This window comes from Paenibacillus sp. FSL E2-0190 (assembly GCF_037992965.1).
GTDB classification, from domain to species: Bacteria; Bacillota; Bacilli; order Paenibacillales; family Paenibacillaceae; genus Paenibacillus_AQ; species Paenibacillus_AQ odorifer.
The window spans coordinates 3,517,464-3,575,134 of sequence record NZ_CP150306.1 but is presented as its reverse complement, the minus strand read 5'-3'; the positions used below and the strand labels follow the sequence as shown (position 1 = coordinate 3,575,134).

Here is a 57,671-nt window from a genome sequence, read left to right as displayed (position 1 = left end):
AAACCAATACATTCAGAATTCTTATATCAGCCATTTTACTTGATACTCTTAATGTTGTACATGTCATTGGAAATAAGTCAGCCTTGGAACAGGTCTGCGGAGTTCGACCAGAAATCTAAGTAAAGTTTTGCCTAGTGTGTATACCAGTTCACGCATTTCTTCACTATAGTCACTGTTGATATTTCATCGACACATAGGGGAGCGTCTGTATGACAAATGCTGGGATTAATTTAACTATTAGTCAGAGCAAATACTCATTACAACCCTGCAGGTGTTATGTTTCTAATATATACATCCACATATGTTTTTTTGACTCGGACCAAACAGAACAGATCTACGTCCTCTGACGAATTAATAAGTTCGATCGATAAAATAGGATGACATAGATAAAGGACGGCACGCGAGAGGTCTCTTCTTAATTTATCTACCCTGACTCTTCATATGAGCAACCCAATCGATTCGAAATTATTTTCTTAATGTCCATTCCTTTCTTCTATTAAACTGCATACTTTATTCTATCAAAAAGAAAGGAGCTTAATGCAATGGGACTTAGTTTTCGTAATAGTACCAGTGTAACCATATATGTTGCCTTTGCATATTACTCCTCTGCAAGCTGTAATAAGGGCTCTATCCCCTTAATACCTTGGCCCAGCTGGTATGAAGCGGTAGGTTGGTACACAATTAATCCAGGTCAAACGGTAGAGGTATTGAATGGGGCAGTCAACAATCGTGAGATATATTACTATGCCGAATCTGCAGATAGGCGTCTTGTATGGTCAGGTGTTAACTATCTTACTCTACCGCAAAATGCTTTCAAACTTTGTGGTGGCGCAGGTTACTGTGCTGCTCCGCTTTGTAGAAGGCTTGGATTGAGAAAAATCAGTATTGGTAACTACAGAAATTACACGGTTAATATTGTATCCACTAGTATTCAAAGTCAATCTAAGTTTTTAAATGTCAACACGGCAGTTCCTGGTAAAAGGAAAAATGTTGGCCGGAGTACCTCTCCTATTAAAGGTCTTCGAGTTGTACAACCTGCTGCAGGCAGGAAATCTATCTCGAAACATTAGGCGAAAAAAAGTAGAAACAGTCTTGGACTTTCGTATTCAGTCCAAGACGTTTCTACTTCTCTCATATACAAAACTCCAAGATACAAACCCCCAGCCTCTTCCTTACCGGAAGAAGGTTGAGTTACTGATTATCACTAAAGATAAGGGTTCCTTGTTAACCCTGCTGCCGGTATTATGCGTTCTTCTGCTGCTGTCCCGCTGCTACCTTCTTTCTTTTGTAGTATAATCGTGAATTCACCTATGCCCGGAACGTAGATACGTGCTGCAGAATGCTCTTTGTCCATACTCGACAATAGGATCATAATTTCTTCTGCCGATGTTATTTTCATCGTATGATTCACCCCCTGCGGTAAGATGAAGAACAGAATTTAGAGTGTACTAAATTCTTTGTCCTTGCTTCCTACGGATTGATACCGACTGAGAACGGACGTGCACCTACAGGAATAACACTAATCACAGTCTGGGTAACCCCATCAATGACCGATACCGTGTTATCATCCTGATTGGTGATATAGATGCGATTGGTCAATGGATTAACTCCTGCACCATTAGGGTTATTCCCGACCGGAATGGTAGTAATCACCGTATTCGTTAAACCGCCAATCACCGACACATTGTCGTCATCCCGGTCTGGCACATAGATGGCATTGGTTGATATGTTCACTCCCAATTCAGCCGGAGTCGTTCCTACAGGCAAGTTAGTTATCACAGTATTGCTGGCTCCATCAATGACTGAAACGGTGTTACTGGTAAAGTTCGAGACATAAATCCGGTTCGTTAAGGGATCAACGCCCACCCGAAATGGATTAACCTGAACGGGAATCTGCGTAATAACCATATTCGTAGACCCGTCAATGACGGTAACAATATCCGAGTTGAATTCAGCTACATAAATAGTATTGGTTAAGGAATTCACGCCGATCCCCGTTGGAAAAGGAGAACCGCCGGCGGGAATAATGGTAGTCACCACTGTGTTGGTTAATCCGTCAATGACAGTAACACTATTATCATTAAAGTTAGCAACATAGATAGCATTGGTAGCAGTATTGACCGCGACAGCACCTGCTCCATCCCCGGCAGGAATGGTAGCCAGCACCGTATTGGTCGCTCCGTCGATAACGGATACGTTGTCGCTGTTCAAATTAGCAACATAAATACGATTAGTTAACGGGTTTATGGCTACTCCCGCAGGATTCACACCTACAGGGATGACTACTATCACCGCACCTGTTGCCCCGTTGATCACAGAAACATCATTGCTATTGAAATTGGAAACATAAATGCGGTTAACGGAGCCTGTGGCTCCCCCATTTTCAGTTCCCAGCAGCTCAGATGATACAAGCCGGTGGGCGGTAACCAGCTCCCCGTCTGTATTTTTGCCCCACATGGAAATTTCCGTCTGTAATTCTGCAAGACCTTCCGTTGTAAAGACAAACTCATAGGCATCCAGATTGGCAAAGTAATTTCTTGTAATCACCTCGTCTGGAGAAATAGTAACAAGCTCGCTTACATACAAGGTCCTTGTGAGGGTTAAATTGTACCCTTGGATCAGAATTGCGGACTGATTTAACGCATCCCGGTTATCAATCTTGACCGTCACCTGTTCAGTAGGTCTGAAACCGCTCACAGCGCTATTATCAATAGGTCCTGATGATAGAATGGCCATTCTAGTGAATCCTCCCTTAATTAAAGATTTAATATAAACTACCAGTCTCTCTTTAATGTATGTAAGAACTGTAGTCGGGATTGGACTATACAATAGCTAGAATTAAATTATAGCTTGACTGCCTATTTATCTAGGAAAGGTGTGTGCAAGTCCAGTTGCATGCCTAGAGCAGCATGAAAAACTGATCCTTTTCGTAAATTAAAATATCGTAACATTCATACTTATTCTGGCTCCCCCTGCGAGAGATAAACAGAAATTCATGCTTTATTTCACAATTGGAAATTTTAGCGGGAAATTTTGGATGGATATGTTCATGGGAAAATGGTAGATTATTCTATGGTTAATCCCTCAGCTTGTTCGTGTTCGATATATGTTATTGGGATTACGCGCAAGTCGGGAGATATGTTTAGGCTTATATAATCTATATTTGGGGCGGGTGTCTGCATGGACAAAAATTCTGGTTATAGAACAAACGTTATAGGCGCTGGTGAGGTTGGCGTCGCCATCTCGGTCGATATGGATACGAATACTATTCATGAAACAAACAGCTTATTTTGGGATACAAAAGGAAATGAAGTTTTAGGAGCTACTGCACTTCCTCTTTATGGAGCATTTGTATCGGAAGAACAATGCCAACTTTTTGGTGATGTCTCAGGGAAAAAGTTGCTGGAGATAGGCTGTGGAAGCGGTCAATCTTTGCAATATCTGGGGGAACGCAATGCATCTGAACTATGGGGTACGGATATAGCTGAGAACCAAATCGAAAAGACTAGGCAACTTTTGACGGAGCACGGTCTTTCAGCAAAATTGATCTGCTCACCTATGGAAGAAGAATGTGGCCTGCCAGAGGATTATTTTGACTTTGTATATTCGGTTTATGCCATAGGCTGGACAACTGACCTTGAGGGTACTTTTAGCCGGATTGCTTCTTACCTTAAAAAAGATGGATCATTTATTTTCAGCTGGTCTCACCCTATACACAAATGTGTTGTTGCAGAAAATGATATGCTTGTTTTTAAAAAATGTTATTTCGATGAATCTTGGTATTCAGTATCTCTTGATGAAAGTACGCTAACTTTATCGGATCGTAAATTATCAACTTATGTGAATGCGCTATCTAAAGCTGGATTTGTTATTGAGCAAATGATTGAGCAATCTGATGATGAACTTATGCAGTCGCGGGACGATAAAAGCGATTTTGCAAAAAAAGCAAAGATGCTTCCTGTAACTTTTGTAATTAAAGCAAGAAAACTCTAGCATCCGATACCTATTGAACAACCTTACAACGTAAAAATTATTTTTCTAAGCCGATCCAGAAAAGGATCGGCTTATTTGATAGCTTTTTAAGATCAATCTTGTCTGTTCTCAACAGATTTCATGCGGTTTTGATCATCTGGCACTCGGTCATTACTGAATTCCTGGCCTGCTTCTGCTTCACCATGACCGGAAGCACTTCGGGCAAAATTTGTGAACTGCCTCTTCTGCTCATCCAGCTTGTGTTTACTTTTAAGAAGCTCCTGCGGATCTTGATTTGTCATCATTATCACCTCGCAAAATAGATTCATGCTGTTTATTCGCACTACATAAGTTTTCCATAATAGGGCGGTGCTTATGCAAGATAAAAAAACTCCTGCTCACCATAAGCAGAAGTTTCTAAATGAAGTTCTAGTTAACGAAAAATATCAATTATTTTATGCAAAACAAGGTATTCCAAAACAACAATCCCACCGCAAATGAGTATAAAAAACTGAAGCCTTGCCGTATTCATTCTATCCTTCCAATACTCTCCCCGGAATAATGAAATGATGTTAGGTGTAAAAGTATGCCTAATCGATTCGCTATAATCATCTTTATTCACGAAGAACACGCGAAATAAAAATTTATATACTGGAATATTTAAGAACAGTAATAAAATGATCATCACAAGACTCAATGTCCTCGCCTCCCAAGATCCAATTATCCTAATTTCACCACATGGATAACTATAGAAATCGCAAACTGATGACAACTTTATAGCCGCTCATAAAAAAAGACCTTCCTTTTAGGAAGGCCCTTTTGAGTAATATTCACTTTCAGCTGCGTAAACGACTATTTATGCTCCAACCACTTACACTCTGTAATTTCCATTTCGGTGAAAACACCTTTAAATGAAGAATTCTCTGGGCTACAAGCATATAAGCCAAAATTTATTTCCTCATTCCCTTCAAACAAATGAAAAATACGCATCTGTTCAAATATAGTCCCGTCCAAAGAGCTTTCAATACAGAAATCACTTTCGCGTCGACTTAGTCTATAATACATAGTTTTAATGTTTGCATCGATATCAGTTGTTGCCCAATCTGAATATCCGTGATTTGTAACCACACTTCCAAGTCTTTGGAATTCCTCATTTTCATATTCTACCGATGCCTTGAACCAATTATCACTGTCCTGATAGATGACTATCCCACACTGCTCGTATCTATGTGTACTATCATAATCTGTTCTTACTATAAATGAAAAATACTTCTCAGCAGTTTTCATTAACAGTGCAGGTGAATTATCATTTCTAAAACCATAATAGGTTCGTTGCCAAAAATCTGTATTCGGCATCGTTACAAATTCAATCCTGTTTTCTGTAATAGAATAATCATTGATTGGATTTATCCAAAAAAGCTGTTCTTTATCAAAGTTCATTGCTCTACTCCTCACTTTTTATAAAGTTTTGTCAACCATTTTCATTGCTAAGATTCCAAATACAATTTAAATAGTTTTCAGCAGTTCATCCTAATAATACCATTTGAAAAATATAACGCACATCATTTTCTAATCTTTTATATTGAAATATCCAGAGAATTAAATAAAAAGGTTGTCCCGTTCACATAAGCTCTCAAAATCGCTTGAGCATATGGCTGCTCTTCAATCAACCCCTCGGTCTCAAGCGGATTCTCTGCATGAAAGCTATAGGCTTCGATTATTGCCATGACTAAGAAGCACTCTAGCTTCATTATATATTCATTTTCCAGCTTCCTGATTCTCTGATATCCTTCGACGAAATAAGCTCTCTGTGTTGGGTATAATCCCATAATAGCCTGAGCTATATCGTAAAGATGATAGCCGAAGCCACATCTGCCAAAATCGATAGGATACGGTTCATTATCCCGAAAAATGACATTTCCATTATGTAAGTCCGCGTGGATCATCCCATAATTTTGTTCATGTCTTGTGAACGTTTCGAGACATGTTGCCACTTTAGTGGCGGCTGCGGAATATAACTTAAAACCCTCATCCGATATGAAATGTTTGCGATGTAGACTTAGGTGATCCCAGTCCCGTTTAAAGCTCAGTACACCCCAAGAAGGACGAGTAAAACCGCTGGAAGGACTAAAATCAGAGCTGGCCTCATGAAGCTTTGCCATCAATGATCCTGTTTTACGGATGCCCTCCTCCGTTAGTTCGCTTTTGTCTACATGCTTTCCCTCGACCCATCGCATTAAGCTCGAATAAAACCGTTGTCCGTCACACACCGATGTTTCCGTAATAAAGGCCCCTTCACGATTGATTACAGCTTCGGGCAAGAGGAGGCCCTTGCTCTTCAAAGCGAACAACCACTCAATTTCTGAAATGGTTCCTTCGCGTTGTTTGTTATCCGGGTGAATGCGGAGCAAGAACTTTTCCCCCACATCGCTTACAATGCGGAAGGTGACATGTTCGGATACTTGAATGAAGTGAATGGAGTTCCAGTCTATTTCATATTCCTGTAAAGCATGAAACGCCGCTTGTTTTACTTGCCTCAGAGTTCGGTGTCGGTTCTCCTCAGTATTGATCCGAAAGCCATTATTCATTGCTTATCTCCTTTGTCTACCATACTTCCATCATTTTAACAGTCTAGACGGATAGCTGTAATGATAAAGAATGAATATGAAAAGAGTTTTCTCTTTTTGACTCACCTATAAAAATAGGGAATTCATTGCCACTTAGGCATGAAATTCCCTACTCTTCAAATCTAATAAGATTCTTCTACAAGCGAAATTGCAACAGGTTCTGCTGGCCCTCATTGTTCGCTCCCCATATCCATACGTTTCCATCGCTTTTCAGAGCCATGCTATGCAAGGCACCAGCGGATACACTGATAACTGGGACACCCTCGGATCAGCTTATCGCCTCACCCTTCGAGCAAAATCCACGAACTGGAATTTATCCAGCCGGTGTCTAGACTCGGTATATTGGTAAAGCACCGTGTTCTCCAAATACACATAATTTCGTACTACTACAATATGCGTAAAATTCTTCAAATCGAGCAGTCTATGATCCTCCTCAGTAGAAGGCTCAACGGATATCAGCTTCTTCGCATAACTGATCTTAAGCCCCAATTCCAGCTCCAGATATTCATAGATTGAGCCTTCCGCGATTTCCTCACTCAGAAAGGAAACAATATCCGCACGAAAATAATCCTTATCCAAAATGATCCGTTCACCTTCAATTTCTCTGGCGCGAACAACCTTCCAAATCAGAGTTTCAGGTGGAATCTGCAGATGTCTGGCGATTGCGGAGCCTGCCGGCTCTTGTATCGTCCGCTCTACCAGTGTCCGTGAGGCAGTACCCAGGGTATCGGCCATCTCTTTAAATGAAATCAACCCGGTAACAGGGAAATCCATTCTGGTCATGTCAAGCACAAAGGAGCCTCTGCCCTTAATTTTGTGAATATATCCTTCACGGAAAAGTAGATTCAGCGCTTTGCGCACGGTCTCTCGTGAAGTGGCGTAAGCTTCGGCGAGTTCACTTTCGGAAGGCAGCTTGGTTCCCGGCAGCAGTTGTCCAGAATGGATTTGGTTGCTGTATTCATTATAAATTTGCAAATATTTATTTTCTCTCAATTTTGATCACCGCCCTTTATTGTATCACGTCATGCCTTTGGAAGCATCGATTCAATTGGAGGGGAATTTATAGCGTTGAACATATAAATTCTTATATTTATAGAAAAACAGCCCCCAAGGGGCTGTCTTTCTAAAGTATAAAGTCTTTGCCAATATAGCCTTTATCAACCCTTGAGATGAATAGTCAAGATACTTGTTTGTTTGGCCGTAGCTGGTCCGGTCTTCTCCTCGATCTTCTCGACCATCTCCTGACCTGCAGGAATGATGATTGGAGTAATCACCGGGTAACCTGCTGCGCGGATAGCTTCCATATCAAATTCTAGTAGAAGCTCTCCTGCTTGCACCTTATCACCAATATTCTTCAGGCTGGTAAAACCGCTACCTTTAAGCGCCACCGTGTTAATTCCAACGTGGATTAATACCTGAACACCGCTGGCATGCTCCAGTATAAGCGCATGTTTGCTCTTAATCACATGGGCTACTGTAGCATCAAAGGGAGCATATACTTTCCCCTCAGAAGGTTCGATTGCAATTCCCTCACCCATTTGCTTTTCAGCAAAGGCAGGATCGGGCACCTGTTCCAGCGATACTGCAGTTCCACTAAGCGGTGAGACAAGCTCCAGAATATTAACTGATTCCTGTGACCCTTGAACGGAATGACGGCTGCTCAATTCCTCTGGTTCGCTCGTAGTACTAGAAGCCTCTGTAGCTGTGTTCTTTTCGGAACGACCCACTACAGAACGTCCGTACAATACTGTGGCGGCAAATGGCACAACGAGAACAATAACCATGCCAATAAAGAAAACGCCCCACTGATTCGGGAAAATCGAAAGGAAACCGGGAATTCCCCCTACGCCAATGGATGAAGCTCGAACCTGGTTAACGGTAAGGAGCATACCGGCAATTGCTGAGCCGATCATCCCGAAGATGAAAGGATAGCGATAGCGGATATTCACCCCAAAGATTGCCGGTTCAGTCACACCGAGGAACGCAGAGACGGAAGACGTAGCCGCCAAACCTTTTGCCTTTTGTTCTCTAACAACGAACATCATCGCCAGTGCCGCAGCGCCTTGCGCAATATTGGAGAGCGCCAGCATCGGCCAGAGGAAGGTGCCTCCCTCACTGCCGATGAGCTGAACATCGACTGCCAAGAAAGTATGATGCATCCCAGTGATGACCAGAAGTGCATAGAATCCACCATAGATCAAACCACCAAGGAGCGCAAAATGATCAAATACATAAATCAAACCCGAGGTGATAGCATTGGCAATGGCGAACGTAACGGGTCCGATAATGGTGAAGGCCAGAAAACCTGTAACCAGCAGGGTCACTGGAGCAACGACCAGTAGTTTAATGGAATCAAGCACCCGGCGGTTGAGGAACTTCTCCAGTCTAGCCAGAATATAGGCCGAAACCAGTACAGGCAATACTTGCCCCTGATAACCAATCTTCTCCAAATGCCAGCCGAACAAATTCCAGGTCGGAACGGTTCCCTCAGTTGAAGCACTTGCATAACTGTAGGCACTTAATAGATCCGGATGTACGAGAATGAGACCCAGCACGATTCCGAGCAGAGGACTGCCCCCGAAACGTGTAACAGCTGCCCAACCGATAAGGGCTGGTAAAAAGGTGAAGGCTGTGCTGGCAATCGTGTTAATAATCGCAGCAATGTCTTTCCATGCAGGATAGACATCTACCAATGACTTACTATCAAAAAAGATACCAGGTCCGGTCAAAATATTATTAATCCCAAGCAGCAAACCTGCGGTTACGATGGCCGGAAGAATCGGAATAAAAATATCAGCCAGTGTTTTGATCGCCCGCTGCAATGGATTCTGTTTCCGTGCTGCCGCTGATTTCACGTCATCCTTGGAAGAGCGGGCACCACCAGTGATTTGAATCATTTCATCGTATACTTTATCTACAGTTCCTGGTCCGATAACGATCTGGAACTGCCCTTGCGTAGAGAATTGTCCTTTTACGAGTTCGTTACGGTCCAGGGCTTCCGAATCCACCTTGCTCTCGTCATACAGCGAGAATCTCAGCCGGGTTACACAATGCGTCGCAACCTCAATATTCTCCTTGCCCCCAACCGCCCGTACAATATCTTCAACATTTTTGCGGTCTATAGCCATATCTTCACTCCTTACAAAATTGATGTGTGCTCCTTCTCAAGTACACCTCGTTAGCGGACTAACCACATGTAGGAAGCATAAGGACTAAGCTGAAGCTCTTGTGTTAATGATGGTGCATCTGCTGTATTCCCAATCAGAAGCTCGTCCTTACCACTTGGCGACAATTCAGTCCAGTGATTGTCTTTAAAGCGGAAAGAGATTTCTTTATTGCTGAAGTTCGAGACCACAACAAGTGTCTCCCCATCTCCTGTTCTGGCGTAAGCGAAGACTTCAGGATGACCTTCATCGAGTCTCTTGAAAATACCTTCTATGAATACTCCATACTCCTTGCGAAGTGCAATTAGTTTGCGGTAATGGTGGAAGATGGAATCAGGGTTTTCCAGTTCCTTCTGCACATTGATGTCTGGATACCGCTCATCTACCTTCAACCATGGAGTACCAGTGGTAAATCCGGCATTCCGGCTGTCATCCCACTGCATCGGCGTACGTGAATTGTCCCGCGAACGTTCTTGGAGAATGCTGAGAGCAACCTCCGGGCTTTTCCCCTGTTCACACAGAATGCGGTACATATTTAGTGACTCAATGTCGCGGAACTCATCGATGCTTTTCCATACCGGATTCGGCATACCGATTTCTTCCCCTTGATATACATAAGGTGTTCCCTGAAGGCCATGCAGAGTTGTCGCGAGCAGCTTGGCGCTTTCCACACGGTAGACCTTATCATCAGTGAATCTGGAAAGGGCACGCGGTTGATCATGATTGTTAAAAAATAGTGCGTTCCAGCCTCCGCCTTTCTGCATTCCGGTCTGCCACTGCGCGAACAACCGTTTCATTGCCTCGAAATCATAAGGCATCAGTTCCCACTTCTGTCCATTCGGATAGTCGACTTTTAAATGATGAAAATTGAAGGTCATAGAAAATTCCCGCTCTTCGGGACTTGAGTACCGGATACAATGCTCCAGTGTAGTTGAGGACATCTCTCCTACAGTCACCATCTCAAACGGACCAAACACCTCTTCATACATTGTTTTGATGTATGCATGGACCTGTGGACCGTCAGTATAGAATTTACGTCCATCCCCCGGTGGAACACTCCCGTCATCGTTAGGGAAGCGCTGATCTTTGGAGATTAAATTAATTACATCCATGCGGAAGCCGTCGACACCCTTTTTAGCCCAGAATAACATCATATCATTCACTGCTCTACGTACCTTCTCATTCTCCCAGTTCAGATCCGCTTGGGTTTTATCGAAGAGAGTAAGATAATATTGTCCCGACGCTTCGTCGAACTGCCAGGCAGGCCCACCGAACTTCGACTGCCAGTTGTTGGGTAAGCCGCCGTCCGGAGCCGGGTCCTTCCAGATATAGTAATCACGGAAAGGGTTGTTCCTGCTTGAAATGGACTGTTTGAACCACTCATGTTCAGTCGAGGTATGGTTAACCACGATATCGATCATTAGCTTCATTTCGCGTCTATGCAGTTCCTGTATTAGCTCGTCAAAATCCTCCATCGTACCGAAATCCGGGTTAATATTTTCATAATCTGCTACATCGTAACCGTTATCATGTTGCGGCGAAACATAAACCGGCTGTAACCAGACAATATCGATTCCAAGCTTCTGCAAATAATCTAATTTCTCAATAAGTCCTTTAATATCTCCTGTTCCGTTGCCTGTAGTGTCCTTAAAGCTCTTCGGGTACACCTGATACACCGTGGAGCGGCGCCACCATTCCGAATACTGGGACTGACTCAAGTTGAACACCTCCAAAAAGAATTCCTTTATTTCAACCATTAAACCTGTATATACAAGTTCAAACACTTCACACAGTTTAAACCTGTATATACAGGTTGTCAATACTATTACTATCGAAGGAGTGGCATGAGTAGAAACTAGATTATTTATAACGTTGTATTAGAATGCGATTCATCGAAAAAAGGGTTAACGACAGGTGGCTCTAAATTTAACCCCTTTAATAATTGATTATTACCCTAGTATTTGATCCGTAATAACAAAAAAAGCCGCTTTCTCGGCAGCTTTTTAGATACAAAGATATGTAGATAAAAAACAAACAGGATACCTTTTACTAATACAAGTTAGGTATCCTGTTTCTATTCAAAGTGTCTATTCAAATTATAGTTTATTTAAGCTCCTGTAGGAGGCTCTTACCAAATTGGGGCATGGTCACAACAAAGTTATCAGCAACTGTTGCTCCAATATCCGAAAAAGTCCTCGATATAGGCAGCTCCCCTTGTCGATTGAAACTCTTACTGTAGAGGAGTAAAGGAACATATTCACGGGTGTGATCCGTGCCCGCATGAATGGGATCATTCCCATGGTCTGCCGTAATTATAAGAAGATCATCTTCACATAGCTCCGCTAGAACTTCATGTAATCGATCATCAAATTCTTCTAGCGCTTTCCCATACCCGATCGGATCTCTACGATGGCCATAAAGTGCATCAAAATCGACAAGATTCAAGAAACTAAGTCCTGTAAAATCAGTATGAAGGGTCTCCATGAGTTTATCCATGCCATCCATGTTAGACACTGTTCTGAAAGACTTGGTGACACCTTCCCCATCGTATATATCTGAGATCTTGCCAATCGCTAGTACATCGAACCCGGCATCCTTGAGCTCATTCATCACGGTTCTTCCATACGGCTTCAAGGCATAATCATGACGGTTCGATGTTCTTTTGAAATTTCCGGGCTGCCCGAGGAATGGTCTAGCAATCACTCTTCCTAGCATGTACTCCTCACGTAAAGTAATCTCTCTGGCAATCTCACAGATTTGATACAGTTCTTCCAAAGGAATAACCTCTTCATGAGCCGCAATCTGAATCACGGAATCTGCAGAAGTATAGACAATGAGTGCACCTGTGTTCATATGCTCTTGTCCAAGCTCATCGAGAATAGCTGTACCACTAGCGGTTTTATTCCCAATCACCTTTCGTCCTGTTCTTTCTTCTAATTCATTAATTAATTCATAAGGAAACCCTTCAGGAAACACTTTGAAAGGAACATCAATTCGTAGACCCATGATCTCCCAGTGACCTGTCATCGTATCCTTTCCATTAGAAGCTTCCTGCATTTTGGTCCAATAAGCTAAAGGGTGCTCTACGTTGGGAACTCCGGGTATTGGGTCAATATGACTTAACCCTAGCTTGGATAACGCAGGAACATGTAGCCCATTCATTGTTTCTGCAATATGCCGTAATGTATGTGATCCTGCATCCCCAAACTTGTCAGCATCTGGAGCTTCACCAATGCCTACAGAATCCATAACGATGACGAAAATCCGCTTAAACCGGGGTGTTTGTTTCATGTTAATACTCCTTGCTACAACTAGAATATGATACCGATAATCAAAGCTGATAAAACGCTTACAAGTGTGGCGCCAAATAACAGCTTTAATCCAAATCGTGCGACGATATTCCCTTGCTTTTCATTCAATCCCTTCACTGCACCCACAATGGTACCAATCGACCCAAAGTTAGCAAATGAGATTAGAAAAACGGAGACAATGGCTGTAGTACGGCCACTTAAACCTTCTTGAATCTTAACAAAGTCAAGCATAGCAACGAATTCATTCGCAACAAGCTTTGTCGCCATAATACTACCGGCCTCAACAGCTTCATGCCATGGCACACCGATAAGAAAGGCGATGGGTGCAAAGACGTAGCCTAAAACTCCTTGGAACGAGATTCCGAATATGCCACTGAAGACTCCGTTAATTAAAGCAATGATTCCCACAAAACCAACTAACATTACCCCAACTACTATGGCTACTTTAAAGCCATCCATAATATATTCGCCCAGCATTTCAAAAAACGTTTGTTTTTCTTCTACCTGAACTTCAACAATATCTTCTTCAGGTGTAACTTCATACGGATTAATGATGGATGAAATGATAAATCCGCCAAATAGGTTTAATATCAATGCAGCTACTACATACCGAGGTTCTAGCATCGTCATATAGGAACCAACGATTGACATGGATACCGTAGACATTGCAGACGCACATAATGTATACAAGCGATGTTTTGGCAATAGTCCAAGCTGGTTTTTCACCGAAATAAATACTTCATTTTGTCCGACAATTGCGGCTGCAACTGCATTATAAGATTCCAATTTACCCATGCCATTTATTTTACTTAGCACCAAACCAATATACTTTATAATGAATGGCAGTATTTTGTAATGTTGCAAAATCCCTATCAATGCTGACATAAAAACAATGGGCATCAAAACATAAAGGAAAAATGTATGCGCCCCTTCATTTGCAATGCCGCCAAACACAAAGTCAGTACCTTCATTGGCGTATCCAAGTAATTTTGCAAAACTATCAGCAAACCCTTTAATCAAAAATTCTCCAATGCTCGTTTTTAGGATAATTAATCCCAAACCTATCTGAATAGCAATCATTACAATGATTGGACGATATTTAATCTTTTTCTTATTGTTACTTCCTAGCCATGCCAGTAATAGAACAATAACCAGACCAGCAATAGAAATTAGATAATGCATTTTTAGCCCTCCAAATTATCGGTTAATTTTCTTGGAATCCTCATATCGAAATGCATCTTTCCACATTAACCCTTGTTCCAAAATAATCGCTAACAGGCTCCCGCATATTAATCCATTATTTAAAATGGCTATCACGATCGGAGATAAATGGGCCGTAGCTGATGCAGGAATAAACATTAAACCTACACCCACTAAAAGGGAAAGCCCACTGACAATAAATGTTCGCTCTTCATGAATAACCTTTTTCAATTCCTTTAGCGCTAGTCCGACCATCTTCACAAAAATGACGAAGGTAACAGAATAGCCTATGGGAGCTGGAATCGCAGATATGAAATTCATCATAGGCGGAAACAAGGATATTGAGATCACTAAGCTGCAGCCAATTAAAAATGATTTGCGCTCCCTCATCCCTGTTTGCTCAACATATCCCGCCGCTCCCGAAATAGGGACTGAGCCGACCGCTCCTAAACCACCACTAATAAGATGCGTAATTCCAGAAGTAAACCCGGCGCGCAAATAACGACGATGATCCCCTTGCTTTGGTTTCATAACGGTCTCCATCAAACGGATGGATGCCACTGCATTGGTTATTAATAATAGGGTTAGTAAAAATGCAGTAGTAATTGTCCCGGCATCGAATCGGGGTGTTCCAAATGGGAATATTTCCGGCAGCTTAAATAGAGTATCCGCACGAGAAACCGCCGGCATACTACCGCAGATTATAAATAATAGGCAGCCTATCACTATACTGAGAATTATTGAAAACTGGCTTAGTAATACAAAGCGGCTGTTGCCTAACCAAAAGGTAATGCAGACCACGATCACACTAAGGATGAATACTTTAACATCTAACATGGTGTGGGCTATGGTAATCCCCATCATCCCTTTCATAAAAGATCCACTTAATTGAAAGATCAATAAAAGTAAATAAATAAAGGTGATGGTTGGAGTAAAAAGACGAGCGATTTTATCCATTAGCTTAAATGCTGAAATTAGGATAAACAACACTCCGCTAACGATCATCGCTCCACTTAAAGCCTGTAAAGCGCCGTTGTTAGAGGAATAGAGCCCCCCCACTAAACTCGCGTAAATGGTAAAAATGCTCCACCATAACCCTGCTGGACCTTCATGAATAGGGAATTTATGACCCATCAGGCCTTGTAAAAATCCAGCTATTGCTAAAGTAATCATGGTGCTCTGAATGAGTCCAGAAGTCTCTATGGGTGTTAAGTTATATAAATCTGCGATAGCAATGGGTGCAGCAATTGCACCAGCGATCATAAAAATCATCCACTGCAATCCTGACAGTATTACCTTCATTTCTTTCTCACTCTCTTTTCTAACAACACTGCACTCTTATCAATAAATCAGCCTTCAACGACTGTGTTAAGAGCTACTTCGACCATTTCATAAAAGGATTGTTCACTTTCTTTATGAGTTAGGTGCTCCTGTCTTAACAATTGACTGCCGACGGTCAAAATCGATAACGCTTTTACACCATATTTAGCGGCTAAAGTGTATAGGGCGGTACTTTCCATTTCTACAGCTAATACACCGAAATCCATGAACTTATGAAGCCGATCTAAATTTTCACGATAGAATTCATCAGAATTATAGATGTTACCAACAAACACCTTTGCATTTTTAGCTTGTGCTTGTTGATATGCTTTCATTAGCAATGAGAAATCTGCCGTTGGTGCAAAATTACAGCCATGAAAGATCTTTTCCGTCATATTACTGTCTGAAGATACTGCTTGGGCTAATATAATATCGCGGATATTGATATCTTCCTGCATCGCGCCACATGTACCAATGCGAATCAATTTCTTAACTTCATAATCGACGATCAATTCTGTTGCATAGATACTCATCGATGGATTTCCCATCCCTGTCCCCTGAACCGACACAGGCACACCCTTGTATAATCCAGTGTATCCATACATCCCTCTTACTTCGTTATAACAATAAGCCTCCTCTAAAAAGTGTTCTGCCACAAACTTTGCACGTAAAGGATCTCCTGGGAGCAAAACGAGCTCTGCTATTTCTCCCTTATTTGCACCTAAATGCCTACTCATAGTTCTTCCTCCAACTTTTAATAGTAAACTGAGGTTTACCGAAATCGCTTTCCACTTGCCTTCAAGTAAAATCAGTTTCGAAACTAGATTGAGCATAAGGTTTTTTAACATTACAAACTAGACCAAAAACTTACGGAGCTTACGGAAAATAATTGGTCAAATTATAAAAGCAGTTCTTTACGAATGTTGTCTAAATCTCTTTTAGAGGGGATCGTGGAAATAATAACAACAGGCACTGTCGTTAATGCAACCGGGATATTACTAATGACAAGATCGATATTATTTTGCTGCATGATCTCGTCGGTCAAGCCTTTCATTATGGAAGTATTAAGGATCAACTGATCCCCAATCTCCTTCTTTATCAAATCTGCTATGTAATGACGAATTGAAAATTCTTCCCCGATCACTAAAAAGGCCCTCTTACTTTTATAACGTAAACTCGAGCGGACAATTAAGGTTAGCTTTGTTAAATGAAAATGATTAAACAAAACGGAAGGGTAAGTTTTATTCCACGTTTGCATACAGGTTTGCAATTCTTGATAAATCTGTTGGCATTCCTTTTGAACATATGTTGTTAAATGACTTGTTGAAATCATCATCCATTCAGGAATGGCATTTTCGATTAATAGCTTGTCAAAGAACCCGTAAATCTCCAAAATAAACCGTTCTTGCATATCTAAGTTCGGGTATACCTTTGCTAATAACATTAGAAGCAGATTCCCCATTTGATATTCTTCTTTATCCTTGTGTAATTCGACTTCTTTCATCGGAGTGATCTCTGACCCTTCATAATAATGATATTGGCTGAGACTAACCATGGATTGCATAAAGAATATTTCACTGTTTGGAAATTCAAGGGACAGCATATCCTCAAGACGTTTTGCAATAGTTTTCACTGGAAAATAAAACATCCCCTTTTCCCAAGGGTAAGCATTTTCGTCGATTTTTACACATTTTCCTTTAGCCACTCTTTTTATAACAATGGCCAACAAAAACGATAATCTCCTTTTGGAATTGATAAAATATACAATGTTATTCTCATTTTCTATATTTGTGATTAACTGATTAATATAAGCAAAATCAACATTCGCAAAGGGCCAGCCTGCAAACTCATACGCATCACAATATAACTTCCAATAAAAATATCGAATATTCATTTCATTCCCTTTAATCATGGGGGTAGAAAAACTAATGCGTAGCTTATAAGCTTTTAGATCATCATTATTTAATTGCACAATCAATTTCTTCAAAGACGAGGTACTCATAAACATGGCTTCGGAGAGCTCTTCCACTGACAGTCGACCCACATTCGTAAACAAAAAATCCATCAGCCGATAAAAGATGGTTTGTCTGAACATAGAAGAAATCACTTCACTAATCGTACTTCGCCCATCACGTTGAAGAACTATTCCCTTTCCTCTAGAAACCTCAATGGTTACAGTAGATGGTAATTGCTTGCTGATTTCCTCCACCATCTTCCGGATGGTCTTATCAGAGATCCCTAAACTTTTTTCTATTTCCGCTAAGGTAAACCATCTATGTTCTGTATCAAGCAGCGTTAATAGTTGACTAGCTAAATTAAATCCCTTATCCATTTTTCTACACCCACTTCAATTTCGTTTTAATTTTTATAGTATAAACAAATTCGCAACCATAACCCTATTATTTTTCAATAAAAAAACCCGGGTTTTATTTACCCGAGTTTCAAATCACATTATATTTGTGTTTTTTCTTCAATAGGGCTAATTGCTTTCAACTGCATCGTTATGATGGCTGCAATAACGGCTTTGATGATGTCTCCCGGAAGAAAGGCCAACGCTCCGACAAGACCAGCCCAGATCGAAGTATTGGTTATCAATGCCATGACAGGGGCACCAATCAGACTCACTAGTAATACACCGAAGATTATGTTGATAGCTACCAGCTTCCAAGTTCGAACCTTCGGCCAGATTTTTTCGGAATACCAGCCAATAAGGCCGGCCGCGATTGGAAAACTAAATATGTATCCTGCAGAAGGTCCAACTAACACCGCGATTCCGCCGCGACCGCCAGTCAGTACAGGCAGCCCAATGGCTACTAGTATGATGAAAATAATGAGACTGAGGGCGCCCATCCGTTTCCCCAGAAAACATCCAGCCAACATGACGCCAAGCGTCTGGGCAGTGATCGGAACGGGGATGAAGCCGAGGGGGATGGGCGGTATCATCCCCAATACCGCGATAAGTGCTGCGAATAATGCAGCATAAATAAGTTCTTTTGTCTTCAAAAAAATGACCTCCATTGGATATCAATGATTGTATTCTGGTTAGTAAATACGTCCAGTAAGCTGAATTATAATGGAGTTATTCTTTATTGTAAACCATAAATTTATATATGGTTTACAATAGAATAAAATACCATGCTTGAGTTTTTCCTATTGTTATATAGAATTAGAGTATTCAGTCGCAATCGTTGGATGTTAATCTATTCAATGGGTTTTGGTCGGAGAGTTATACTTTTGGAGGTTTAAGTTCATGACAGTAAAAGAACATATTCTTGCCTTGCTCGACAGTAATAAGGGTGAATATTTTTCCGGCGAGGAAATAGCCGTTCAGTTATCCGTGACGCGCAGCGCGGTCTGGAAAGCCATAAAATCTTTACAGACAGACGGTTATTCCATACAAGCTGTAACCAATAAAGGATATTCCATGTCACCACAAACGGATATCTTATCAGCCAGTGCAATTTCAAAGTACCTGGATACTCAGGGGCAAAAGTTACGTGTTGAAGTCTTTAAGACCATATCTTCCACGAATGAAGCCGTAAAAAACCTTGCCTCAAATGGAGAAGCTGAAGGTAAAGTGATTCTTTCGGAAGAACAAACAGCTGGTCGCGGGCGAATGGGCCGGAAATTTTTTTCTCCACCTGGAACGGGTATCTATATGAGCATCCTGCTGCGTCCCAAGCTGTCCGCAACAGACTCAGCTTTATTGACCACTTGCGCCGCAGTAGCTGTAGCCCTTTCTATCGAGAGCGTATCCGGTAAAGAAACGCAGATTAAATGGGTAAATGACGTTTTTATGGAAGGTAAAAAAGTATGCGGGATCCTTACCGAAGCATCCGTGTCATTGGAAAACGGCTGGCTTGATTATGCTGTCCTCGGCATCGGTATCAATGTAGTCCTCCCTTCCGAAGGCTTTCCCAATGATCTTACCGAGATTGCAACAACTGTAATTTCAGAAAACAATCCTTATGGTGATCTGCGCAACCGTCTCGTTGCAGAAGTACTAAACCATTTCATGAGATATTATGAACATTTAACGGACAGATTGTTTCTTTCCGAATACAAAAAAAGGTTAATTTCACTTGGCGAACCTGTGACCGTGATAAAGGATAATGAACAACGTAAAGCAACAGCCATTGATATCGATGACGATTGCCATCTGAAAGTCAGATATGAGAATGGTGACGAAGAGTATCTTTCAAGTGGAGAAGTTAGCATTAAAATTTAACTGGAGCTTCGCCTCCAAAGCAGCTAGTGCTGCCTCATGGCAGGCTGCTTCATCATACGAGCCAAAAAAACCTTGCTGATCCAAGGTTTTTTTAGATGAACTAAAAATTTCAACTTAAAGCTTAGAATTTTACTGTACTAAAGTATCTAAATCAGGCTGCAATTTGTTCCGCAGAACATACAGCATGATGGCACCCACAAGGAACGCAACAGCATCTGAAATGACGAGCGACCAGACTACTCCGTGGAAACCGTTCATTCGATTAGCGATATACAATACTGGAATCAGAGTAACACCTTGAATAATTGACATAATAAAGGCGGCGGTTCCTTGTGCTGTCGCTTGGAAGATCCCCGTAAACAACGCGGTCGTTCCTGAAATGAACAGGGATAAGAACGTTACATGAAGAATATAGCTGCCCAGTTCAATTAATTGCGGGTCATTCGTAAATAAACCGATTAAGTGGTCGGAAATCAGATATACAATAATGCCGAACACGGCTGCTAATGCCACAGTCACTTTGATTGTGAATGTAATGGTATGCTTCATGCGTAATTTATTGGCTGTAAAAGAGAAGGCAATCAGCGGCACGACTCCCTCACATAAGCCCATCAGAATAACCTCTGGAAATTGTAATAATCGTGATGAAATTCCGAAGGCCGCAATGGCCTGCTCCCCATATTCGACCAGAAAACGGTTAAAGATAAGTGACATTGCACCCATGAAGAGACTCATAACAAAAACGGGTACTCCAATTTTAAATACATTGCTGAGAATGTCTTTGGAAGCTTTGAACCATTTTACAGAGATGGTTAAGAATTGGCTCTTATATCCCATGTGGAAGGCGTAGAATGCACTTGCAACCAAGTTAGAAATGACTGTAGCAGATGCAACCCCGATCACGTCCCAATGGAAGACGAAAATGACTAGCGCATCGAGAATAATATTCACAACAACACTGAGAAGCATGCCGATCATCGAAGTGATCGCTGCCCCCTCCGAGCGCACGATATTCTCCAGCGTGAAGAATAGAACGACGAAAGGTGAACCAATAAGCATAATCGTGACATAGTCCTTCGTGAACCCGAAGGAGTCAGGCGTCGCTCCCAAGCCATGAACGATTGAATCGATCAACGGGATGCCGGCAGCCATCAAAATAAGACCGAGAGCTAAACTGCTGTAAAAGGCGAATGAAGACACATGCTTTACATCATCATATTTTTTCTCTCCCAGCAAACGGGAGATGAATGCACTGCTACCGATACCAATCAAGTTACCTAGCGCCATAATGGCGGCGAATAACGGTAAAGTTAGTGCGAGTGCGGTTAACATCGCAGTATTGCCCAGTGTACCAAGGAAATAGGCATTCAAAATGGAGTATATGACACTCATCGACATGCCTAGCATCATCGGTACTGCGAAGTGAGCTACGGCTTTTGCGACAGGTGCTTTTTCAAAGTAATGGAGGTTTTCTGCATCCATAAGGTTCACCACTATCTTTCTTTATTTTGTTTTTTGAAATTACTTAGAATTCTAACTATCGGTCCAATATGATCCGTGACGCAGCAACAAGCAAACCTGTACCCTAACGACGAGTTTTCAGATTTGGCGTACGAAATTTGACTATTCTTCAGTTTCACATTACGCTGCCTTTGCCGTTCATCTTTCTCTGGTGGAAAGGCAGCGCCTCAGCTACTGTTTGCTAAAAGACTTTAATTACTTATCGTCTGGGTCATGTGACTTGTCAGGTGACGAATTACTGTCATCGCTGGAAGGCCAGCCGAATCCGCGCATGTCACCACGCCCTTCTCCGCCAAATCCAGGGAACCTTCCGCTAAAGCGTTCGTCCCTAGAATTTCCCCACATTCTGTGCATTTGTCCGCGCATAGCCATCATTTTTTCAAATTCCTCTGTTCCCATACGCGCCTTGGCAGCTTCCATCCACATAGCCATCAAATCACGTTCTCCGTCCGATCCAAGTTCTTCCTCCAAAGCTGTAATGACGCGAGTTAGGTAATCCCCGAAAGCTATCTGCTCTTCTGGCGATAAGCGAGAAAATATGTTGCCGCTGTCTATCTCTTGTTTCTCTTCCTCTTGTCCTTTTTGCGTTAGGTAAATCAACATGATACGTTTGTCTGTTTCTGAGGGTTTACGGGTGATGTATTCTGCTTTCTCCAGTTTACCAAGCAATTCATTGAGGGATGATACACGGATGTCCAACATATAGGATAAGTCTTTGGTGCTGATACCGTCTTTCATCCGAAGAAACGCTAATATCCTCCCTTGCCCACGTGATGCGTCGGCCATAGGACCAACCGCGGCATGAGACTTCAAGTGTTGCCTTTGCAACAGCCATTGCAGTTTCGCGAGTTTTTCGTACAATTCAGTATTCATGTCCATAATGAATCCTCCATTAAGTTTTTACGGTACCTGTTTAACTTTATAACGGTACCTGTTGATTTGTATTATAACGGTACCTGTTAGATATGTCAAAATGTTTTTTTACAGGTACCGTTAATATATTGTTTGACTGTTTATGGACGTGGCTTATAAGCTTGCAAACAAATACAAAACCCGCGCATTGCGCGGGTTATTTTAAAATTATATTGTGATTAGTTTTCATTTTTTATATCTGCAAGCAATCCTTCAAACCACTTCAGAGCGGTTTGCTCGCCTATTCGATGTGCCTTGATATTCTACTTATCACCGGCAAGTGTAAGCCACTTGCGGTTATGATGTTCCTGTACTTCAACGGGGGTATCGAAGAAATCACTCAAAACATCTGACTGCAAGCAGTTTACTGTCTCGTCACCTTTGTAGATTTCACCGTTCTTTACCAGCAGCGTGTGCGTGAAGCATGGTGTTATCTCCTCGATATGATGGGTTACATACAGCAAGGTTGGTCCACCAGGTTGCTTTGTTATCTTCTCGATCATCTGCAGCAGCTGTTCACGTGCAAAAATATCTAGTCCCGTGCACGGCTCATCAAGGATTAGTAGATCTGGATTGGCCATTAGTGCGCGTGCAATGAGGACTTTCTGACGCTGTCCTTGCGACAAGGTATCATATGTACGACCAGCCAAAGAAGAGCAGTCTAGAAACTCCATTAACTCCTCGGCTTGCTTTTGATCCTCTTCATTCGTCTTATCATACAGACCAATCGTCGCGAATTTTCCGCTTAGGACGATGTTCAGGGCAGTCTGATGGCCGTACAGCTTCTGCTGCAAGGAGGTGCTTACCCAACCGATTCGTTTGCGTAGCTCTCTCAAATCCACATCGCCAAAGCGATGGTCCAGCACTTCGACTTGTCCTGTTGTCGGCCAGATATAGCCGTTCACGACGTTTAGCATCGTCGTTTTTCCTGATCCATTCAGACCGACGATACACCAGTGTTGTCCCTGCTTCACTTCCCAATTCATATCGCGTAAGATCATTGTCGTATCACGTTGCCATGATACATTTTTGAGTGATATAATCATGCCCAATTTTCCCTCCTTAAACATGCTTCAATGAGTTCAATATTATCATGGTAAAGTCCTTCCCGTAAAAAAACATAAACGCAAGATTTTCTCGCCAGCGGTTCTACGGACAATTAATCTTTGATTCTCTGTTTGTTTCGGTATACTGTCGGAGGGATCCCGTTAAGCTGTTTAAAAATCTTACTGAAATGATATTCTTCGTAGTACCCGCATAATTTGGCGATTTCCTTAACTGGATAATCGGTAAAAACCAGATAACGACAAGCTTGCTGGTTCTGTAAGTGCATATGGTATTCCTTTGGCCCCATCCCCGTAAATTTCAGGAACATCTTCCGCAAGTAAGATGGCGAAATGCCGTATTTCTCCGCCAATTTCTCAATCCGGTGATGATCCTTATAGTCGTTCTCGAGAGTTTTCTTGATCTGTTCGAAGGCGGCGAAAGCTCCAGACTCCATCAGATTCCAGTCCGGTTGTACGGTCTGGTGCAGCATATGCAGTAGGATCTGCATTTTAGCCCGGGATACAGCTATGCCATCGGTTAGTCCGGGCAGCCAGTCCTGGTGAATCCCCCAGACCAGCTGGCTAATTTCCTCAGCTTGCTGTTGGTTATATTGGCTTAAGAAGGGAAGTCTCAGTTTTACGATTGGCTTGACTTCCTTCCATACCGCATCATAACCAAGCTCTGCACAATCGAAGAGCAACATCGTTATGCGAAGTGGAGCATCCATCTGCGAGCGCATGGACAGTTTAAGGCCTGGTTTTAAATAGATTAGCATTCCAGCCTCTACTTTGTGCTCAACATTGGTCAGGAAAACCCCTTTACCTTCATGAATCCAGTACAAGCTGTGCACATTTACCATGTTACGGATGTCCTCCCAGCCGGGATAAGTAGCTTTGTCGAGTACAAAATGGATATGCACTGTGAGGTCATTCAGCTTGTAATCATTTTCTTCCAATTAATAATCCCCTCCTGCTGCTAAAAGAGCGATTTAAACAAGACGGTAACGTTTTTTTCTATTCAATGCTTAAACTCCAAATGTTACTATCCATATTATCAAGATGTCTGAAATTCACAATACATTACAGGAAATAAAGGAGGAACACACTTGTTAAGGACTTTTAGCGAGTATCAAATTCGGAGAACTGCGCTGTTGGATGGGCCTTGGGATTTCATGAAGGATCCGTTAAATACGGGTGTTCAAGAAAAATGGTTTGAGCGATTTCCACATTCTTGGCAGTCTCTTTATGTGCCCTCGTGCTGGAATAATGAACTGGGAATGTACGATTATGAAGGTGTCGGTTGGTATCGTAAAAAAATACAGACTGTGAATTCGCAGCATGTCAGACTCATCTTTCATGCCGTGCTGGGCCACGCCGACGTCTATTTGGACGGGCAGCACCTTGGGTATCACTATGGAGGATTTACACCTTTTGAATTTATTGTTCCTTCCTTAGGGGCAGGAGAACATGAGATTATCGTCCGGACGGACAGCACCTTGGACCGACTTACGATTCCTACGGAGCAGGTGGATTGGTTTCATTATGGGGGAATCATACGGTCGGTGGAGCTGCAATATTTGCCTGAACTTTACATCGAACAACTGAAGATTGATTATGAACTGCATGGACCAGATGCCGATGTCACTGTTCAGGTGAGGCTCCATTCCTTCTTTAAGGAGCAGCACACTACAAAGATCACATTCTCCGAAAGCGGACATGAATTGCACTCGGAAGAAGTACAGATTGAAACTGGCCAGACCCTCAGTCATACGTTCAAGTTGCTTATGCCTGAAGTACGTTTGTGGAACGTAGGTCTTCCAGAACTGTATACCTTTCAACTGCGGACAGAGGAAGACGACAAGATTGAACGGATCGGTTTTCGCTATATTGAAACAAAGGATCATCGGATTCTAATTAACGGTTCACCCGTTTATCTTAAGGGTGTGAATAGACATGAAGAGCATCCTGAGTGGGGTTTCGCCTTCCCTCCGAAGCTGATGCACAAGGAGCTCAGTATCATTTTGGAGTTAGGTTGCAATTCCGTCCGGGGTTCTCATTATCCCCAAAGCCCATATTGGCTTGATCTACTCGATGAGCAAGGGATTGTATACTGGAGCGAAATTCCGATATGGGGAGCCTTTCTGCCGAACGAAACAGTAAGTGAGCCGCTCTTCCAGGAGCGTGCACTGACTATGATTGAAGAAATGATCAGCTTGCATATGCATCACCCAAGTGTGATCTTTTGGTCCGTTCATAATGAGATTGATACCCGGACGCAAGAAGCATATGCTTTCACACAAGCTCTAGTCGGATTGGTGAAGAAACTCGACAGTACTAGGCTTGTCACCTACGCTACGATGCATCCACTCGAAGATATTCTACTTCCTTTATTCGATGTTATCGGTATTAATAAATATTTTGGTTGGTACGAAGGCGATACAGCCAGCTTTAAAGACATGCTGGAACAGTTCCATGTGCGTGCGGAGCAGATGGGAGCCGGTGACAAGGTAGTGCTCATGACCGAATTCGGTGGTGCTGGACTATTTGGGGATGTGGGCTGGGAGCAGAGATTGTTCAGCGAGGATTATCAGGCAGATATTGTAACTGAAGCACTGGCGATCTTCAAAAATGATTCGAAAATTGGCGGGACTTACATCTGGCAGTTTGCAGACATCCGCAGCGATCTGAAGAGCAGCAGCAAGAACTTTCGCGACCGTGCCCGCGGCTTCAACAACAAGGGTCTGGTTAATGAATACCGCAAACCTAAACAATCCTTCCGTGAAGTGCGCCGTATCTATCAATCTTGGACAGATTAATATCCACATTGACTAAGAAGCCCATCGTCAACATGGGTTTTTTTAGTGTCTGCATTCTTAGTTCCTTACAGCTGGTGTCGGACGCGATATTTATATAGTTAAGCTGGGCGTATTAAGTCGGTTCTATTCTTCGCGTACTCGGGTAGCAGTAAGTTGATTGTCTATTTTCGGCATTCGATACAAGTGCTTGTCCTCTTACACTGCAGATAGATAAAGGAGTTTTAATCTAGAGTGATCAGTATGGTATGAATAATACTTGTTAATTTCCCATGGTCCGTTGCCGTTTTTACCATTGTACGTAGTCCTAACCAGGCATTCATTAAATAATGGGAAATAGCCTCGGGCTCCAGTGAAATTCTAAGTTCACCTCTTTGCTGGCCAGTCTGAACGAGGTCATATAACAACTTCTCCGTTTTTGAATAGCTATTCTCAACAAAGGATGCAACCTCCGGATCCAGTACTCCCAACTCCACACCCGAATTAACTATGAAACATCCTTGAGGTTCTCCTTCGCTCCTCATCGAAGATTCTAGAAATTGTCGAATGATCTCCTTTACGGGTTCTTGTTTCTCAACCAAGAATCTCATTTTTTTGTTTTGAGTAGATTCGTACCTTTGGAGTGCCGTCAAATATAAGGCGTGCTTATCACCAAATGTATCATAGATACTTCTTCTGTGAATTCCCATACAGTCTACCAAATCTTGCATTGAAGTTTTCTCGTAACCTTGCATCCAAAATAGTTTTATCGCTTTATCTAGTACTTCATTAATTTCAAATTCTTTGCTTCTTGCCATTGTAATCACCTCAAGCAATCATTATACATTTAAGTAAACGATCCGCAAACTAATATATAAAACGTAAATAAAATCAAGCAAGATGCTTGATTTTATTCATAACATGATAACTTAACTGATGCTTACCGAAGAATTCTTACTTTGTCTGCTTATAAACAATCCAGAGTCCAATCTTTTTCCAGCGTATGCAAAAAAGTTGTACCCCACGTTTAAGAATAGGGAAGCCAGTTCTTTTTGCTCCAGTTTCTTCAACGATCGTTTTAGTGACTAATATCTAATTCGATTTAAAACTCAGATATAATTGGATAGATTGGATCTCTCAGATTGAAGTCATAGTTCTGGTCAACAATTCCTATCATATCATTGCTATCATAAAGCTCTACCATGAAACTCGCCATTTGTTTGGCAGTGTGGTATTTAGGCATGTTTGCTTTGTAATCAAATTCTTCAGCATCTATAGATTTCTTCACAAATTCCGTTTCAGTTATTGCTGGTGCTAAAACCTTTGCTTTTAATTTCGCGCCTTTAAGCTCTAGTTCCTTTGCAAGCCCTTCGGTGAAGGCACTAACATAATATTTAGATGCAGAATAAGCAACGCTCCCAACAGCAATGGCATATCCGAGTGCGGATGATACGTTAATTAACTGAGTTCCTTCTACATCAGCATAATCTCGCACAAATAGTGTAGAAAGGATCGTCAAGGATTCGATGTTAACACGTAACATAATTTCAACTTTATCTAAATTCTGTTCTACCACAAAAGAAGCTTCACCAAGTCCTGCATTATTAATCCAGGTTTCTATTTGGTATTCCTTCAAAGTGTTATACAGTGTGTAAGCCTGCTCTGTAACAGACAGATCACTTGAACGAACAATAACATCTACATTAGGATCAATATTCTGAATTGTTGATTTAAGTTCTTCTAATTTATCTAATCTTCTAGCTACCAAAATTAAATTTTTACCGCGTGCAGCAAACGCTAATGCTGTTTCATACCCAATTCCTGAGCTTGCTCCTGTAATCACTGTATATTTCATATTATTCTCTCCCTTTTAAGTTTTTTGATCATTTAACAACATTTCAATAGAGTTTTGTTCACGATTAAACTTGTATCTCATTCATCCCTCCCTTAATAAATTTCTTCAAAATATTCAAGAACGATCATTCTAGTTAAGGTAAAAAAACTACACTATTAACTCTAATTTGCATCAGTATATCAATTCTAGAATGATCAGTAAAGAATTTTTTGACAACAATTGAGCCCCCTCCTTAAAATCTGATAATAACTTTCCCTTTAGGATGACCTTCAGCAACAAAATTCAGTGCTTCGTTAATATCTTCTATATGGAATTCTGTAGGGTCCACTGCTGGTACAATCCCATTATCTTCAATAATCTTCGTAATTTTCTTTAATTGTTCGCCATCACTGCGAACAAAAATGAAATGATATTGAATCTTCTTTTTCTTCGCTTTATGATCATACTTAGCCCCGGCGATGGTGAAGAGCTTTTGTTTCCAGCCAGAGAAGCCCAGATCTTCTGCAAAACGTTTGTTAGGACCGGTCCGCAGAGAAAGAAGGCGGCCTCCTGCTTTAATAATTGAAAGCTCATGATCAAATTCGCTGGGTCCTAAGGTATCCATCACATAATCAACATCACTAAGCTGTTCCCAATAGTTCGTAGTCGTATAATCAATATATTGGTCTGCACCAGCGGCCATTGTCCGTTCACGTGCTCCTGGATTTCCACTGATGATGACCTTGAGCCCCATGCTTTTGGCGATAGGAATGGCCATTTGGCCAAATGAACCAGACCCTCCAGGGATAAACACGATTTCGCCTGCTTTAGCATCTAATTCTTCATTTAATCCTTGATAAGCTGTTAATCCTGTTAATGGCGCAGCAGCACCAGTCACAAAATTCAGGTTGGCAGGTAGGTACCCGATGGCATCTGCATTAATTGCCGCGTATTCCGCAAAGGCACCGATTTTTTGTAGTGGCAGACGTGAATAAATTGCATCGCCAACTTTGAAACCTTGCACCTTCTTACCCACTTTTTCAATAACACCCGTCAGCTCGTTACCAAGTACTAATGGGAATTCATAATCCTGAATCAGCTTTACACTTCCGGTACTAATGAGCAATTCCAAATGATTAACTGCTGCTGCTTTCACCTGGACCAAGACTTCGTTATCACTTATTTCTGGGATTGGAATATCGTTCACTTTTACTATGAACTTTTTTGAATATTTGGTGATCTGTGCTGCTTTCATGATAAATGACCTCCTATGCGTTAAAAAAGTAACATTTATTTATTTTTGTAACTCACACAACAAGCATAAAACTATAAGTTACAAAAGTCAACAATTGTTACTGGATATTTCATATGTTAAAATACTCGCAAGTGTATAAACGACAAAAAGGAATTTATTGAAGAAAGAAGGGTTGACAGTCGGTGGCTAAAATCACTCAAGAGCTTGTTATTGAAACAGCTGAGGCATTAATTAAACGCACGGAAAAATCCGAAGTGACACTCTCACAAATTGCGGATGAATTAAGTATCACCCATGCAGCGCTCTATAAGCACTTTAAAAATAAGCAAGAGCTCTGGGCAGCCGTATCTAAGAGCTGGTTCAACCGGATGATTTCAGAACAAATTAAATTAGATATGACTAATTTAACTAAACCGCAAGAATTGCTTCACGATTGGCTATGGGCATTTGTTAACGCAAAAAAACGCGCTTATAACGAGAATCCCAAGATGTTTGCCTTGAATACTCAATACGTGGATAGCAATCCACTGGTATTACGCAATGTTCTCTGGGATTCCTACCAAATCATTGACGGCCTCATGGACTATCACGATCCCCACTTGGAACGGGCTGAGGCGATTCTCTCTGCGTTTGCAGTATTTAGCCTCCCATCCTTCAAAGAATCCTGGAATTTACCTGACTACCAAGACAGGTTTGAACGCATCTGGAGTTTAATTAATAAGGGTCTTTGAATTCAAATCCCTTAGTTTTAAAAAAATTATTCTTCAATCATAAACATGGTCCAGAAGCTTCTGTCTTCTGAAGTACTGTAGTTGTTCTCCCACTTTTGTCCGGTTCCGCCAATTTTCGTAAACTCGGAGTAAAATTATCATTGCGAAGTCCTGCTTCGGTGGAATACGCGGAACTCCTCACTGAGCATGCCAACATGTGCGGGTTACGGACGACTCTGGAACCTGTGGCTGGTGCTAGATATGCGCCGCACGGCGTAATCCTTTATTGGTTCTTCTAAGATTACAACTTATAAAAAGAGGTCTGTTGTAATAAGACAGATCTCTTTTTTATTCCTTATTTTCATTCAGCGGATTATCGAATTAATAAATATCGTTAAAGTGCAAGCGGATTACAATATCCTGATCGTAATTGCCGAATCTCGAACCATAGAGTGTCCATTCCCCCTACAGTTCCCTTTAGCTCTAAAAAGTTTAGCTTTTTTTCTCGGCTTCTATTCCGCAAGCTTGTAAGTCCAAGCAACTCTAAGAGACCAACCACCTCCTATTCTCGATACTCATCCCCGACTGCCTGCGCTCGGTTCTACCGCTGTTGAATTATGATTACCCGTTGCATTAATATTCCTTGCATACAGGTTATCTTTTGTTTGATTAGCTGAGTACTTACCAAAGGTGTTGGAAGTCTCAATGACTCCCCATCAATCCCTGCCTCGGTTGGAGATACACTCCACCATCTCCAGTGATAAGCAACTTCATTGAATGCAAAAGGCATTTATACTTCCAATCATCACGTTGAAAAACATTTGATTCCTCCACAACTCGTGTTCAATTTTATCGTTCCTTATTTTCACATTTATCCTTAAACTTGCACGAATGACGACGCCTCAAATTGACATACCAATTTTATGTGAAAAGCTGCAATTTCCGTGTTTTTGTGGGCATGCTAATGTTTGTTCAAATTCAACAATAAAGGAGACTGTTTATGACAGGGATTCTAGGCGGTAACCCCAAAGAAGAACCGATGCATTATGGAGAGATTTTTACGGTTTGGCAAGCCTCTATGGTAGCAAAGGGAGCACTCTCTTGTTACAGAGCTTATATGTATCACGCTGGTGACAATGACCTGAAAAAAATATTAGGAGCTTTAATTGATCAAGCGGAGCTTGAAATCAGTGAGTGTGATACACTGCTCTCAGAGCAAGGTATTGCATCTGCACCAGTAATGCCAAATCGGCCCGATGCCAAGCTTGAAGATATTCCTGTAGGGGCACGTTTCACAGATCCTGAAATTGCTGCCAAACTTGCAGCTGATAATGCTGTTGGACTTGTGGCATGTAGTCAGGCAATGGGACAATCGATCAGAGAAGATATAGGGGCTTTGTTTGCTAAATATCACCTTACCAAAGCAGCCATCGGCCTTAAAATTCTACATTTGACTAAGAAAAAAGGCTGGTTGATTCCTCCACCTCTTCTTGTCAAACGACCTGAATCCGTTAAGGCGTAATCCTACTCACTCTTCAGCTTCTTATAAAAGAAGGCCTGCAATCATCCGCGGGCCTTCTTTTGCTTGTCCTACTACTACCTTTATTAGAATATGTTATCTATATTAAGGAGGAGGACAACATTAACGTATTTATAGGTTATATGATTCTAGGATTATCCCTCTCGGCACCTCTCGGACCCATTAATGCAGCACAGCTGGACAAGGGACTCCGCGGAGGATTTATGCCTGCCTGGATAGTTGGTTTAGGGGCGGTTAGTGCCGATATCATCTATATGCTGCTTGTTTATTTTGGCCTCATTCATCTGCTGGATGCTCCGTTTGTTAAAGTGTTTTTATGGTTGTTCGGATTCTTTGTCCTCGTCTATTCAGGTGTAGACAGCATTAAAAATACAAGAGAAATTTCAGGGATCGAGATGAGGGGAAACGATGTCTCACTGTCCAAATCTTATCTTTCGGGATTTCTGATGTCCTTGTTTAATCCCCTCTCCATCCTTTTTTGGCTGGGTATATACGGCTCAATATTAGCTAAGGTGGTTAGCGAGTATCCAATTCAGCAGTTATTGATCTACAGTGGAGCGATCGTCCTCGGGATTTCACTCTGGGATGTAGCCATGGCTGCCGCCTCCAGCCTCTTTCGGGGCGCTGTTCTTTTAAGAATAGCTAGGATACCCAAACGTGCTTCTACAATCATTCATCTCACTCCTAAATACTCCAAACCGTATCCAGCAGCTCGTCCACTGCTTGAATTCTGTTCACAGAGGGTGTTTGTATTAAATTCCCTCTGACCATAACCATAGCTACATTCGACAAAGCTTTTATGTTCTCCAATGGGTTTTGCTCCATCATGATTAAATCCGCATATTTGCCAACATCTATAGAACCTGTCAGGTGATCGATTCCCAAAATCTCTGCATTTGATTTGGTTACTAGTTCAATAACCTGACTTGCGTTCAGCTTTGTTTGTCGCATGAAATGATCAAGCTCACGCCAAAGATCATAGTGGGTTACATAGGACATAGCGGCATCCGTGCCCACACCAATTTTGATATCATGTTCTATAGCCTGCTGTAGCCCTTTTAACATTGAGTCATACACAAGCCGGGCATTTTCCTTAACGGTTGTATTCAACTTTGTCAGGCTCGGATCTAATTTCGCACTGGGATAAGCTGCTTGTAAAGTAGGGATCACAGCGGTGTAGCCCTTTAAGGCTCTGGGATTATTTTTGTACAGCCTGATCATTTCCTCATCCATCTCCGCGCCGTGTTCAATAGTATCTACCCCACCCTTTAACGCAACTCTTACACCTTCGGTACTTTCTGCATGTGCCGCCACACGCATCCCAATTTTATGAGCTTCCTCGCAAATCGCAGCCACCTCTTCTTCCGTCATTTGCAAGCGGCCTGCTTCTCCGACCCTTTTGGCATCGGTAACCCCGCCAGTTACACATATTTTGATTAGGTCCACTCCGTTTTTTACATTGATTCTTACATTTCTTCTCCCTTCCCATGGTGAATCACCGACCAAAGCCAAATATGGTGCACCGTGGCCATCCGTTACGCTCAGGAAATACCCGGATACCAAAAGATTAGGTCCAATAAATTGATTTGCCTTAATCTCATCCCTCAAAAGAACATCAGTATAAAAAAATTCACCTACGCTACGCATCGTTGTTACTCCGGAATGTAATGCGGTTAGGGCATTTTTTTTCATCCGTTTCTTCAATACGTTTCTGCCCAGTCTCGTATCCAAAATATGATGAAACGCAAAATTCAGCAGCCCTTCACTGGCAGATAGCGTAAATGGCTTCCCATCGGCAAAAAGATGAACATGCGCGTTGATGAGACCGGGCATCACATATTTCCCCGAACAATCGATCGTTTGGTAATGGGTCGGAACAGTTACAGCGCTTGCTTTCCCGATCTCTTGAATCAATCCGTTTTCCTGAATCAAAATAGTCATATGGGTATCCGTGCCTTTTATTGCATCTCCATAAATAACATTGCAGTCCTTAAATGCATAACCTATCTTCATCGTAGCTTCCCCCGTTTCATGATTACACCGTCCAATAATGAATTAAATATTCATTATTGGATTAAAAAAATAGGGACCCTCGTAGATGCTAAATGTGCATATCCACTTGGTTGTCCCTCATTGCAGTGTTGTGCGCCAGTTCCACCCCAAACCTTAATTCGGCGCATTGACGTTATTCGTTTAAGCTTTTTAGTCCATGCAGCCAGTATAAGCTTAATGCCTCAAAAATCCGTTTCCGGCTATCGGTGCTCATCTCGTGCTTTAATAAATCCAGGATCATATTGATGACATTGTTCGCGATGATCTTCAGCAGAATCATATTTTCTTCGGTTCCGATTTCGTATCTTTTATAATGATCCTTAACATAGGGTCTTTTAGTTTCGATCATCAGATCGATCAGCTCGTTTTTGGCATTGCTATATACGGTCCCTTTATTCTTTTCAAAAATAATGACAATCTGCCTGCTGTATTGGGTTAATATAGTTATTTGCTCTTGAACGATAGCTGATTTTTTCTCATTATTAACATCATCAAAAAAAGTCTGGTTATCGATGCGAATATTTTCCACTAACACATTCTTCAAATAGTCCACTAAAGACGGCGGAACAACCGAATAGAACAACTCTTTTTTATTTTTAAAATAAGTATAAATATTTCCAACAGAAATTTGAATTTCATCGGCAATATCATTCATTTTGGCATCAGAGAAGCCTTTTTGGAAAAATACCTTTAAAGCGGCGGATTCAATTTCCTGTTTTACTTCATCTTTTTTTGACTGCATATTGCCCCTCACCTTTAATAATGAACTGATAATTCACTATTAAAAATAATTCAAAAGATTGAATTTGTCAAACCACATTCGTGATTCAGCCATTACAATATCTCGATATAGCCTTCTGTTCCATGCACACGAATTCGTTGCCCGTCTTTTATCAATTTGGTAGCATTCTCCACGCCGACAACTGCTGGCAAGCCATATTCACGCGCAATAACTGCCCCATGGGTCATGAGTCCACCAACTTCAGTAACTAGGCCTTTTACAGATACAAACAATGGAGTCCAGCTAGGGTCAGTAAATAAGGTAACTAATATATCTCCGTTTTCCAGATCAGCATCCTCCATGTTTAAGATGACACGCGCACGTCCCTCTATAACACCGGCAGAAACCGCTAAACCTACAATAGCTTCAGTTGGGAGGTTTTCTCGTTTATACTTACCCGCAATGATTTCACCTTCAGACGTAATAACACGTGGTGGAGTTAGTTTTTCAAATAATTTGTACTCTTCTTTGCGTTTGCTGATGATCTGGTAATCCAATTTATTTGTGCTTACAACTTCGCATAGTTCTCCAAAAGTGAGATAGTATATATCTTCTTTTTCAGGAATAACTCCCGCTTGTATTAGTTGTTCAGCTTCTTTCAGTAAAGCTTGTTTATAAACGAAGTAGCGATTAACCATACCGTATTTGGGGTATTCCCTATACCCGCTGAAATTCCGGATGAGATCAATCATTCGTTTTGTTTCATTCGCTTTTTGTTCACCATCGGGTAATTGCTTCAATCGATCTAATAGCTCTTGTTCTTTTTTCAAAGCTTCCTGTCGACCTTGCTCAAATTTCCGATGGCCAGCATTAGGTTTAAAGTTTTTGATATTACTGAGAATCATGGGGACAAGTGTAGTTGGTTTTTCGCTCCAACGAGTTCTTGTAAGATCGATTTCTCCGGTACATCGCATTCCGTATTTACTGAGATAGTCATAGAAAGCGTCTTGGGTTTCCTGCCCACCCTCAAAACTAACCAGTTCATTTAAGAAATTATCATCTTTAACCTGCTGTAAATAATCAATGACTTCCGGATATGGCCGAATCACATCAGCGAGATTGAGTAGCGCCAGACCCATTTCTGAAGTAATATTGCCCTGTACAGATTGAGAAAGCGTATCCGCTGCGTTTTTTTCACCTAACCACTCATTTATTTTTTCATTGATCCATGCTGAGGCATCCATAGCCGCCATAATCACACGCATATTTTGTGGGTTGAATAGAATCTTCTTTAATTGCTGCATATCTTCCAGAATAAAATCAAACAACTCCGCCCCTGATTTGGTTTGAATGATTTGTTGCAACTCTTCTATCGAGGCTTGGTTGCTCTTAATGAGGTCAGAAACGATTGTCGGATCATTTTCGAGTTCTACTTGAGAATCACTAGGTGGCAGGCTTGTATTGCTCTTACTCGGAGTAGAAGCCTTTTCATTATCTGCCGAAAATTTTATAAAATCTTCTCGCTCTACGATGGTTATGAGTGCGTCTTTTATGAGGGGATCAGATTTACCTAAGGCTTCTATGATCATTTCTCTGCTGCCAGGTGAAGCAAGACTTGATGTGACATCAACAAACAATCTTCCGCCAGCTGTACGCATAGGTGCAGGAGTCGTTAACAGGTAAAAAGCCAATCCCAGCGGTTTCATGGGATCTGTCATCATTTGTTGATGACCAACAGATACATAAACGTGGTTTTCTTGATCATTCGCTTCAGGGATGGGGAATAAAGTCGTGATCGGCCGACTCTGGACGATATAAAATGTATCCTCGGCCAAACACCATTCGATATCTTGTGGGCAACCAAAATAAGCTTCAATCTGTCTGCCTATCCTTGCTAATTGTAAAATTTGTTGTTCAGTAAGTGTTTGAGTCTCTTGCTGATCGAGTTCGATCTGCCGGGTCTCTGTTCCGCCTTCTTTTAGTCCGTAAATAGCCAATTTTTTGGTTGCTATTCTCTTATCGACAATTTTCTCTTGCTGTACTTTATAACCATCGGCAGATACCAAGCCAGAGACCAGAGCTTCGCCAAGTCCAAAACTGGCATCGATGGATAGCAGTTTTCGGTTAGAAGTAATCGGATCAGCGGTAAATAAAATCCCTGAAGCCTGTGGAAAAACCATCCTTTGAACGATAACGGATGAATAAACTTGACTGTGGTCAAATCCATTTTGCATACGGTAGATTACGGCACGATCCGTAAATAGAGAAGCCCAACATTTGCTGATATGCTGAAGGATTGCTTCTATGCCGATGATATTTAAATAGGTATCTTGTTGACCTGCAAAAGAGGCATGTGGTAAATCTTCAGCGGTGGCACTAGAACGCACTGCATAAGCATGTTCATCACCCAGCTGGGTGAGATAGTGAGAAACTGCCTTCACAACATCGAAAGGAATTTCTGCTTCCACAATGATTTGCCGAATCTTCTTACTGATTTCACCGATTTGATCCCGATCTTCTACTTTTAGCATAGTTAGTTGATCCAACAAAGCATGATACGTTTGGTTCTGTTCGAGGGCTTGGTGATATCCTACTGTTGTAATACAGAATCCTTCTGGTACTTGTATTCCTTCTATTTGTGATAGTTTCCCTAAATTTAACCCTTTTCCGCCAACGAGCAAAAGCTGTGTATTGTCCACTTCCTGAAAACCGAGAACTAAAGAACGCATTTATTATCGCTCCTAACTATTAAATTGAGAAAAAAATTGACAAGAATTTAACGGTATGATAATATAAATATATAAGATGCAATTATTATGCCTAACTATAGAATTTCAGTCGTGAGTTGATTATATCATCGTGTCTTTTCATATGCAATATATAAGAATCTGATGAGATAAATCAGGTTCTTTTTTTGATTTCAGCTATCATTAGTGTTAAAGCAAATAAACCGTAGCCCCTCAAGTGGCCTACGGTTTATTTGCTTTAATATTAGAATGACGTAATAGGGTATATTATAATCCCTTCACTTCAAACTCATAGATCCGCGCTGCCGTATCGGCTCCCTGCGTAGGTTTGAGAATCAATAATTTTACATAGCGGGCTTTTACTAACGCAATTGAATCAGTCGACTCGGCAGCCGAGTTTCCTTGGACGTTGACGACATCCGTCCAGTTCGTTCCGTCGCTGCTGACCTGAATCGTATAATCACTGGTATTAAAACCGGACCACTCTCCTCCGCTCTCAGCATGCTTGATGACAAAAGCGCTGAGTTGATGTTCGGCGCCGAGGTCGACTTGAAGCCAATGGGGCAGATTGCCAATTGCGCACCATTTACTGTTATCCGTCACTTTACCATCTACGGCGTTAGGTGCCCCTTCCTTTTCCCCGCAGGCATGATCGGCTGTTGCAGTTTTACCAAGTGCCAGATTTTTCACTGCTCCAGCTTCCTTACTCACTGTGATGAGCTCTTTTTTCGTAATTGTGTCTTGGCCCGAGCTGTTAGTTGCAGTCAGTGTCACACTATAAACGCCTTCCTGAGCGAACGTCACAACTGGGTTCTTTGATGTGCTGACCGCGGGGCTTCCGCTTTCGAAGGTCCATGACCATCCTTCTGTCACTTCAGTCGACAGGTCGGTGAAGTTTACGCTCTCGCCTGGAGCGACTAGGGTTTGATCAGTTTTGAACTCCGCAGTCGGCTTTGGATAATCCGGCCAGCTAATCTTCACGCTAGAGGATTGACCTTGCTCGTATCTTCCATTGACGGCAACAACCTTCAATACTGTGATAGTTTCTTTGTCTATTCTTCGCATCTCAGGAACGTAAAACACATGATTTGGTGTTGCACCTATGAACATCTCACTGCCATCTGGAAGCACTCGATAGATTTCGTATTGCTTGACCTGTTGGTCAAGCTGTTTCCACTGTAATCTGGCATCTCCATAAATACCATTGCGAAAATCAGTTTGAGTGACCTTAAGATCGCGAACCGCGGGTAGTGGTTTGATCGGGTCATTAGCATTTTGAATGGAGAGCTGGCCAATTTGAATGTTGTAATTATTAACCTCATTCTTAGAATCAAAATACAGTGACAACGCTACGATCCGTTTCCCTTTGTATGGGGTCAAATTCAATGTTTCAGTTGTCCAGTCTGGCGATGTCTTATCCTTCACATTAAGGAAGATATTTTGATCGGGCTGATCTGCGAATGCAAGACCAACCTTCAGGCTTGGCTTATTTTGTGTTTTGTACGTAATAGACAGCTTTGTGCTTGCTTCGATCTTAAGGTCGGTCTTGTAGAGCTTCAAATGTGTCGCATTGTTAGGGTTCAGCACGCCTGATACCTTCAACGAACTGCCGCCGTAATAGGCATCGGACCAATCGAGCACTGGTGAAAGCGGGGTACCTTTGCTGTCTGCAATCCAGCGCCAGGAGGGAAGAATATCCTGCAGACTCCGGTTGTTCCAGCCTTTATCCCGCACCTGCTTCCCTCTTACAAAATATTTCTGTCCGCTTCCCGTGTTGAAGTTGGTGGTGAAAGGCAGCTCATTGATTGGTGATGATTCGATCACATCGTTAGCGATACCTTTCCAGGCTTGATCACTCGAGGTGTTACTCGGATTCCCGTTTGGACCCACCCAGAATTTATTCTCGCGTACGAAGAAATCTTCCATACTCTCTGCGCTGTTAAAAGCCCAATCGGGGCGGTAAATACCAAGGGAAGTAACGGCAGGATCTTTATCCGGAAACAACAGATTCCAGTTCACCTTTGTATCGTAACCCTTGGCTTCGACATCGATGCCTGCATACAAGTCATATGGACTTCTGCCCAAGCTTCTAGCCTTCTCTGCCGAGCTTTTAAGATCCTTCCACCAAAAGTTCAGGAACATATTGTCTGTAATTTGCTTTTTATTGTCTTGCAGGAACATCGCATTCTTGTCGTTAAGTGCATTTTGCCAACTGATACTGCCCTCATTGGTCATGGAATCATACCATACGATGTGCATAGAATTTGACTTGTGTGATTCCAGATAACTTAGGAAAGCTTTCATTTGCTGTGCGTCGGCCGGCGTTCCGCCCTCAGTCTCCTGGTTAATAAACCAGCCGTCAAATCCGTAATGGCTCGCAACCTGGATCAACTTGTCAGCAGCAGGAAAGGAGCCGTCACTATTCTGCTGAAGCATCTGCTTGACCCATTCATACTTCCCGCCATATACGGTTGGTGGAAAGAACACCGTTCCGATGATCGGCACGCCATTTTTATGAGCCGCGTCGATCGTATCAGCGCTTGGAGGTACGATGATCCCTTCGCCCGCGGAACCACCCCAATAGACCAGCTTGTCAACATATTGCCAATAGGTAAATGTGTTAGCTTCGAATTTGCTTGAACCCTGCGATGGAACTCCGCTTGTTCCCGGGTTCAGTGCTGATAAAGCCATGACTCTTGGCGCTTTGGTTGCATGAGCGTTGACTCCATCTGCTACAAAACGGTCCTGCAGCGGGACTGTGCTCCGGTTAAATGCGGCATCCGGGTCGGATGCCGGACTCCACTGAAGCAATTGCTCCGGAAACCAATAGGATGAATAAGGCTGTTTCGCGAACGCAGTTGTGGATAAGGCTGCGCACATCACAAGTAAGAATATAAAACCTGCCCCAATCTTTTTCATGCCATACTCCTCCAATCGATTGATTAAATGATTGCGCTTACATTTTATCAAGTTGGACAAAGCTATAGATAGTGGATTAATGGCAAGTTCAGGTGCATTTATTACAGGTTGTCAGCCTAGGCTATAATCCCAGTGGGGAATTTGCTCCTAGAAATTTGATATTTATATACAAAAAGCCGCAATTATGCGGCTATTAAATGTTTATGATAAGGTATAGCGTCAGTTATTACGCTTTTAGGTTTAAAAGAAAATGCCGTGTGTCCTGATAAGCCTCTGTCCAGCCCATCTTAGCATAGAATCGAAGTCCATCGAGTCCCTTAAAATAATAGGCACCGATTAGCCGCTCCTCAAAATTCGGGGTCACTATTCTAGCTTTCTTTTGATAATTTTGATATGTGTTAATGACATCACACCAAGGCATATGCTTGTCGAGAACCGCAAGGTCTATGAGAGAATCGCCATACATGCAATTTCCATCAATAATGCCGGTTATCCGTGTTCCGTTGGACAACATATTCCACTGTTGAAAATCTCCGTGTATAAAGCTTCTATTAGATTCATTATAGGGTACATAGGTCATCAAACGACTATAGATTTCTTCGTATACGTCTCTTTCCAAGCAAGACGTGCGGAAGAGTTCATGCCAATTCTCCCAGAATGTCCCCGTCTGATCTTCCGCATTTACGGCAATGACGAAGTCTTTCCAAGATGAATAGGAACCATTGCCGTCAGGTCCGATCCAACCATAACCGTTAGTTCCCCCAATATCCGCTTCGGCCATTCTTGTTAAAATGCCGATAATTTCTGGCATCAGACGGGTTTGTTCCTCTGCTGTACAATCGGATAGATTGCGACCTTCCATTCGCTCCATGATCAAATAGGTTAACTGATTAGTCCTCCCTAACCCCAAACATTTTGGGAAAGGGATACCTTGGTCGAGTAGCAAATTAGATACAAATTGTTCGGTCTCATATGCTCGTTCCAAATCGCTGAATTTCACAACATAGTCTTTTCCTTCTAAAATAAAAGAAAACACGTTGCTTATATTGCCGCCAGACAACGGTGTAATCTCAGCCGCTCCCTGTCCAAGATGATTCCACAGTACTTTTTCAATTTCACTCATGGTCAATTCCGGTTTTTCGTAAGCCATATTTACTCCAACTCCTGCTTATTTGAGTCTACATATGAATTTATCCGCAGCATATCAAAAACACCCTCATCCTAAATATCTCGTTTCTCATACTCAAAGGGTTCATCACATGAGTAAATTTCATGGAAAAATCCTACATATGGGATATCGTCTTCTAGACATTTTATACGATATGACAGCTCTTCATCGCATTCCGGGTCTTCACCATTGTTCCGCATTACCTCGAATGCATCAACGATGTTTTCCATGAGGGTTACTTGGATAAACAATGGCAATGTGTCTAACATCGAATCTTCGATCCTGGTCTCGGATCTGTAGCCATCAAGGACTGTTTTAAAATAATCATCCATAAACTGTTTGCGTTTATCAGTGTCTTGTTCAAATTGTATCCAGCCCACTCCAAGTGTCCAGAGATTTGCCAGGTCATACATATACCAACAAAAGCAGGAGTTATCGAAATCAAAAACAGTTATTTGCCCTGTATCAAAATCGATCATATAATTCCCATCGCAGTAATCAAAATGAACCATCCCAAAAGACTCGTGATTCCTGTCCATCCCTTCTAAGGTTGTTAAGAGATCTACCAGTTTCTCCTTCAAAAGAGATAACGAGTTAGGTATTAGCTTATCTATATAATCGGCATTGTATTTATCAAAAAAATCATACCGAGAATGGACAGGTGTATAACCCTTCGACAATTGATGCATTTTCCCAAGAACTTTGCCACAGTTATAATAGTATTCCGTAATAGGAACGCCTTCCCGATACTGATAATTATTTTCCGCGAGCATCCCCCCCTTGGCCTTTTCAAACAAGCAGACAAAAAAGGTATGATTATTAAGAGTTATCGTTTCCAGCAGATTCCCCTTCTGGGAGTTGACCACATTCGAAACACTGCCGCCATGCTCGTACAAATACCTGATATATTCCACTTCACCCAAAATATCTTCTCGGCTTCTGTCACTTAAAAAGGCAATTCTGATTATTTTTGCTTCATAATCAGCTTTATCACAGTTATATGCGACATTCCGTCCTCCTTCATGTGCATTGATAAGCCTGATTTCATAACCTTCCAATCCGTACAATTCCATCACTAATGGAAGTAAGTGTGTATCAGCGATTTTAATAACCTCGTTATAATTCAGAATATCTCTCCTCTCAACTTCTTCAATATATGGATAGTTTACCAGTTCCAGCAGATAAACAGGATGGAGAAAACAACTATAACTGAACTATCCTGCTTCATTAGGTCATCGTTCCTAGGTACACACGAATTAAAATATCTTGGTCATGGTTACCGAATCCAGCCCCATAAAGTGTCAAACCACCAACATTAACAGCCTTCTCGTCAACTGCGAACCGAAGCGTCCAGAATTGTTCCCGTAGCAAAATATCTGCGACAGTAATGTCCGACATCCTTTCTTCATCAATAAATGTGCCCGAAGTGTCAATGCGGATCGTCTTCAATAACCCGTATTGATTTACATTCCGATGCCACCAATCCGGAGTATATATGCCTCGTGCCGCTCTTCCAAAGTCTGCCGGACTGGTCCAAGTTCCAAGCTTCACACCGTTAAAAAAGAACTCAATATCCGAAGGCCAATGATCTTTCAAGCCTGGCGCTTCAGAAGCAATTTCCATTGAAATCTCGATGGCCTCGGGCATTTGACCGGGAAGTAAGTAGTTAGGCGTTTTGTACTCTACGTAACCTCTCCCAAACCACAAAATGCCGGCGTTGACCCGCTCGGGATCGAGAAAATAGCGGGGATCGTCCCAAACCCCAATCTCTTTCTCTTGTGTCCCAAGACCACATGTAGGATGGACATCAAACGAGGTATAATGACCGACTGAAATGGTCTGCTCTCTGATCCTCGGGGTTTGAGTGGCAGTGGGGAGTTCGATTTCAACTCTTTTTTGTTTAAGGAAACACATTTTGTGCGTTCCTCCGTTTAGGCGTATCCTGTGACTTCCTGTAAGTCCAGCTTGTTCGAGCTTTCGGATATGCATAGTAACTATGGAAGGACTAAGCTCTAACTTAGCCGCGATCTCCTTCACATTCATTTCATTATCTGCAATGAGGCTCATAATCCTCCATCTGACTTCGCTTGCCAGCGCTTCATATAACGCCATGAATTTTGCTTCGCCGTTTGCTTTGATCATCATCATAATCACCTGACCTGTGCTTATTGAAATTACATATATATTAATTTAATAAATATAACGTACATCTTCAACCCCGATTCATTGAAAACCTATAAGCAATAGTGTTTAATTTTCTTAGTAGTTAAATATATTGAATTCTTATTTATATGAATTTATTAATGAGGTGGAGAAATGAAATACAATAACCCGGTCATCAAAGGGTTTTATCCTGATCCCAGCGCATGTAAAGTTGAAGACACTTATTATTTGGTCTGCAGTTCCTTTCAGTATTTTCCCGGTGTTCCGATTTTTGAAAGCAAAGATTTAATTAATTGGACCCAAATCGGTCATTGCTTAACCCGAAAGAACCAGATTCAACTGGATACTGTGGACAGCTCCGGTGGTGTATTCGCCCCCACCCTGCGGTACAATAATGGACGATTCTACATGACGACCACTAATGACACTCTGCGCCAGAACTTCTATGTCTGGACTGACAATATTTACGGCGAATGGTCTGATCCGATTAATGTAGATCAAGGCGGTATTGATCCGGATTTGTATTTTGAAGACGGCAAAACGTATTTCATGAGTAATGGGACAGACGATTACGGAGTTAATGGTATAGTCCAATGTGAAATTGAAATTGAAACTGGGCAGAAGCTGTCGTCAAGCCGTTCAATCTGGCAAGGATCCGGTGGGCGTTATTTGGAGAGTCCTCATTTATACAAAATTAATGGACAATACTATCTACTAGCTGCTGAGGGTGGAACCGAATATGGGCATATGGTTACTTATGCAAGGGGCAATTCTCCTACTGGTCCATTCGAAGCCTACCCGCATAACCCCGTATTGACTAATCGAAATTTAGGCGGTTACGAGCTTCAGGGAGTTGGACATGGAGATTTGGTACAAGACCATGAGGGGGATTGGTGGCTGTTACATCTTGGATTCCGGCAGACTGGCCAGTATCTTACCTATCACCATTTGGGGCGCGAGGTTTTTCTAACTCCGATTACCTTTGGCGAGGATGGATGGTTTACAGCAGGTCATGAAGGTACCACACTTATAAGTTTCGAGACTGATCGTATTGCGGACACAGTCATTCAGCAGGAGAAAAGAGTCTTTACGTTCGAGAACACAGATTGGAATTTAGACTGGTGTTACCTGCGTCACCCGGTTACAGAAAATTATCGGTTAGAAGCTGATAAAATAAAGCTTAAAGGAACTGCAGTTACGTTAGATATCCCGGCTACTCCGACATTTATTGGTATTCGTCAAAAAGATTTTAACGCAATTATTTCGTGCCAAGTCAGCCTTACGAATGGTGAAGCCGGAATTACACTTTACATGGACGAAAATCACCATTATGATTTGGCCTTGCGTAAACATCCAGAGGGTTATGAGATTATCGAACGGCTGAATATCGGAGATATCAAATCCATTGAAAAAACAAAAAATATAGGTCAGTGCAACCATGCTTCATTAGTTGTCAAAAGCAGTCCAACGCATTATCAATTTTATATCCAGGTAGACGGTATTGAGATCTTACTCGGAGCTGCGCAAACCAAATATCTATCCTCTGAAATAGCCGGAGGATTCACAGGTGTGCTTATTGGTTTGTACGCCACTGGAGAAGATCAAGATTATAATGCGATATTCACAAGCTTTAGCTGCCTTTATTCTTAAACCTTCAAATTAAAATGAACTGTTCAAGGCTAAGGGTCTTATAAATAAAAGAGGGGTTAACCCCTTAATTATGGTTAACCCCTCTTTTATCAAAACCAACAAGATCCTAAGAAAAATTAGATATCCAGCTTCCTTGTACTTAACGCTTTTACCATTACAGGATCTCTATGTGAAAAGAACAAGCTCTCTTTTGTGTCTAACAGCGCAATTTGTTCTATATCCTCTGAGTTTAATTCAAAGTCAAAGATATTAAAGTTTTCAATTATTCTTTCTTTCCGGACAGACTTTGGAATCACAACAACTCCTCTTTGCGTCAACCAGCGTAAAACCACTTGGGCAACAGATTTATTATATTTTTGGGCTATTGATACTAAAACTTCGTTCTGAAACATGTTGTTTTTACCTTCAGCAAATGGACCCCATGATTCAATCTGAACATTGTTTTCTTTCATGAATGCAGCACTTTCAATTTGTTGGCAGAAGGGATGTGTCTCAACTTGATTAACGGCAGGAGTTACTTCATTATGAATAATCAAATCAATCAGACGATCGTTCTGGAAGTTACTTACGCCAATCGCTCTTATTTTTCCTTCACGGTACAATTCCTCCAGCGCCCGCCAAGAACCATGCACATCACCAAATGGCTGATGAATTAAATACAAATCCAAATAATCAAGTTGCAATCTTGAAAGGGATTTTTCAAATGCTTCCTTTGTACGTTCGTATCCTGTATCTTGAACCCATAATTTCGTAGTAATAAATAGATCCTCTCTTGGTACTCCACTCCGTTTGAGGGCTCTTCCCACCGCTTCTTCGTTTAGGTATGAGGCTGCGGTATCTATCAGTCGATAACCTGACATGATCGCATCGTAAACAGCTTGTTCACATTCAGCTGCATCTTGAATTTGAAAAACCCCAAAACCAAGTATCGGCATTTCAACACCATTGTTCAAAATAACTTTTTGCATAAAAAATCCTCCTATTAGTTGATGATATAGCTCTATTTAAAAGTGTGAACTATCAATATCCATTTTAGACAAAGCTTCATTTAGACTATCTACATCTTCCTTTGTTAATTTGAGATCAGCTCCATATAGGTTTTCTTCTAATCTGTTTAATTTTGTAGTGCCTGGAATTGGAATGATATATGGTTTTTGAGCTAATTCCCACGCGAGTACGACTTGAGCTGGTGCTGCATTTTTACTTTTTGCAACTTGAGTAATTAAATCTAATAACACTTGATTATGATCAATCACATCAGGTTTGAATCTTCCCATGAAACTTCGATAGTCACCTTCATCATATTTGGTTTCCTTGGTATATTTACCACTTAAGAAACCATTTCCTAATGGACTGTAAGCGATAAAAGCAATTCCTAATTCTTCACAAAGTTCAAACAACTCTTTTTCCGGTTCACGCCACATCATGGAGTACTGATTTTGGGTTGCAGTAATCGAACATACAGCATTTGCTCGTTTCATATAATCAATCGGTGCATTTGAGACACCCCATGTTTTAATCTTCCCTTCAGCTATTAAATCTTTCATTGTTTCAGCGACAGCTTCAGGTTCGACATTTGGATCCACTCGGTGCTGATAATATAAATCAATGCAATTGACCTTCAACCTTTTTAATGAACCTTCTATTTGTTCACGAATAGAATCTGGTGTGCTATTCAAAATAAGTTGAGGTTGACCGTCTACAGCTTCTTGTCCTAAAATTCCGAATTTAGTTGCAATCACAACTTGATCTCTTTGTGGTGCAAGGGCTTCGCCTACTAATTCCTCATTGGAATCTCCATAAAAAGCAGCAGTATCAAAGAAATTACATCCTAGTTCAACTGCTCTGCGAATTAATTTAACCATTTCATTACGATCTGCTGGCTTTCCATAGGCATGATCCATTCCCATACAGCCAAACCCTATTGCCGAAACTTCCAAGCCACTATTTCCTAATTTACGCATTTGCATCCGTGATCTTCCTTTCGCATGAAGTTCAGTCAAAGTTCAACGCTCGACGTAGTCTGCATTATTTTCAGCACGTTAATCCAGCTAAATTAGTTTGGGTACTATTTTAGTATGCAACAATTTTTCACAAAACAGATATCATAATAGTATTAAATCATTGCCTATTCCTCTCATTTCATTGAATCCTCCCTATGTATGAGTCACTTTATATCGACTACAAGGATTTCAAACCAAATCTTAAGATTAGATAAATATTGATTCTGCTCCCTTTAAAACAAATTCCCCACAGGTAATAATGGATACAAACCTACTATTGGAGTGAACAGTAATGATTAACATACTCGTTGTTGAAGATGATAAGCATGTAAGAAGACTTCTTGAAGCTGTTCTGAAACGCGAAGGATATGATGTTGTAACTGCTGAAGACGGAGTTAAAGCTTTGGAGGTCCTTGATTCACAGCATATTGATCTAATCATTCTGGATATCATGATGCCTAATATGGATGGTTATGAATTCGCCAAGGAAGTAAGAGATGCCGATAGCTTGGTCCCCATTCTTATGGCTACAGCAAAACAGCTGCCTGAAGATAAGAAAAAGGGGTTCCGGATTGGAACTGATGATTATATGACCAAACCCATTGATACCGAAGAAATGCTGCTCAGAATCCAAGCGCTGCTTCGCCGTTCACAAATCGCAAGTGCCCGCAAATTAGTAGTGGGTAAAGTGATCCTTGATTATGACGCATTGACAGTAACCCGGGAGGACGAGAGACAAACGCTACCGCAAAAAGAATTCTATTTGTTGTATAAGTTATTGTCTTATCCTGAACGGATTTTCACGCGCATCCAGCTTATGGACGAGATATGGGGCATGGAAAGTGAAAGTACGGATACAACCGTTAATGTGCATATCAATCGCCTGCGGAAACGGGTTGACGCTTATCCAGAGTTTGAACTGGTTTCCGTCAGAGGTCTTGGATACAAGGCGGTGCGAAGCCAGTGAGCAAAATAAGTAACAAGCTCAGCAACAGAATCAGCCTTCCCATCTATTTTTCTCTTATCATATTTTTCATCTTTCTTATTACCGTTGTGATTACAGGACTACTCTTCTTTCTCGCACAGGTTTTTGGTTTGTTGAACGAAGAGCTTGCCCAGGATGGATTCGTACTACCCATAATGGTATTAATCGCTTGTACAATTATCGGTACCACGATATCAGCCATCACAAGCCGGAAAATGGTAAAATCCATCCGGTTATTTATTGAGGCCACAGAGCGTCTTGCCAGCGGTGACTTCTCCATGCGGCTCCAGCTCAAAAGCCCGCCAGAGTTTGAAATTTTATCAGAGAATTTTAACCGGATGGCTGAAGAGCTTGGGGGTATCGAAATTCTGCGAACCGATTTTGTGAATAATTTTTCCCATGAATTCAAAACACCGATTGTATCTATTAAAGGGTTTGCCGAAGTCTTAAAGAACGATGATCTTACCAAAGAAGAACGGAATGAATATCTAGATATTGTCATTGAGGAGTCGACCAGACTTGCCTCCCTTGCGTCGAATGTACTGGAGCTGACGCAGGTTGAGACGCAAAAGATTCTGACAAACAAAATGCGGTTTAATGTTGGGGAACAAATTCGCCAGTCTGTGCTTTTACTGGCTGCCAAATTTGAGAAGAAGCACCTGAAGCTGAATGTTAATATTCAGGATTATGAACTCTCCGGCAATAAAGAGCTTTTAAATCAGGTTTGGTTAAATTTATTGGATAACGCGATCAAATTCACTCCTGAACATGGAGAAATTGAAGTTAACATGAAGAAAAACGAAGATAACCTGTTGATTCTAGTTCGTGACTGCGGAAGCGGTATTCATCCTGAGGCTCTTCCCAAGATATTCGATAAATTTTATCAGCAGGATACTTCCCACTCGACTGCAGGCAATGGACTTGGATTAGCAATTGTTAAAAAAATCATTCATCTACACCATGGAACCATTTCTTGCGAAAGCATTCCATTACAAGGAACCACATTTACAGTTACGATTCCGATTGGAATGTAGTACGAGCCCTGGAGAACCTCATCGTTCTTTCAGGTTTTTTTTATTTTTCAGAAAAGTTAACTTTCAGTTTATCTTCTTTCGTTATCATTTAAGCAACGCCACATAAAGGAGTCAGATGTATGGTAACTATACTTAAGTACTTAAAACCGAAGGAATGGGCCCTAATCGGTATCAGCATCCTGTTCATTGTCACACAGGTATGGCTGGATCTGGAATTGCCCGGTTATATGAGCGAGATTACTCGTCTTGTACAGATACCAGGAAGTGAAATGAGCGAAATCATTGCAGCCGGAGGCTGGATGTTGCTCTGTGCCCTCGGCAGCTTAGCTACATCAATCATAGTGGCAGGGATCGCCGCTAAAATTGCCGCTAACTTCTCTTCAAGATTACGCTCCAAATTGTTTGATAAGGTACAGTCTTTCTCTATGGAAGAAATCAACAACTTCTCTACAGCTAGTTTAATTACCCGTTCAACAAATGACATTACACAAGTGCAAATGCTGATTGTCATCGGTCTGCAACTCCTGGTGAAGGCTCCCATCCTTGCCGTTTGGGCAATGCTCAAAATTACAGGCAAGAGTTGGCAGTGGTCGCTTGCTACCGGTGTCGCCATTGGGGTATTGATTCTTATTGTCGGCATAGTGATCGTGCTAGTGCTTCCGAAATTCCAAAAATTGCAGCAACTGACTGATAATCTTAATCGTGTTGCAAGAGAGAATCTTACCGGCCTTCGTGTCATTCGTGCGTATAATGCGGAAAGTTACCAGGAAGATAAATTTAGCGTAGCCAACAGCGAGCTTACCCGAACGAATTTATTCGCCAATAATGTACTGTCCATGATGATGCCAAGTATTTCTCTGATTATGAGCGGTTTAAGTCTCGCAATATATTGGATTGGTGCTATTTTGATTCAAAATGCCAATGGTACGGCGAAGATGGGCTTATTTTCAGATATGATTGTCTTCTCATCCTATGCAATGCAGGTGGTTATGGCATTTATGATGCTGATCATGATTTTTATCCTGATGCCTCGTGCCCATGTATCCGCTAAAAGAATCAATGAAGTGCTGGATACTAAGCCAAGCTTAGAGAACGGATCACTTACTTCCTCCAAGGCAAATCGGTTGGGTGAGGTCGAATTCAAAAATGTCAGCTTTAAATATCCGGATGCAGAAGAATACGTTATTGAAGATATCAGCTTTACGGTGAAAAAAGGAGAAACTGTAGCCTTTATCGGTTCAACCGGATGCGGAAAAAGTACCGTCGTGAACCTGATTCCTCGCTTTTATGATGCTACAGCAGGTGAAGTGTTGGTGGATGGAATTAATGTTAACCAATATGAGCAAACTGCACTGCGCAATAAAATGGGATATGTATCTCAGAAAGCGATTTTGTTTGGCGGCACGGTGAGCTCTAATGTTGCTTTTGGCGATAATGGCAGTGATCTGTCCTCGGATGTTGTTGATGCCATTTACACCTCTCAAGCTTCAGATTTTGTTGAAAAGATGGAAGGAAGCTACGAGGCTCATGTCTCTCAAGGCGGTACGAACTTGTCTGGCGGTCAAAAACAACGTCTTTCCATTGCCCGAGCCATTGCCCGTCGTCCTGAAATATTAATCTTCGACGATTCCTTCTCAGCGCTCGATTATAAGACGGATCGCAAATTGCGAAGTGAATTGAAGAAAAAATCCAGCGGTACAACGATACTAATCGTTGCCCAACGGATCGGTACAATCAAAGATGCAGACAAAATCATTGTACTGGAAGCCGGACGAATGGCAGGCATGGGAACACATGATGAATTGATGCAGACCTGTGATGTCTACCAAGAGATTGCTTACTCACAACTTTCAAAGGAGGAGCTAGCTTAATGAACAAAAGCAAAGAGCAACTCAACACGTGGAGCAAACTTCTCCACTATTGCAGAAAATATATCCCTGTAGTTCTTATAGCTATTATTAGTGCAGCAATCGGTACGGTTCTGACTCTGCTTGGACCGGATAAGCTTTCGGAGATGACAGACTTGATCACTGCGGGCCTCGTCACCGGTATTGATATGGAAGCAGTAACTTCTATCGGCCTTTTCCTTGTATTTATCTATATCCTTAGCGCTGTGTTATCTTTGGTACAAGGATTAATTATGTCCGCAGTTACGCAAAAGGTCTCCAAAAACTTAAGAGCCGATCTCTCACGCAAAATGAACAAACTTCCGATCTCTTATTATAATAATTCTACAACCGGTGACATCCTGTCCCGGGTTACCAACGATGTGGATACGATCGGGCAAGCTTTAAACCAAAGCGTCGGCACACTGGTAACTGCCCTTGCCCTCTTTACGGGATCCATCATCATGATGTTCAAAACAAATGTGATCATGACTATTACGGCGGTTGTTGCAACTATCATTGGCTTTGGCCTCATAGCGGCAATTATGAAAAAATCCCAAAAGTATTTTCAAAGTCAGCAAGAATACTTAGGGAAAATCAATGGCCATGTGGAGGAAGTATATACAGGACATACTGTAGTGAAAGCCTACAATGGTGAATCACAAATGCGCAATACATTTGAATCCCTGAATATGAATCTTAAAGATAGTGCATTTAAAGCGCAGTTCCTCTCCGGTCTTATGATGCCGATTATGATGTTTATAGGCAATCTAGGTTTTGTGGCCGTTTGTGTAGTTGGTGCTGTACTTGCTATGAACGGAACGATATCCTTTGGGGTCATTGTAGCCTTTATACTGTATGTCCGTTACTTTACACAACCGCTCTCTCAGATTGCTCAAGCCGCACAAAGTCTGCAATCGGCTTCCGCGGCAAGCAAACGTGTCTTTGAGTTCCTCGATGCTGACGAAATGGACAATGAAAGTCATAAAGAAAGACATCTTAAAACTGCTGTGGGCAAAGTTGATTTTGAACATGTGCAATTTGCTTATGAAAATTCAGATAAACTTGTGATTAAAGATTTTTCTGCAGAGATTAAGCCTGGGCAAAAAATTGCTATAGTCGGTCCTACCGGCGCAGGTAAAACTACACTGATAAATCTTCTAATACGGTTTAATGAATTAAAGGGCGGAGAAATATATATTGATGATACCCCCATCAGCAGCTTAACAAGAGAAAACATCCATGATCTATTCTGTATGGTCTTGCAGGACACCTGGCTTTTTGAGGGCACTATCAGGGAAAATCTAGTGTACAACAAAACAGGTGTAACCGATAAAGAAGTTGAAGATGCTTGTAAGTCGGTAGGCTTGCATCATTTCATTCAGACCTTAAGTGCCGGTTACAATACCATACTAAATGACAAAGTTAATTTATCCACCGGCCAAAAGCAACAGCTTACGATCGCCCGCGCGATGCTCAAAAATGCCCCAATGCTCATCCTCGATGAAGCTACAAGCTCAGTCGATACAAGAACAGAGCTCTTGATTCAGCAGGCAATGGATAAGCTCATGGAGGGAAGAACCTCTTTTGTTATTGCGCATAGACTCTCAACCATTAAGAACGCCGATGTGATTCTGGTTCTGAAGGAAGGCGATATCCTGGAAAGCGGCAGCCACGAAGAACTACTTGCCAAAAATGGTTTTTATGCGGAGCTTTATAATAGCCAATTCGACCAAGCCTCTTAAAGCCTAGTTGACACTGTGAATTATATAGCGAAAGTCAAAAAGACCTACTCATTGTTCTTATCCAGAACAATGAGTAGGTCCTTTATTTGCTATGAACACATATCATCTACTGGCAAGGAATTCATCAAGCTGTTTTTGCTTTTCAGCAATGACTTTATCTAGGCCGGCCGATTTTTGGGCGGCGATAAATTTCGGCAATTCTTTATCCAGATCAACCGATCCGGTCTCAAGCATCTTTTGATATTCTCTTAGAACGTTTGCTAGTGCTCCGACTTCGGATTTGACTGGCTCGCTGTCAAAGGTGAAGCCCAGTGCCGGCGATGATTTAGCGCCTTCGTTGAACTTTTTGAACTGCTCCCACTTGTCTGGAGCTTCCGAACTCCAGACATAGTTCAGGAATTGATTTCCCAGCTCCCAAGCGACGCCCGGTGCGTACTGTCCTGACTTCTCCGTCTGCGTCATAACATTACCATTAAGTGTAAAGTGTGTACCTTCAATACCGAAGTTAAGCAGATTAATAATCTCTTGATCTGTATGAAGCAGGTTAATCAGCATCATGGCGCGTTCCGGGTTCTTAGACGTTGATGAGATGGCTAACATGGCGCCGGTAGTCTCCGATGTGGCGACCGTTTTACCTGTTAAAGTAATTTGTGCAAGCTTGCCATCAAGTCCTGTCGCGGATGCGATTTCTTCTGCTTTGCCTGGCTTAAGAGGCTCTACCGTGGAAAATACATTGCCCGTCTTATAAGCATCAAGGGATGACGTTTGGGAAGTGGCCGCATCTTTGTTAAGATACCCCTTCTGGAAGAAATCACGGGTTACTTTTAATGCATTTAAGTATTGTGGATACTCTTCGGCCGGTTTGACTGTCGCTTCCGTGCCATTCTTATCGATAGCGCCAGGTATCGTCGTATCACCTAAAAAATCCAATTCCACAAAGGAGTGAGAGGCGAACGTGCCACCCGTTGTATACAGCGGATACATGGTTGGCTTCTTCTCTTTAACGATCTTATAAACGGCATCTAAATCTTCGATCTTTTGCACTTTACTCATGTCAATGCCGAGTTCATCAGCGATATCCTTCCGGTACACAATGCCCCCTGACGATGCCAATTCTTTATTCGTAGGGACTGCATAATTTTTGCCGCCGATTTTGGAGCCATCGAGAAAAGCTGGATCTAAGCTATCCTTAATGCCCTGGCCATACTGATCGAGCAAGGGACCGAGATCTAAGTAAGCACCTTTGGCAACGTTCTTTGCATACCCGTTCCATGAGGCTGTAAATAGAATGTCTACGGGCTCTCGAGAAGCGATGATGAGGTTAGTCTTATCATCCCATGCTCCCCAATCGATTGGTGCGATATCTACCGTCGCGTTGATTTTTTCGGTCAAGATCTTGTTCAGCGCTTCCTCGACGATAGCCTCGTCCGCCTGTGGAGCTCCTTCGTAGACCAGCTTTATTTTATAAGGCTCCAGCTTCGAGGGCTCATTGGATGTGTTATCGGTGGTTGAGTTCGCTGATGAGCTCGGTGCGGCGCTTTCTTTTCCGGCATTATCTGGTGTAGCGTTGTTCGAGTTGTTTGAATTGCCGCAAGCCGTAGTGGCTAATGCTGAAATAAGCATCAGTGTGAGAAGCAGTGAAGCCTTGCTTTTCGTATCCTTCATTTTCAAGTAATCCCCCCATAAAATAAAATGATATGCTAAACCATATACTGGTTTTAGCCGTTTCCGTGCCCACGTAAGTGATCGGCAATCTTAGCCTTTAACGGAGCCTACTGTCAGGCCTCTGATAAAGTATTTCTGGAAGAACGGGTAAGCAAATACGATAGGTCCAACACCTACAACCACCATCGCCATACGCACGGTTTCACTTGGGAAGTTGATCATTCCGCCAGCTCGGGTAATTTCAGCCATCGCGTTCGGGTTACTGGATAAGTACTGGATGTTGACCATCATCTTGTAAAGAAAGTACTGCACGGATATATTGTGGTTGTCTGTAATAAACATTAGGCTTAGGAACCAGTCGTTCCAGTATGTCAGTGTTTGGAACAGTGCAACGGTTGCCAGAACCGGCAGAGATAATGGCAATACAATTCGGATAAATATCCGTAGCTCCCCTGCCCCATCTATTTTTGCTGACTCCAGCACAGCTTCAGGTACGGTCTCCTTAAAGAAAGTGCGCATGATCAGTACCCAGAATGCGGACATGATCAGCGGCATGATCAGTGCCCAAAGTGTATCTTTTAATTCCAGCATCTGTACGTATACCAAGTACCAAGGGACTAAGCCGCCGGAAATCAGCATCGTTAGAAAAACAAAAAATGTAAAATACTTTGCCTGCGGAAAATTATTCCGTGAAATGGGGTACGCATACAGAGCTATTATGATGACACTTAGTATCGTACCTATCACCGTGACGGTTAGTGAGATTCCATAGGAATGAACGATTTGACTGATATCTTTCATTAGGAATCGATAGGCTGCCAGATTGAAATTTTCGGGCATAAATCGATATCCGTGTGTCATAACGGACTGCTCATCGGAGAACGATACCGAAAGAATCAGCAAAAGCGGTAGGATACAGAGCGCCGAATAGATGACAAAGAAGATGTTGATGAGGGTTGACGCCCATCCCGACAGCTGATTCTTTGGATTGGACCCAGATAAGGATTTACTCATTGTATTGGTCATAAGGGCTCCTCTCTTAGAACAGCGCGTTCTCGCGGTTAAAGCGGCGAACGACCCAATTAGATACAAAAACCAAGATGAAACCAACGACTGATTGGAACAGGCCTGCTGCTGAGGAAAGTCCGATATCCCCAACGGTCAGGAAGGTGCGGTAGACATAGGTATCGATAACGTTTGTCACAGGGAACAATGCCCCCGATTCACGTGGCACTTGGAAGAATAGGCCAAAGTCGGCATTGAAGATCCGGCCAACCTGCAGCAAAGTCATAATCGTGAGGACAGGCATGATCAAGGGAATCGTGATTTTCTTGATCTGTTGCCACTTGTTTGCCCCATCAATTGTCGCGGCTTCGTAGTACTCCTCGTCGATACCAATGATTGCTGCCATATACACAACCGTGTAGTACCCCATGTTCTTCCACGTGTTAATGATCGGCAAAACGATCGGCCACACTTCTTTCGTGAAGTACCAGCGTACGGAATCAAGACCAAGCGCCGGCAGCAACGTGCCGTTGAAGTATCCTCGCTCGTCGCTCATGAACCCATACACTAAGTACGAGATGACGATCATCGACAGGAAGTATGGCAGGAACATGATCGTTTGGTGTAGCTTCGAGAGGAAGCGGTTCTTCATCTCATTAAGCATCAAGGCGAACCCTAGAGGAAGCGCCATGTTCAATACAATAAACAGCGAATTATAAAGCAATGTGTTGCGAATGATGATGTACGAATCCTTCGAGGCAAACAGATATTCGAAATTCTTCATCCCTGTCCATGGGCTTCCCAGGATTCCGTCCTGGTAATTGATTGTTTTAAAGGCAATAACGATCCCGAACAAAGGGATGTAGTTATTTATTACAAGCAGAATGATTCCCGGCAGCATCATTGCGTAGAACATCCAGTAAGTACGAATATTCTTCACGATGGAAAAATTACGTACAGTACGTATTGGTTTCCTATTTGTAGGAAGCGGCATAGCTTTCAATAGAGTTGTTGCACTCCTTTCACTGTCTTACACACTCCCCACACCGTTGTTTAGGCGGTAATGGGGAGTTCAGGTTTTCACTATTGAGCCGTAACGTCAATTGTGACGTTACTTATTGAGGTTCTGTTCCCCACTGAAGAGCGCCTGCGATATAGCCAGTTGTATGGCTCCAATCGGTGTAAGTCGAATCGGTCGGATCGAAGGAGTAATCTCCCGTCTGCGTGTAGTTCGTCCAATCGGTCTTGTTCACGCGGATCTGAAGCTCAATGCTGGCTCCAGCTGCCAAACTTCCGGCTCCGCTCGTAAAGCCGATTTCCAGATAATGATCAGCTCCTGTCAAAGGAGCCGGCAACTTGACGAAGTCGCCAGTTACGTTGCTACTGCCGACAGTGGACCAATCGCACCAGAAATTCTGGTCCTTCTCCCCATCGATCGTGTAATAATAATGAAGCTTCACGTCGGACAGATTGATGGCAGTGGTACCGGTGTTCTTCAGCTTTATCCGAGGGCTCAACGAATTGCTCGTTGCCGTAACAGGAGAATTGTACTGCTGCACTTTGATAGAACCACTTTCGGCAGTGGGGGTATCGACCACGGAGACCTCAAGATTCGCACTTACTCCTGCGCTAAAGTTGAACGTCAGCGTTGTTGTTCCCACCGGTTGGGCAGCCAGATATGCCTTCTGAATCGTCACTGTCGTGCCTGATACGGTGTAGTCCGTACCAGCAACTAGGGCAGTCGTGCCATTATTAATGCCGATGAGTGTGTTATCGTTCAGCGTCAAGGTCACCGGAATGTCGGTCTGATTCGCGGGTTGCTTGTCAAAGGCAGCGGTCGTCGGACTGATCGTCGAGTTAATAACCGACGAATCGTTCACAGCAACGGATAGCGTAGCAGATGAACCGGCGTTAAACAGGAAAGTAAGGTTCGCCTTGCCGATTGGCTGCTGAGCGAGATAGCTCTTGTGTAGAGTGACCGTGTTGCCCGAAACGGTATAGTCCGTGTCCACAACAAGAGATGTCGTACCGTTCTTAATGTCGGTGAGCGTGTTGCCGTTCAACGTTAGAGTCACCGGAATATCAGCTTGATTTGCTGTTTTCTTATCAAAGGCAGCAGTCGTTGGACTAATGGTTGAATTGCTGCTATTTCCGGTTGCGAATGCGGCAATGAATACCAACCCTGAATTCCAATAAACGGTATGTTCATTTGTAGTCCATTCTTGGAAGTTATCGGTATAGTTTTTGGCTGCAAATCTTGATATCTGGTTTCCTACGGTTATGTCGTTGGAGTATTTATTCGGTCCTCCGACAAGATATCCCTTAGGTACACCAGTTAATCCATCTGTTCTATACATGATGCTGAACGGATATTTCACGCTGTTATCGCCGTAACCTGATACAAAAGATACGCCTACCGGGTTCTGGCCAAGAATCCAGTCTAACTGACTATTGTTAATCTCATTAATGATAGCGCGGTTGCTCTCAAAAGTTCCC

At 42.1% G+C, this 57,671-nt stretch carries 47 protein-coding genes (1 of these 47 only partly in view); 13 read left to right on the top strand and 34 right to left on the bottom strand.

Annotated features, from left to right (window positions below; genetic code table 11):
- Positions 1–542: 542 nt before the first annotated feature.
- Positions 543–1,070: a DUF1036 domain-containing protein gene (locus tag NST25_RS15545; RefSeq protein ID WP_076130509.1), complete on the top strand. Its 528-nt coding sequence runs from the start codon at positions 543–545 to the stop codon at positions 1,068–1,070.
- Between the two features lie 134 nt (positions 1,071–1,204).
- Here NST25_RS15545 and NST25_RS15540 read toward each other — a convergent pair whose 3' ends face one another.
- Positions 1,205–1,399, bottom strand: a complete 195-nt coding sequence (locus NST25_RS15540) for a hypothetical protein (protein ID WP_340391729.1) — start codon at positions 1,397–1,399, stop codon at positions 1,205–1,207.
- Positions 1,400–1,470: 71 nt separating this feature from the next.
- The gene (locus tag NST25_RS15535; protein ID WP_340391728.1) at positions 1,471–2,736 is read right to left on the bottom strand and encodes a YncE family protein; all 1,266 of its coding nucleotides are present in this window, start codon (positions 2,734–2,736) and stop codon (positions 1,471–1,473) included.
- Positions 2,737–3,180: 444 nt separating this feature from the next.
- Between NST25_RS15535 and NST25_RS15530 the strand changes: the two genes are divergently transcribed.
- On the top strand, positions 3,181–3,993 hold the full coding sequence (locus NST25_RS15530; RefSeq protein WP_076130506.1) for a class I SAM-dependent methyltransferase: 813 nt from the start codon (positions 3,181–3,183) through the stop codon (positions 3,991–3,993).
- A gap of 92 nt (positions 3,994–4,085) precedes the next feature.
- Here NST25_RS15530 and NST25_RS15525 read toward each other — a convergent pair whose 3' ends face one another.
- Complete coding sequence (locus tag NST25_RS15525) at positions 4,086–4,277, bottom strand: hypothetical protein (protein WP_076130505.1); 192 nt, start codon at positions 4,275–4,277, stop codon at positions 4,086–4,088.
- A gap of 70 nt (positions 4,278–4,347) precedes the next feature.
- Here NST25_RS15525 and NST25_RS15520 point away from each other — a divergent pair, with 70 nt between their 5' ends.
- Positions 4,348–4,473: a hypothetical protein gene (locus tag NST25_RS15520; protein ID WP_303047864.1), complete on the top strand. Its 126-nt coding sequence runs from the start codon at positions 4,348–4,350 to the stop codon at positions 4,471–4,473.
- A gap of 351 nt (positions 4,474–4,824) precedes the next feature.
- On the opposite strand, the gene NST25_RS15515 is transcribed toward NST25_RS15520, so the two are convergent.
- The 11 genes from NST25_RS15515 to NST25_RS15465 form a co-directional block, all read right to left on the bottom strand.
- The gene (locus NST25_RS15515) at positions 4,825–5,412 is read right to left on the bottom strand and encodes a DUF1349 domain-containing protein (protein WP_076184931.1); all 588 of its coding nucleotides are present in this window, start codon (positions 5,410–5,412) and stop codon (positions 4,825–4,827) included.
- 137 nt (positions 5,413–5,549) lie between these two features.
- Positions 5,550–6,560 (bottom strand): phosphotransferase, encoded by a 1,011-nt coding sequence (locus tag NST25_RS15510; RefSeq protein ID WP_339187047.1) that lies wholly within the window; start codon positions 6,558–6,560, stop codon positions 5,550–5,552.
- Between the two features lie 312 nt (positions 6,561–6,872).
- Complete coding sequence (gene treR / locus NST25_RS15505; RefSeq protein WP_036677129.1) at positions 6,873–7,592, bottom strand: trehalose operon repressor; 720 nt, start codon at positions 7,590–7,592, stop codon at positions 6,873–6,875.
- A 164-nt stretch (positions 7,593–7,756) separates the two neighbouring features.
- Positions 7,757–9,727, bottom strand: coding sequence for a PTS system trehalose-specific EIIBC component (gene treP / locus NST25_RS15500; RefSeq protein ID WP_076130501.1), 1,971 nt, complete (start codon positions 9,725–9,727; stop codon positions 7,757–7,759).
- Positions 9,728–9,777: 50 nt separating this feature from the next.
- Complete coding sequence (gene treC / locus NST25_RS15495) at positions 9,778–11,520, bottom strand: alpha,alpha-phosphotrehalase (RefSeq protein ID WP_339191210.1); 1,743 nt, start codon at positions 11,518–11,520, stop codon at positions 9,778–9,780.
- 346 nt (positions 11,521–11,866) lie between these two features.
- The gene (gene deoB / locus NST25_RS15490) at positions 11,867–13,054 is read right to left on the bottom strand and encodes a phosphopentomutase (RefSeq protein WP_340391726.1); all 1,188 of its coding nucleotides are present in this window, start codon (positions 13,052–13,054) and stop codon (positions 11,867–11,869) included.
- A 20-nt stretch (positions 13,055–13,074) separates the two neighbouring features.
- A complete protein-coding gene (locus tag NST25_RS15485) occupies positions 13,075–14,256 on the bottom strand; it encodes a NupC/NupG family nucleoside CNT transporter (RefSeq protein ID WP_036677141.1) in 1,182 nt (393 codons plus the stop codon).
- A 15-nt stretch (positions 14,257–14,271) separates the two neighbouring features.
- Positions 14,272–15,576 (bottom strand): purine/pyrimidine permease, encoded by a 1,305-nt coding sequence (locus tag NST25_RS15480; protein ID WP_340010176.1) that lies wholly within the window; start codon positions 15,574–15,576, stop codon positions 14,272–14,274.
- Positions 15,577–15,623: 47 nt separating this feature from the next.
- On the bottom strand, positions 15,624–16,331 hold the full coding sequence (gene deoD / locus NST25_RS15475) for a purine-nucleoside phosphorylase (protein ID WP_076130497.1): 708 nt from the start codon (positions 16,329–16,331) through the stop codon (positions 15,624–15,626).
- Positions 16,332–16,492: 161 nt separating this feature from the next.
- Positions 16,493–17,926, bottom strand: a complete 1,434-nt coding sequence (locus NST25_RS15470) for a helix-turn-helix domain-containing protein (RefSeq protein ID WP_340391725.1) — start codon at positions 17,924–17,926, stop codon at positions 16,493–16,495.
- Positions 17,927–18,045: 119 nt separating this feature from the next.
- A complete protein-coding gene (locus tag NST25_RS15465) occupies positions 18,046–18,597 on the bottom strand; it encodes a biotin transporter BioY (RefSeq protein WP_076307849.1) in 552 nt (183 codons plus the stop codon).
- Between the two features lie 247 nt (positions 18,598–18,844).
- Here NST25_RS15465 and NST25_RS15460 point away from each other — a divergent pair, with 247 nt between their 5' ends.
- The gene (locus NST25_RS15460; RefSeq protein ID WP_076190305.1) at positions 18,845–19,822 is read left to right on the top strand and encodes a biotin--[acetyl-CoA-carboxylase] ligase; all 978 of its coding nucleotides are present in this window, start codon (positions 18,845–18,847) and stop codon (positions 19,820–19,822) included.
- Positions 19,823–19,951: 129 nt separating this feature from the next.
- Here the strand turns inward: NST25_RS15460 and NST25_RS15455 are convergent, their stop codons facing one another.
- The 4 genes from NST25_RS15455 to NST25_RS15440 form a co-directional block, all read right to left on the bottom strand.
- Positions 19,952–21,304, bottom strand: coding sequence for an MATE family efflux transporter (locus tag NST25_RS15455; protein WP_076130493.1), 1,353 nt, complete (start codon positions 21,302–21,304; stop codon positions 19,952–19,954).
- Between the two features lie 234 nt (positions 21,305–21,538).
- The gene (locus NST25_RS15450) at positions 21,539–22,222 is read right to left on the bottom strand and encodes a MarR family transcriptional regulator (RefSeq protein WP_339167864.1); all 684 of its coding nucleotides are present in this window, start codon (positions 22,220–22,222) and stop codon (positions 21,539–21,541) included.
- A 296-nt stretch (positions 22,223–22,518) separates the two neighbouring features.
- A complete protein-coding gene (locus tag NST25_RS15445; RefSeq protein ID WP_076130491.1) occupies positions 22,519–23,301 on the bottom strand; it encodes an ABC transporter ATP-binding protein in 783 nt (260 codons plus the stop codon).
- Between the two features lie 113 nt (positions 23,302–23,414).
- Positions 23,415–24,257 (bottom strand): AraC family transcriptional regulator, encoded by an 843-nt coding sequence (locus NST25_RS15440; RefSeq protein WP_076184951.1) that lies wholly within the window; start codon positions 24,255–24,257, stop codon positions 23,415–23,417.
- Positions 24,258–24,407: 150 nt separating this feature from the next.
- On the opposite strand from NST25_RS15440, the gene NST25_RS15435 reads away from it, so the two are divergent.
- Positions 24,408–26,117 carry a glycoside hydrolase family 2 TIM barrel-domain containing protein gene (locus tag NST25_RS15435; RefSeq protein WP_340391722.1) on the top strand — a complete coding sequence of 570 codons (1,710 nt, stop codon included), beginning with the start codon at positions 24,408–24,410 and terminating at the stop codon, positions 26,115–26,117.
- A gap of 221 nt (positions 26,118–26,338) precedes the next feature.
- Here the strand turns inward: NST25_RS15435 and NST25_RS15430 are convergent, their stop codons facing one another.
- The 3 genes from NST25_RS15430 to NST25_RS15420 form a co-directional block, all read right to left on the bottom strand.
- Entirely contained in the window at positions 26,339–26,911 is a 573-nt protein-coding gene (locus NST25_RS15430) for a TetR/AcrR family transcriptional regulator (protein WP_076130488.1), read from the bottom strand.
- 284 nt (positions 26,912–27,195) lie between these two features.
- Positions 27,196–27,948, bottom strand: a complete 753-nt coding sequence (locus NST25_RS15425; RefSeq protein ID WP_339281032.1) for an SDR family NAD(P)-dependent oxidoreductase — start codon at positions 27,946–27,948, stop codon at positions 27,196–27,198.
- A 232-nt stretch (positions 27,949–28,180) separates the two neighbouring features.
- A complete protein-coding gene (locus NST25_RS15420; RefSeq protein ID WP_339187037.1) occupies positions 28,181–29,182 on the bottom strand; it encodes an NADP-dependent oxidoreductase in 1,002 nt (333 codons plus the stop codon).
- Positions 29,183–29,364: 182 nt separating this feature from the next.
- On the opposite strand from NST25_RS15420, the gene NST25_RS15415 reads away from it, so the two are divergent.
- From NST25_RS15415 to NST25_RS15405, 3 genes are all read left to right on the top strand, one after another.
- The gene (locus tag NST25_RS15415; protein WP_076316426.1) at positions 29,365–29,913 is read left to right on the top strand and encodes a TetR/AcrR family transcriptional regulator; all 549 of its coding nucleotides are present in this window, start codon (positions 29,365–29,367) and stop codon (positions 29,911–29,913) included.
- A gap of 979 nt (positions 29,914–30,892) precedes the next feature.
- Entirely contained in the window at positions 30,893–31,414 is a 522-nt protein-coding gene (locus tag NST25_RS15410; protein ID WP_036677170.1) for a DUF3231 family protein, read from the top strand.
- Positions 31,415–31,533: 119 nt separating this feature from the next.
- Positions 31,534–32,199 carry a LysE family transporter gene (locus tag NST25_RS15405; RefSeq protein ID WP_339191207.1) on the top strand — a complete coding sequence of 222 codons (666 nt, stop codon included), beginning with the start codon at positions 31,534–31,536 and terminating at the stop codon, positions 32,197–32,199.
- Here NST25_RS15405 and NST25_RS15400 read toward each other — a convergent pair.
- The 7 genes from NST25_RS15400 to NST25_RS15370 form a co-directional block, all read right to left on the bottom strand.
- On the bottom strand, positions 32,117–33,445 hold the full coding sequence (locus tag NST25_RS15400) for an amidohydrolase family protein (RefSeq protein ID WP_339187034.1): 1,329 nt from the start codon (positions 33,443–33,445) through the stop codon (positions 32,117–32,119). The genes NST25_RS15405 and NST25_RS15400 overlap by 83 nt on opposite strands.
- A 172-nt stretch (positions 33,446–33,617) precedes the next feature.
- Complete coding sequence (locus NST25_RS15395) at positions 33,618–34,226, bottom strand: TetR/AcrR family transcriptional regulator (RefSeq protein WP_339187032.1); 609 nt, start codon at positions 34,224–34,226, stop codon at positions 33,618–33,620.
- A gap of 92 nt (positions 34,227–34,318) precedes the next feature.
- Positions 34,319–36,934 carry a phosphoenolpyruvate synthase gene (gene ppsA / locus NST25_RS15390; protein WP_340391718.1) on the bottom strand — a complete coding sequence of 872 codons (2,616 nt, stop codon included), beginning with the start codon at positions 36,932–36,934 and terminating at the stop codon, positions 34,319–34,321.
- Positions 36,935–37,219: 285 nt separating this feature from the next.
- Positions 37,220–39,871, bottom strand: coding sequence for a discoidin domain-containing protein (locus NST25_RS15385; RefSeq protein ID WP_340391717.1), 2,652 nt, complete (start codon positions 39,869–39,871; stop codon positions 37,220–37,222).
- Positions 39,872–40,097: 226 nt separating this feature from the next.
- Entirely contained in the window at positions 40,098–41,021 is a 924-nt protein-coding gene (locus NST25_RS15380) for an aminoglycoside phosphotransferase family protein (protein WP_076184961.1), read from the bottom strand.
- Positions 41,022–41,092: 71 nt separating this feature from the next.
- A complete protein-coding gene (locus tag NST25_RS15375; protein WP_340391715.1) occupies positions 41,093–42,112 on the bottom strand; it encodes a phosphotransferase in 1,020 nt (339 codons plus the stop codon).
- 154 nt (positions 42,113–42,266) lie between these two features.
- The gene (locus NST25_RS15370) at positions 42,267–43,181 is read right to left on the bottom strand and encodes an ArsR family transcriptional regulator (RefSeq protein WP_076130610.1); all 915 of its coding nucleotides are present in this window, start codon (positions 43,179–43,181) and stop codon (positions 42,267–42,269) included.
- 174 nt (positions 43,182–43,355) lie between these two features.
- Between NST25_RS15370 and NST25_RS15365 the strand changes: the two genes are divergently transcribed.
- On the top strand, positions 43,356–44,852 hold the full coding sequence (locus NST25_RS15365; RefSeq protein WP_076190317.1) for a glycoside hydrolase family 43 protein: 1,497 nt from the start codon (positions 43,356–43,358) through the stop codon (positions 44,850–44,852).
- A gap of 116 nt (positions 44,853–44,968) precedes the next feature.
- On the opposite strand, the gene NST25_RS15360 is transcribed toward NST25_RS15365, so the two are convergent.
- A complete protein-coding gene (locus NST25_RS15360) occupies positions 44,969–45,820 on the bottom strand; it encodes an aldo/keto reductase (RefSeq protein ID WP_076130608.1) in 852 nt (283 codons plus the stop codon).
- A 36-nt stretch (positions 45,821–45,856) separates the two neighbouring features.
- Complete coding sequence (locus tag NST25_RS15355) at positions 45,857–46,822, bottom strand: aldo/keto reductase (RefSeq protein WP_076302104.1); 966 nt, start codon at positions 46,820–46,822, stop codon at positions 45,857–45,859.
- Between the two features lie 325 nt (positions 46,823–47,147).
- Between NST25_RS15355 and NST25_RS15350 the strand changes: the two genes are divergently transcribed.
- From NST25_RS15350 to NST25_RS15335, 4 genes are all read left to right on the top strand, one after another.
- Positions 47,148–47,822 (top strand): response regulator transcription factor, encoded by a 675-nt coding sequence (locus tag NST25_RS15350; protein ID WP_076184972.1) that lies wholly within the window; start codon positions 47,148–47,150, stop codon positions 47,820–47,822.
- Positions 47,819–48,874: a HAMP domain-containing sensor histidine kinase gene (locus NST25_RS15345; RefSeq protein WP_081386330.1), complete on the top strand. Its 1,056-nt coding sequence runs from the start codon at positions 47,819–47,821 to the stop codon at positions 48,872–48,874. Before NST25_RS15350 ends, NST25_RS15345 begins: the two co-directional genes overlap by 4 nt.
- Positions 48,875–48,993: 119 nt before the next feature.
- Positions 48,994–50,745 (top strand): ABC transporter ATP-binding protein, encoded by a 1,752-nt coding sequence (locus NST25_RS15340; RefSeq protein WP_076130605.1) that lies wholly within the window; start codon positions 48,994–48,996, stop codon positions 50,743–50,745.
- Positions 50,745–52,505, top strand: coding sequence for an ABC transporter ATP-binding protein (locus NST25_RS15335; RefSeq protein WP_036677200.1), 1,761 nt, complete (start codon positions 50,745–50,747; stop codon positions 52,503–52,505). Before NST25_RS15340 ends, NST25_RS15335 begins: the two co-directional genes overlap by 1 nt.
- 102 nt (positions 52,506–52,607) lie before the next feature.
- On the opposite strand, the gene NST25_RS15330 is transcribed toward NST25_RS15335, so the two are convergent.
- The 4 genes from NST25_RS15330 to NST25_RS15315 all read right to left on the bottom strand — a co-directional run.
- Positions 52,608–54,170 carry an ABC transporter substrate-binding protein gene (locus NST25_RS15330; protein ID WP_076130604.1) on the bottom strand — a complete coding sequence of 521 codons (1,563 nt, stop codon included), beginning with the start codon at positions 54,168–54,170 and terminating at the stop codon, positions 52,608–52,610.
- Positions 54,171–54,260: 90 nt separating this feature from the next.
- Complete coding sequence (locus tag NST25_RS15325) at positions 54,261–55,196, bottom strand: carbohydrate ABC transporter permease (RefSeq protein WP_081383287.1); 936 nt, start codon at positions 55,194–55,196, stop codon at positions 54,261–54,263.
- A gap of 13 nt (positions 55,197–55,209) precedes the next feature.
- A complete protein-coding gene (locus NST25_RS15320; protein WP_340394418.1) occupies positions 55,210–56,169 on the bottom strand; it encodes an ABC transporter permease subunit in 960 nt (319 codons plus the stop codon).
- Between the two features lie 121 nt (positions 56,170–56,290).
- Positions 56,291–57,671: the 3' portion of a glycoside hydrolase family 9 protein gene (locus NST25_RS15315; protein ID WP_340391713.1), read on the bottom strand. Its footprint extends 1,970 nt past the window's final position; only the last 1,381 of its 3,351 coding nucleotides appear in the window; its start codon lies beyond the right edge, outside the window; it ends in the stop codon at positions 56,291–56,293.

Bases quoted from the DNA above. Each gene is read 5' to 3' on its own strand.
- NST25_RS15425 (WP_339281032.1), bottom strand. From the start codon at position 27,948: ATGAAATATACAGTGATTACAGGAGCAAGCTCAGGAATTGGGTATGAA.
- NST25_RS15420 (WP_339187037.1), bottom strand. From the start codon at position 29,182: ATGAAAGCAGCACAGATCACCAAATATTCAAAAAAGTTCATAGTAAAA.
- NST25_RS15520 (WP_303047864.1), top strand. From the start codon at position 4,348: ATGCAAGATAAAAAAACTCCTGCTCACCATAAGCAGAAGTTTCTAAAT.
- NST25_RS15340 (WP_076130605.1), top strand. From the start codon at position 48,994: ATGGTAACTATACTTAAGTACTTAAAACCGAAGGAATGGGCCCTAATC.
- NST25_RS15335 (WP_036677200.1), top strand. From the start codon at position 50,745: ATGAACAAAAGCAAAGAGCAACTCAACACGTGGAGCAAACTTCTCCAC.
- NST25_RS15525 (WP_076130505.1), bottom strand. From the start codon at position 4,277: ATGATGACAAATCAAGATCCGCAGGAGCTTCTTAAAAGTAAACACAAG.
- deoD (WP_076130497.1), bottom strand. From the start codon at position 16,331: ATGAGTAGGCATTTAGGTGCAAATAAGGGAGAAATAGCAGAGCTCGTT.
- NST25_RS15445 (WP_076130491.1), bottom strand. From the start codon at position 23,301: ATGATTATATCACTCAAAAATGTATCATGGCAACGTGATACGACAATG.
- NST25_RS15410 (WP_036677170.1), top strand. From the start codon at position 30,893: ATGACAGGGATTCTAGGCGGTAACCCCAAAGAAGAACCGATGCATTAT.
- NST25_RS15455 (WP_076130493.1), bottom strand. From the start codon at position 21,304: ATGGATGCAGAAAACCTCCATTACTTTGAAAAAGCACCTGTCGCAAAA.
- NST25_RS15330 (WP_076130604.1), bottom strand. From the start codon at position 54,170: ATGAAGGATACGAAAAGCAAGGCTTCACTGCTTCTCACACTGATGCTT.
- treP (WP_076130501.1), bottom strand. From the start codon at position 9,727: ATGGCTATAGACCGCAAAAATGTTGAAGATATTGTACGGGCGGTTGGG.
- NST25_RS15540 (WP_340391729.1), bottom strand. From the start codon at position 1,399: ATGAAAATAACATCGGCAGAAGAAATTATGATCCTATTGTCGAGTATG.
- NST25_RS15450 (WP_339167864.1), bottom strand. From the start codon at position 22,222: ATGGACATGAATACTGAATTGTACGAAAAACTCGCGAAACTGCAATGG.
- NST25_RS15360 (WP_076130608.1), bottom strand. From the start codon at position 45,820: ATGCAAAAAGTTATTTTGAACAATGGTGTTGAAATGCCGATACTTGGT.
- deoB (WP_340391726.1), bottom strand. From the start codon at position 13,054: ATGAAACAAACACCCCGGTTTAAGCGGATTTTCGTCATCGTTATGGAT.
- NST25_RS15545 (WP_076130509.1), top strand. From the start codon at position 543: ATGGGACTTAGTTTTCGTAATAGTACCAGTGTAACCATATATGTTGCC.
- NST25_RS15380 (WP_076184961.1), bottom strand. From the start codon at position 41,021: ATGGCTTACGAAAAACCGGAATTGACCATGAGTGAAATTGAAAAAGTA.
- NST25_RS15530 (WP_076130506.1), top strand. From the start codon at position 3,181: ATGGACAAAAATTCTGGTTATAGAACAAACGTTATAGGCGCTGGTGAG.
- NST25_RS15365 (WP_076190317.1), top strand. From the start codon at position 43,356: ATGAAATACAATAACCCGGTCATCAAAGGGTTTTATCCTGATCCCAGC.
- NST25_RS15460 (WP_076190305.1), top strand. From the start codon at position 18,845: ATGACAGTAAAAGAACATATTCTTGCCTTGCTCGACAGTAATAAGGGT.
- ppsA (WP_340391718.1), bottom strand. From the start codon at position 36,934: ATGCGTTCTTTAGTTCTCGGTTTTCAGGAAGTGGACAATACACAGCTT.
- NST25_RS15395 (WP_339187032.1), bottom strand. From the start codon at position 34,226: ATGCAGTCAAAAAAAGATGAAGTAAAACAGGAAATTGAATCCGCCGCT.
- NST25_RS15535 (WP_340391728.1), bottom strand. From the start codon at position 2,736: ATGGCCATTCTATCATCAGGACCTATTGATAATAGCGCTGTGAGCGGT.
- NST25_RS15355 (WP_076302104.1), bottom strand. From the start codon at position 46,822: ATGCAAATGCGTAAATTAGGAAATAGTGGCTTGGAAGTTTCGGCAATA.
- NST25_RS15430 (WP_076130488.1), bottom strand. From the start codon at position 26,911: ATGGCAAGAAGCAAAGAATTTGAAATTAATGAAGTACTAGATAAAGCG.
- NST25_RS15375 (WP_340391715.1), bottom strand. From the start codon at position 42,112: ATGGAATTGTACGGATTGGAAGGTTATGAAATCAGGCTTATCAATGCA.
- NST25_RS15485 (WP_036677141.1), bottom strand. From the start codon at position 14,256: ATGCATTATCTAATTTCTATTGCTGGTCTGGTTATTGTTCTATTACTG.
- NST25_RS15470 (WP_340391725.1), bottom strand. From the start codon at position 17,926: ATGGATAAGGGATTTAATTTAGCTAGTCAACTATTAACGCTGCTTGAT.
- NST25_RS15400 (WP_339187034.1), bottom strand. From the start codon at position 33,445: ATGAAGATAGGTTATGCATTTAAGGACTGCAATGTTATTTATGGAGAT.
- treC (WP_339191210.1), bottom strand. From the start codon at position 11,520: ATGGTTGAAATAAAGGAATTCTTTTTGGAGGTGTTCAACTTGAGTCAG.
- NST25_RS15480 (WP_340010176.1), bottom strand. From the start codon at position 15,576: ATGAAGGTAATACTGTCAGGATTGCAGTGGATGATTTTTATGATCGCT.
- NST25_RS15385 (WP_340391717.1), bottom strand. From the start codon at position 39,871: ATGAAAAAGATTGGGGCAGGTTTTATATTCTTACTTGTGATGTGCGCA.
- NST25_RS15325 (WP_081383287.1), bottom strand. From the start codon at position 55,196: ATGACCAATACAATGAGTAAATCCTTATCTGGGTCCAATCCAAAGAAT.
- NST25_RS15370 (WP_076130610.1), bottom strand. From the start codon at position 43,181: ATGATCAAAGCAAACGGCGAAGCAAAATTCATGGCGTTATATGAAGCG.
- NST25_RS15350 (WP_076184972.1), top strand. From the start codon at position 47,148: ATGATTAACATACTCGTTGTTGAAGATGATAAGCATGTAAGAAGACTT.
- NST25_RS15510 (WP_339187047.1), bottom strand. From the start codon at position 6,560: ATGAATAATGGCTTTCGGATCAATACTGAGGAGAACCGACACCGAACT.
- NST25_RS15320 (WP_340394418.1), bottom strand. From the start codon at position 56,169: ATGCCGCTTCCTACAAATAGGAAACCAATACGTACTGTACGTAATTTT.
- NST25_RS15515 (WP_076184931.1), bottom strand. From the start codon at position 5,412: ATGAACTTTGATAAAGAACAGCTTTTTTGGATAAATCCAATCAATGAT.